General features: G+C 65.9%; 54 protein-coding genes (1 of these 54 only partly in view). 26 read left to right on the forward strand and 28 right to left on the reverse strand.

Features of this window, described 5'->3' with window-relative positions; genetic code table 11:
* From AC1DOQ_RS17050 to AC1DOQ_RS17075, 6 genes are all read right to left on the reverse strand, one after another.
* Window positions 1–214, reverse strand: a 214-nt coding sequence (locus AC1DOQ_RS17050) for an electron transfer flavoprotein subunit beta/FixA family protein (RefSeq protein WP_477366670.1), incomplete at its 3' end; no start/stop codon positions are given.
* A gap of 222 nt (window positions 215–436) precedes the next feature.
* A complete protein-coding gene (locus AC1DOQ_RS17055; RefSeq protein ID WP_036238555.1) occupies window positions 437–664 on the reverse strand; it encodes a sulfurtransferase TusA family protein in 228 nt (75 codons plus the stop codon).
* A gap of 226 nt (window positions 665–890) precedes the next feature.
* Window positions 891–3,500, reverse strand: a complete 2,610-nt coding sequence (gene alaS, locus AC1DOQ_RS17060) for an alanine--tRNA ligase (RefSeq protein WP_477366673.1) — start codon at window positions 3,498–3,500, stop codon at window positions 891–893.
* A 206-nt stretch (window positions 3,501–3,706) separates the two neighbouring features.
* Window positions 3,707–4,465, reverse strand: coding sequence for a glycerophosphodiester phosphodiesterase (gene ugpQ, locus AC1DOQ_RS17065; protein WP_477366676.1), 759 nt, complete (start codon window positions 4,463–4,465; stop codon window positions 3,707–3,709).
* An 11-nt stretch (window positions 4,466–4,476) separates the two neighbouring features.
* On the reverse strand, window positions 4,477–4,812 hold the full coding sequence (locus AC1DOQ_RS17070) for a DUF1294 domain-containing protein (protein ID WP_477366679.1): 336 nt from the start codon (window positions 4,810–4,812) through the stop codon (window positions 4,477–4,479).
* A 49-nt stretch (window positions 4,813–4,861) separates the two neighbouring features.
* Window positions 4,862–5,833, reverse strand: a complete 972-nt coding sequence (locus AC1DOQ_RS17075; protein WP_477366682.1) for an alpha/beta fold hydrolase — start codon at window positions 5,831–5,833, stop codon at window positions 4,862–4,864.
* Window positions 5,834–6,006: 173 nt separating this feature from the next.
* Here AC1DOQ_RS17075 and AC1DOQ_RS17080 point away from each other — a divergent pair, with 173 nt between their 5' ends.
* Genes AC1DOQ_RS17080 through AC1DOQ_RS17090 form a run of 3 tightly spaced genes read left to right on the forward strand, consistent with a single transcriptional unit; the run spans window position 6,007 to window position 8,175 of the window.
* Window positions 6,007–6,522 (forward strand): hypothetical protein, encoded by a 516-nt coding sequence (locus tag AC1DOQ_RS17080; protein WP_477366685.1) that lies wholly within the window; start codon window positions 6,007–6,009, stop codon window positions 6,520–6,522.
* Between the two features lie 15 nt (window positions 6,523–6,537).
* The gene (locus AC1DOQ_RS17085; RefSeq protein WP_477366688.1) at window positions 6,538–7,008 is read left to right on the forward strand and encodes a DUF3597 domain-containing protein; all 471 of its coding nucleotides are present in this window, start codon (window positions 6,538–6,540) and stop codon (window positions 7,006–7,008) included.
* A gap of 48 nt (window positions 7,009–7,056) precedes the next feature.
* Window positions 7,057–8,175 (forward strand): sensor histidine kinase, encoded by a 1,119-nt coding sequence (locus AC1DOQ_RS17090; RefSeq protein WP_477366691.1) that lies wholly within the window; start codon window positions 7,057–7,059, stop codon window positions 8,173–8,175.
* A 2-nt stretch (window positions 8,176–8,177) separates the two neighbouring features.
* Here AC1DOQ_RS17090 and AC1DOQ_RS17095 read toward each other — a convergent pair whose 3' ends face one another.
* Window positions 8,178–9,227 (reverse strand): serine endopeptidase, encoded by a 1,050-nt coding sequence (locus AC1DOQ_RS17095; protein ID WP_477366694.1) that lies wholly within the window; start codon window positions 9,225–9,227, stop codon window positions 8,178–8,180.
* Between the two features lie 125 nt (window positions 9,228–9,352).
* Window positions 9,353–10,381, reverse strand: a complete 1,029-nt coding sequence (trpS, locus tag AC1DOQ_RS17100; protein WP_477366697.1) for a tryptophan--tRNA ligase — start codon at window positions 10,379–10,381, stop codon at window positions 9,353–9,355.
* 282 nt (window positions 10,382–10,663) lie between these two features.
* Here trpS and AC1DOQ_RS17105 point away from each other — a divergent pair, with 282 nt between their 5' ends.
* The 3 genes from AC1DOQ_RS17105 to AC1DOQ_RS17115 all read left to right on the forward strand — a co-directional run bounded on the left by AC1DOQ_RS17105 (window position 10,664) and on the right by AC1DOQ_RS17115 (window position 14,866).
* Window positions 10,664–12,985 carry a family 1 glycosylhydrolase gene (locus AC1DOQ_RS17105; RefSeq protein ID WP_477366700.1) on the forward strand — a complete coding sequence of 774 codons (2,322 nt, stop codon included), beginning with the start codon at window positions 10,664–10,666 and terminating at the stop codon, window positions 12,983–12,985.
* Between the two features lie 113 nt (window positions 12,986–13,098).
* Window positions 13,099–13,923: a hypothetical protein gene (locus AC1DOQ_RS17110; RefSeq protein WP_477366703.1), complete on the forward strand. Its 825-nt coding sequence runs from the start codon at window positions 13,099–13,101 to the stop codon at window positions 13,921–13,923.
* A 25-nt stretch (window positions 13,924–13,948) separates the two neighbouring features.
* On the forward strand, window positions 13,949–14,866 hold the full coding sequence (locus AC1DOQ_RS17115; RefSeq protein WP_477366706.1) for a hypothetical protein: 918 nt from the start codon (window positions 13,949–13,951) through the stop codon (window positions 14,864–14,866).
* Here AC1DOQ_RS17115 and AC1DOQ_RS17120 read toward each other — a convergent pair.
* Window positions 14,860–15,522 (reverse strand): hypothetical protein, encoded by a 663-nt coding sequence (locus AC1DOQ_RS17120; protein WP_477366709.1) that lies wholly within the window; start codon window positions 15,520–15,522, stop codon window positions 14,860–14,862. The genes AC1DOQ_RS17115 and AC1DOQ_RS17120 overlap by 7 nt on opposite strands.
* A gap of 89 nt (window positions 15,523–15,611) precedes the next feature.
* On the reverse strand, window positions 15,612–16,238 hold the full coding sequence (locus tag AC1DOQ_RS17125) for an alpha/beta fold hydrolase (RefSeq protein WP_477366712.1): 627 nt from the start codon (window positions 16,236–16,238) through the stop codon (window positions 15,612–15,614).
* Between the two features lie 290 nt (window positions 16,239–16,528).
* Here AC1DOQ_RS17125 and AC1DOQ_RS17130 point away from each other — a divergent pair, with 290 nt between their 5' ends.
* Together AC1DOQ_RS17130 and AC1DOQ_RS17135 are read left to right on the forward strand one after the other, a co-directional pair.
* Window positions 16,529–18,289 (forward strand): cation:proton antiporter domain-containing protein, encoded by a 1,761-nt coding sequence (locus tag AC1DOQ_RS17130; RefSeq protein ID WP_477366715.1) that lies wholly within the window; start codon window positions 16,529–16,531, stop codon window positions 18,287–18,289.
* Window positions 18,290–18,335: 46 nt separating this feature from the next.
* On the forward strand, window positions 18,336–19,556 hold the full coding sequence (locus AC1DOQ_RS17135; protein WP_477366718.1) for a CaiB/BaiF CoA transferase family protein: 1,221 nt from the start codon (window positions 18,336–18,338) through the stop codon (window positions 19,554–19,556).
* On the opposite strand, the gene AC1DOQ_RS17140 is transcribed toward AC1DOQ_RS17135, so the two are convergent.
* The 5 genes from AC1DOQ_RS17140 to AC1DOQ_RS17160 form a co-directional block, all read right to left on the reverse strand.
* The gene (locus tag AC1DOQ_RS17140) at window positions 19,557–19,880 is read right to left on the reverse strand and encodes a hypothetical protein (protein ID WP_477366721.1); all 324 of its coding nucleotides are present in this window, start codon (window positions 19,878–19,880) and stop codon (window positions 19,557–19,559) included. It abuts the gene before it with no gap.
* Between the two features lie 217 nt (window positions 19,881–20,097).
* Window positions 20,098–20,982 (reverse strand): hypothetical protein, encoded by an 885-nt coding sequence (locus AC1DOQ_RS17145; protein WP_477367022.1) that lies wholly within the window; start codon window positions 20,980–20,982, stop codon window positions 20,098–20,100.
* A gap of 17 nt (window positions 20,983–20,999) precedes the next feature.
* Entirely contained in the window at window positions 21,000–21,782 is a 783-nt protein-coding gene (locus tag AC1DOQ_RS17150) for a hypothetical protein (RefSeq protein WP_477366724.1), read from the reverse strand.
* On the reverse strand, window positions 21,779–22,303 hold the full coding sequence (locus AC1DOQ_RS17155; protein WP_477366727.1) for a hypothetical protein: 525 nt from the start codon (window positions 22,301–22,303) through the stop codon (window positions 21,779–21,781). Before AC1DOQ_RS17155 ends, AC1DOQ_RS17150 begins: the two co-directional genes overlap by 4 nt.
* A gap of 31 nt (window positions 22,304–22,334) precedes the next feature.
* Window positions 22,335–22,625 carry a DnaJ domain-containing protein gene (locus tag AC1DOQ_RS17160; protein WP_230027315.1) on the reverse strand — a complete coding sequence of 97 codons (291 nt, stop codon included), beginning with the start codon at window positions 22,623–22,625 and terminating at the stop codon, window positions 22,335–22,337.
* 209 nt (window positions 22,626–22,834) lie between these two features.
* On the opposite strand from AC1DOQ_RS17160, the gene AC1DOQ_RS17165 reads away from it, so the two are divergent.
* From AC1DOQ_RS17165 to AC1DOQ_RS17175, 3 genes are all read left to right on the forward strand, one after another.
* Window positions 22,835–24,589, forward strand: a complete 1,755-nt coding sequence (locus AC1DOQ_RS17165) for a glutamine--tRNA ligase/YqeY domain fusion protein (RefSeq protein ID WP_477366730.1) — start codon at window positions 22,835–22,837, stop codon at window positions 24,587–24,589.
* Between the two features lie 152 nt (window positions 24,590–24,741).
* A complete protein-coding gene (locus AC1DOQ_RS17170) occupies window positions 24,742–26,595 on the forward strand; it encodes a sensor histidine kinase (protein WP_477366733.1) in 1,854 nt (617 codons plus the stop codon).
* Between the two features lie 365 nt (window positions 26,596–26,960).
* Entirely contained in the window at window positions 26,961–27,725 is a 765-nt protein-coding gene (locus tag AC1DOQ_RS17175) for a glycine-rich domain-containing protein (protein WP_477366736.1), read from the forward strand.
* 74 nt (window positions 27,726–27,799) lie between these two features.
* On the opposite strand, the gene AC1DOQ_RS17180 is transcribed toward AC1DOQ_RS17175, so the two are convergent.
* Window positions 27,800–28,075 (reverse strand): hypothetical protein, encoded by a 276-nt coding sequence (locus tag AC1DOQ_RS17180; RefSeq protein WP_477366739.1) that lies wholly within the window; start codon window positions 28,073–28,075, stop codon window positions 27,800–27,802.
* 158 nt (window positions 28,076–28,233) lie between these two features.
* A complete protein-coding gene (locus tag AC1DOQ_RS17185; RefSeq protein ID WP_477366742.1) occupies window positions 28,234–29,121 on the reverse strand; it encodes an NAD-dependent epimerase/dehydratase family protein in 888 nt (295 codons plus the stop codon).
* A gap of 12 nt (window positions 29,122–29,133) precedes the next feature.
* Here AC1DOQ_RS17185 and AC1DOQ_RS17190 point away from each other — a divergent pair, with 12 nt between their 5' ends.
* The 5 genes from AC1DOQ_RS17190 (at window position 29,134) to AC1DOQ_RS17210 (ending at window position 33,441) form a co-directional block, all read left to right on the forward strand.
* Window positions 29,134–30,162 (forward strand): CDP-6-deoxy-delta-3,4-glucoseen reductase, encoded by a 1,029-nt coding sequence (locus AC1DOQ_RS17190; protein ID WP_477366745.1) that lies wholly within the window; start codon window positions 29,134–29,136, stop codon window positions 30,160–30,162.
* A gap of 33 nt (window positions 30,163–30,195) precedes the next feature.
* Window positions 30,196–30,933 (forward strand): class I SAM-dependent methyltransferase, encoded by a 738-nt coding sequence (locus AC1DOQ_RS17195; RefSeq protein WP_477366748.1) that lies wholly within the window; start codon window positions 30,196–30,198, stop codon window positions 30,931–30,933.
* 126 nt (window positions 30,934–31,059) lie between these two features.
* On the forward strand, window positions 31,060–32,319 hold the full coding sequence (locus AC1DOQ_RS17200; RefSeq protein ID WP_477366751.1) for an MFS transporter: 1,260 nt from the start codon (window positions 31,060–31,062) through the stop codon (window positions 32,317–32,319).
* Complete coding sequence (locus AC1DOQ_RS17205) at window positions 32,319–32,981, forward strand: DUF1345 domain-containing protein (RefSeq protein WP_477366754.1); 663 nt, start codon at window positions 32,319–32,321, stop codon at window positions 32,979–32,981. Before AC1DOQ_RS17200 ends, AC1DOQ_RS17205 begins: the two co-directional genes overlap by 1 nt.
* A gap of 76 nt (window positions 32,982–33,057) precedes the next feature.
* Entirely contained in the window at window positions 33,058–33,441 is a 384-nt protein-coding gene (locus tag AC1DOQ_RS17210; protein WP_477366757.1) for an HPF/RaiA family ribosome-associated protein, read from the forward strand.
* Here the strand turns inward: AC1DOQ_RS17210 and AC1DOQ_RS17215 are convergent.
* Window positions 33,435–34,244, reverse strand: a complete 810-nt coding sequence (locus AC1DOQ_RS17215) for a helical backbone metal receptor (RefSeq protein WP_477366760.1) — start codon at window positions 34,242–34,244, stop codon at window positions 33,435–33,437. The two genes, AC1DOQ_RS17210 and AC1DOQ_RS17215, sit on opposite strands and share 7 nt — an antisense overlap.
* 107 nt (window positions 34,245–34,351) lie before the next feature.
* On the opposite strand from AC1DOQ_RS17215, the gene AC1DOQ_RS17220 reads away from it, so the two are divergent.
* Window positions 34,352–35,311: a GGDEF domain-containing protein gene (locus AC1DOQ_RS17220; RefSeq protein WP_477366763.1), complete on the forward strand. Its 960-nt coding sequence runs from the start codon at window positions 34,352–34,354 to the stop codon at window positions 35,309–35,311.
* 85 nt (window positions 35,312–35,396) lie between these two features.
* A complete protein-coding gene (sbcB, locus tag AC1DOQ_RS17225; RefSeq protein WP_477366766.1) occupies window positions 35,397–36,851 on the forward strand; it encodes an exodeoxyribonuclease I in 1,455 nt (484 codons plus the stop codon).
* 39 nt (window positions 36,852–36,890) lie between these two features.
* Here sbcB and pyrF read toward each other — a convergent pair whose 3' ends face one another.
* Entirely contained in the window at window positions 36,891–37,712 is an 822-nt protein-coding gene (gene pyrF / locus AC1DOQ_RS17230) for an orotidine-5'-phosphate decarboxylase (protein WP_477366769.1), read from the reverse strand.
* A 203-nt stretch (window positions 37,713–37,915) separates the two neighbouring features.
* Here pyrF and AC1DOQ_RS17235 point away from each other — a divergent pair, with 203 nt between their 5' ends.
* Genes AC1DOQ_RS17235 through AC1DOQ_RS17250 form a run of 4 tightly spaced genes read left to right on the forward strand, consistent with a single transcriptional unit; the run spans window position 37,916 to window position 40,738 of the window.
* A complete protein-coding gene (locus tag AC1DOQ_RS17235; protein WP_477367025.1) occupies window positions 37,916–38,494 on the forward strand; it encodes a LemA family protein in 579 nt (192 codons plus the stop codon).
* A gap of 13 nt (window positions 38,495–38,507) precedes the next feature.
* Window positions 38,508–39,380 carry a TPM domain-containing protein gene (locus AC1DOQ_RS17240; RefSeq protein ID WP_477366772.1) on the forward strand — a complete coding sequence of 291 codons (873 nt, stop codon included), beginning with the start codon at window positions 38,508–38,510 and terminating at the stop codon, window positions 39,378–39,380.
* Window positions 39,380–39,901 (forward strand): TPM domain-containing protein, encoded by a 522-nt coding sequence (locus AC1DOQ_RS17245; RefSeq protein ID WP_477366775.1) that lies wholly within the window; start codon window positions 39,380–39,382, stop codon window positions 39,899–39,901. Before AC1DOQ_RS17240 ends, AC1DOQ_RS17245 begins: the two co-directional genes overlap by 1 nt.
* 60 nt (window positions 39,902–39,961) lie before the next feature.
* On the forward strand, window positions 39,962–40,738 hold the full coding sequence (locus AC1DOQ_RS17250) for an SDR family NAD(P)-dependent oxidoreductase (RefSeq protein WP_477366778.1): 777 nt from the start codon (window positions 39,962–39,964) through the stop codon (window positions 40,736–40,738).
* 547 nt (window positions 40,739–41,285) lie between these two features.
* Here the strand turns inward: AC1DOQ_RS17250 and AC1DOQ_RS17255 are convergent.
* Window positions 41,286–41,525 (reverse strand): hypothetical protein, encoded by a 240-nt coding sequence (locus AC1DOQ_RS17255; RefSeq protein ID WP_477366781.1) that lies wholly within the window; start codon window positions 41,523–41,525, stop codon window positions 41,286–41,288.
* 245 nt (window positions 41,526–41,770) lie between these two features.
* Here AC1DOQ_RS17255 and AC1DOQ_RS17260 point away from each other — a divergent pair, with 245 nt between their 5' ends.
* Window positions 41,771–42,163 carry a VanZ family protein gene (locus tag AC1DOQ_RS17260; RefSeq protein ID WP_477366784.1) on the forward strand — a complete coding sequence of 131 codons (393 nt, stop codon included), beginning with the start codon at window positions 41,771–41,773 and terminating at the stop codon, window positions 42,161–42,163.
* Between the two features lie 167 nt (window positions 42,164–42,330).
* Window positions 42,331–42,861 (forward strand): hypothetical protein, encoded by a 531-nt coding sequence (locus tag AC1DOQ_RS17265; RefSeq protein WP_477366787.1) that lies wholly within the window; start codon window positions 42,331–42,333, stop codon window positions 42,859–42,861.
* A gap of 31 nt (window positions 42,862–42,892) precedes the next feature.
* Here AC1DOQ_RS17265 and AC1DOQ_RS17270 read toward each other — a convergent pair whose 3' ends face one another.
* From AC1DOQ_RS17270 to AC1DOQ_RS17295, 6 genes are all read right to left on the reverse strand, one after another.
* Window positions 42,893–45,508, reverse strand: a complete 2,616-nt coding sequence (locus AC1DOQ_RS17270; protein ID WP_477366790.1) for an NAD(P)-binding protein — start codon at window positions 45,506–45,508, stop codon at window positions 42,893–42,895.
* A gap of 97 nt (window positions 45,509–45,605) precedes the next feature.
* On the reverse strand, window positions 45,606–47,417 hold the full coding sequence (locus AC1DOQ_RS17275) for a glycoside hydrolase family 2 protein (protein ID WP_477366792.1): 1,812 nt from the start codon (window positions 47,415–47,417) through the stop codon (window positions 45,606–45,608).
* Window positions 47,404–48,504, reverse strand: a complete 1,101-nt coding sequence (galK, locus tag AC1DOQ_RS17280; RefSeq protein WP_477366795.1) for a galactokinase — start codon at window positions 48,502–48,504, stop codon at window positions 47,404–47,406. The genes AC1DOQ_RS17275 and galK overlap by 14 nt, the downstream gene beginning before the upstream one ends.
* Complete coding sequence (locus AC1DOQ_RS17285) at window positions 48,501–49,604, reverse strand: M24 family metallopeptidase (RefSeq protein WP_477366798.1); 1,104 nt, start codon at window positions 49,602–49,604, stop codon at window positions 48,501–48,503. The genes galK and AC1DOQ_RS17285 overlap by 4 nt, the downstream gene beginning before the upstream one ends.
* Window positions 49,601–50,713 carry a galactose-1-phosphate uridylyltransferase gene (gene galT, locus AC1DOQ_RS17290; RefSeq protein ID WP_477366801.1) on the reverse strand — a complete coding sequence of 371 codons (1,113 nt, stop codon included), beginning with the start codon at window positions 50,711–50,713 and terminating at the stop codon, window positions 49,601–49,603. Before galT ends, AC1DOQ_RS17285 begins: the two co-directional genes overlap by 4 nt.
* A gap of 322 nt (window positions 50,714–51,035) precedes the next feature.
* Window positions 51,036–52,583: a dipeptidase gene (locus tag AC1DOQ_RS17295; RefSeq protein WP_477366804.1), complete on the reverse strand. Its 1,548-nt coding sequence runs from the start codon at window positions 52,581–52,583 to the stop codon at window positions 51,036–51,038.
* Window positions 52,584–52,708: 125 nt separating this feature from the next.
* Between AC1DOQ_RS17295 and AC1DOQ_RS17300 the strand changes: the two genes are divergently transcribed.
* Window positions 52,709–53,566, forward strand: a complete 858-nt coding sequence (locus AC1DOQ_RS17300) for a pirin family protein (RefSeq protein WP_477366806.1) — start codon at window positions 52,709–52,711, stop codon at window positions 53,564–53,566.
* A gap of 62 nt (window positions 53,567–53,628) precedes the next feature.
* Here the strand turns inward: AC1DOQ_RS17300 and AC1DOQ_RS17305 are convergent, their stop codons facing one another.
* On the reverse strand, window positions 53,629–53,997 hold the full coding sequence (locus AC1DOQ_RS17305) for a hypothetical protein (protein WP_477366809.1): 369 nt from the start codon (window positions 53,995–53,997) through the stop codon (window positions 53,629–53,631).
* A gap of 236 nt (window positions 53,998–54,233) precedes the next feature.
* Entirely contained in the window at window positions 54,234–55,151 is a 918-nt protein-coding gene (locus AC1DOQ_RS17310; protein WP_477367028.1) for a LysR family transcriptional regulator, read from the reverse strand.
* A 95-nt stretch (window positions 55,152–55,246) separates the two neighbouring features.
* On the opposite strand from AC1DOQ_RS17310, the gene lhgO reads away from it, so the two are divergent.
* On the forward strand, window positions 55,247–55,314 hold the beginning of the coding sequence (gene lhgO, locus AC1DOQ_RS17315; protein ID WP_477366812.1) for an L-2-hydroxyglutarate oxidase. Its footprint extends 1,141 nt past the window's final position; the window shows 68 of its 1,209 coding nt (coding positions 1–68); the start codon lies at window positions 55,247–55,249; its stop codon lies beyond the right edge, outside the window.

The following is a 55,314-nucleotide window of genomic DNA, read 5'->3' on the forward strand; positions in this document are numbered from 1 at the left end:
GGGTTTCCTGGGCCTGGGTCACGCCGCAGGTCACCGCCACGATCTCGGTGACCTTGCCGGCTTCCTTCAGGCGGGTCGCTTCTTCCAGGGCGATCTCGTCGAACGGGTTCATCGACATTTTGACGTTGGCGATATCGACACCGCTGCCATCAGACTTGACGCGGACCTTGACGTTGTAGTCGACCACGCGTTTGACGGGTACCAGGACTTTCATAGTGGGCCTTTGAAAAATGGAATGTGACTGACTAAAAATGATCCGAATTATAAGAGCAAAACTGCTTCAGCACAGAATTAAAGCACGATCGTGCGTTTTTTACTTAGAAGGATGCCACTAATTCTGAGGAAAATCGATTTGTCGGGTAGGAAAGTCGGATATGGAAAACACGGGGCTGCTCCTGCCCTGCCCCGTGCGTCGCTGCGCCGTCCTTGCGCGCGCTTACTTCCGGCGCAGCCAGAAGGTGAATTCGCCGTTGATGTGGGTATGCGCCAGCAATGCATTGCCAGTCTGCTTGGCGAAGGCCTGGAAGTCGCGGACCGAGCCGGTGTCGGTCGCAACGATGCGCAGCACTTCGCCGCTTGCCAGTTCTGCGAGGGCCTTCTTGGCCTTGAGGATCGGCAGGGGGCAGTTCAAGCCACGTGCATCCAGGTCCTTCTGGACCTCGATGGTGCCGGTGTCGAGTATGGTTTCGCTCATCATTTGCCTGCGGTTTTAGGGGCAGATGCCCGCATGGTACTCCAATTGCGGGATTATGACGCGCCGCATCAAAATTTGGTATCCGTGTTGCGTTGTGACAACGGCAAGAGATTGACAGAAATGACAACGGCCGGGATTTCCCCGGCCGTGACATGTTCAACGCGTGGGCACGGTGTGCCCACGCTACATTACCGCATCAAACGCGTTCGCCGACCCAGCCAGCCACGCCGGCCAGCGCCTGCGGCAGCGCAGCAGCATCGGTACCGCCGGCCTGGGCCATGTCAGGACGGCCGCCGCCCTTGCCGCCCACCTGCTGGGCGACGAAGTTGACCAGCTCGCCGGCCTTGACCTTGCCGGTGGCGTCCTTGGTGACGCCGGCGATCAGGCTGACCTTGCCCTCGGCCACCGAGGCCAGCACGATGGCGGCGGTCCCCAGCTTGTCCTTCAGCTTGTCCATGGTCTCGCGCAGTGCGTTCACGTCCGCGCCTTCCATGGTGGCGGCCAGCACCTTCACGCCGTTGACGTCGACGGCCTTGCCGGCCAGCTCGTCGCCCTGGCCCGCTGCCAGCTTCGACTTCAGCGCGTTGACTTCCTTCTCCAGCGCCTTGACCTGGTCCTGGACCTGGCCGATACGCGACGGCAGTTCATCCGGGCTGGTCTTCAGGCTGGCCGCGGCTTCCTGCAGCTTGCGGTTGGTCGCCTGCACCCATGCCAGCGCGCCCTCGCCCGTCACCGCTTCGACGCGGCGGATGCCGGCGGCGACGCCGCCTTCCGAGACGATCTTGAACAGGCCGATGTCGCCGGTACGGGTCACGTGCACGCCGCCGCACAGCTCTTTCGAGGAGCCGATGTCCAGCACGCGCACGGTGTCGCCGTACTTTTCGCCGAACAGGGCCATCGCGCCATGCTTGATGGCGTCGTCCATCGACATGTGCTGGGCACGGGTCGAATGATTCTGCAGGATCTCGGCGTTGACGATCTGCTCGACACGCGCGATTTCTTCCGCGCTCAAGGGGGCGTTGTGGGCGAAGTCGAAGCGGGTCTTGTCCGGATCGACCAGCGAACCCTTCTGCTGGACGTGGGAACCCAGCACTTCGCGCAGGGCCTTGTGCATCAGGTGGGTGGCCGAGTGGTTGCGGATGGTGCGCGCGCGCTTGGCTTCGTCCACTTGCGCATCGACCGTGTTACCCACTTTCAGGGAACCGGAGCGCAACACGCCGTGGTGGCCGAAGACGTCGGCCTGGATCTTCAGGGTGTCCTCGACTTCGAACAGGCCGTCCGAGGATTTGATGACGCCCTTGTCGCCCACCTGGCCGCCGGATTCGGCGTAGAACGGGGTGGTGTCCAGCACCACGATGCCTTCCTGGCCGGCCTTCAGCTCCTGCACCGAGACGCCGTCGGCGTACAGCGCCACCACGTGGGTGTTGTGGACCAGCATTTCGTAGCCGACGAACTTGTTCTTCTCGCCCGAGTACTCGACGTTGGCGGCCATCTTGAACTTGCCGGCGGCGCGGGCCAGCTTCTTCTGCTGTTCCATGGCGGCGGCGAAGCCTGCCTCGTCCAGCGTCACATTGCGCTCGCGGCAGATGTCGGCGGTCAGGTCCAGCGGGAAGCCGTAGGTGTCGTACAGGGTGAAGGCGGTGGCGCCATCCAGGTTTTGCGGATCCTTGGCCAGCTGGGCTTCCAGGATCTTCATGCCGTTTTCCAGGGTCTCGCCGAAACGCTCTTCCTCGGCCTTCAGCACCTGCATGACGCGAGCCTTGGCGTCGCGCAGTTCCGGATAGGCGTCGCCCATCTCGATGTCGAGGTCTTCGACCAGCTTGTAGAAGAAGGGTTTGGTCTGGCCCAGCTTGTAGCCGTGGCGCAGCGCGCGGCGGATGATGCGGCGCAGGACGTAGCCGTGGCCTTCGCTGCTCGGGATGATGCCGTCGACGATCAGGAAGCTCGATGCGCGGATGTGGTCGGCGATGACCTTGAGCGAGTTATTGCTGAGATCGGTCGCGCCGGTTTCGCGGGCGGCGGCCTTGATCAGGTGCTGGAACAGGTCGATCTCGTAGTTCGAGTGCACGTGCTGCAGCACGGCGGCCAGGCGCTCCAGGCCCATGCCGGTATCGATCGACGGCTTCGGCAGCGGGGTCAGGACGCCCTGCTCGTCGCGGTTGAACTGCATGAACACCAGGTTCCAGATCTCGATGAAGCGGTCGCCGTCCTCTTCCTTTGATCCCGGAGGACCGCCCCAGATGTCGGCGCCGTGGTCGTAGAAGATCTCGGTGCAGGGGCCGCAGGGGCCGGTGTCGGCCATCTGCCAGAAGTTGTCGGAGGCGTAGCGGGCGCCCTTGTTGTCGCCGATGCGGATGATGCGCTCTTTCGGCACGCCGATCTCGTTGGCCCAGATGTCGTAGGCTTCGTCGTCTTCGAAGTAGACGGTGATGGTCAGCTTCTCGCTAGGGAGCGCGTAGACCTTGGTCAGCAGCTCCCAGGCGAAGTTGATGGCGTCGCGCTTGAAGTAGTCGCCGAAGCTGAAGTTGCCCAGCATCTCGAAGAAGGTGTGGTGGCGCGCGGTGTAGCCGACGTTTTCCAGGTCGTTGTGCTTGCCGCCGGCGCGCACGCAGCGCTGCACGGTGGTGGCGCGCTTGTACGGACGGGTATCCAGGCCCAGGAACACGTCCTTGAACTGCACCATGCCGCTGTTGGTCAACAACATCGTCGGGTCGTTGCCCGGCACGAGCGGGCTGGAGCGGACGATCGTGTGGCCTTTGGACTCAAAGAACTTGAGAAACTTTTCGCGTATTTCGGTGGATTTCATGTCGTAGGGGCGTGTGAGGGCAGCATGCTATATAAAGAAAATGATTATAGCGTAGCTGTTGGGGGGAATTGCAGGCCGCGAATGGTGTGCTTGCACTAATTACAACGGTTAGCACGTCGTCCCCGCGAAGGCGGGGATCCGAGTTCTGCGTGCGTTTCGTTAGCTTAAACAACCTTGGGTTCCCGCCTTCGCGGGAACGACGGGATCTAGGTTTCCGCAAACTCCGCCCCAATCAGATCAATCCGATCGGTACAAACAGCATCCACCCCCCACCCCAGCAGCTCGCCAGCCCGCGCCGGGTCGTTGACGGTATAGCATAACAGCCCGAAGCCGGCCGCCTTGACCTCCGCCGCCTGCCGCGGGCGCAGGTAGCGGTGATCGACGTGGATGGCGACCGCATCCACCGCGCGGGCGCGGCGCTCCCAGTCGGGCGGCAGCTCGTCCATCAGGCAGGCGCGCGGCAGGCGGGGCGCCGCCTCGCGCGCGGCTTCCAGCGCCGCCTGGCTGAACGAGGACAGCAGCGGCGCCCGTTCCAGCTGTCCGGCCGCCAGTTCGTCGGCGAACAGGGCCGCGGCCATGCGCGCGACCGTGGCGCCGGTCTCGGTGTCGTGGCCCGGCACCGGCTTGATCTCGATATTCATCCACACGCCGTGGACCTTGCAGTATTGCGCGAACTCGACGAACAGCGGCACCGGCTCGCCCTCGTAGGCGCGGCCGAACCAGGCGCCGGCGTCCATGCCGGCCAGTTCCAGCGCGTCGTAGTCGCAGATCTTGCCGGAGCCGGCGACGGTGCGGCCCAGCCAGGGGTCGTGCATCACGATGGGCACGCCGTCGCGCGCCAGCATGACGTCGTATTCGATGGCGCGGAAACCCGCGCGCATGCCGCGTCTCAGGCCGGCGAAGGTGTTTTCCGGCGCCAGGGTGCCGCCGCCGCGATGCGCCAGGACTTTGGGGTAGCGCCACATGCTTCGCTCTCCTATCCGCGTGCCGACAAGACCAGGAAAACCGCCAGGTTGAGCGCCACCGTGCCCCAGAACATCCGGCGGAAAGGCTGCTTGACCGTCTTGTGCCGCAGCCATTGCTGGGCCACCAGGGCGCCCGGCCAGCCGCCCAGCAGGCCCAGCACCAGCAGCCTGCTTTCCGGGGTGCGCCGTGCGCCGCGCCGCGCCGCCGACTTGTCCAGCGCATAGCTGAAGAAGCAGACCACGCTCAGCGCCAGATAGGCGGCGCCGACCGCCGGCGGCAGGCTCCAGGCAAGGGTCGCGGCCGCATACAGGGCGGCGAACAGGAGGATGGGCAGATAGGGCGTCATGAACGGCAGCTTACGCCCCGCCGCTCATGGTGTCCATACGGAAAGGGCCTTAGTTGGCGGACTTCAGGAAGCCCACCACATCGTTGTTGAAACGCTGCGACAGGTCCAGATAGGGGAAGTGGCCGGCGCCGGCGTACTCGACCAGCGTCGCCTTCGGCAAGGCCCTGGCAAGCGCGCGCTGGGCCGGCAGGCCGATCGCGTAATCCTCTTCCCCGGCCATCACCAGCACCGGCATGGTCAGGCGGTCGAAGCGGGTGAAGCGATAGGACAGGAAGCCGCTGTTCCACAAGGCGCCGCCCAGTTCGCCGGTATTGCGCAGGCCGCTCTTCGCATCGACCTCGCGCTGCTCGGCCACCCGTTTCATGTCCGGGAACATGGTCTCGTCGTTGACGCGCTCGCGGATATCGTCGGCCACCGAGTTGAAGGCGAAGTAGCACTCGTCCGGCGTTTCCTTGCGCTCGGCGGCGGCGGCGCGCGCCTTCTGCAGGTCGGCCGGATAGCGCTGCGCCAGGAAGGCCACGCGGGCGGCGCAGGCATCGGGAATGCTCGACGCCGCGCTGACCAGCACCAGCCTGTCGACGTGCCCGGGATAGGCGGCGGCGTACTCGAGCGCCAGGGCGCCGCCGAAGGAATGGCCCATCAGCGCCAGCTTCGGCACCCCGAGCTGCTTGCGCAGGGCTTCGATGTCCTCGACCATGATCGGCATGGAATAGGCACCGGTCCAGGGACGCTCGGAACGCCCGCTGCCGCGCTGGTCCAGGTAGATCATCCTGAGCTTCCCTTCCAGGGCCTTGCCGGCCTGGGCCTCGAAGCTGTAGCTGTTGTAGCCGGGGCCGCCGTGCAGGAACAGCAGCGGCGTGCCGGCTCCCTGGCCGGCGACCTTGTACCACAGGCGCACGCCGTTGACGACGGTCTGGTGCTCGCCGGCCTGCATGGCCGTATTGCCGGCCCGGGCGACGGACGCGGCCGGAAGGAAAGCGGCGGCCACCACGATGGCCGCCAGGGTTGTGCTGAAGCGCATGATCTCTTGGTCCGCCTTGTTGTTGTAATTACGCAATTATAGAGAGCATGGCCATCCGCGCGAAAGCCCCTGCTTGTCCAGGCTGTCCGCACTGTCCGTTAATGAACGTACGGAGAAATCCGGCCGAAGCGCCTACCCTCGCTGTTCGACTGTCTCAACACCGGAGGAAAATCATGGGATTCGATCTAGGCAACCTGCTGCAGCAATACCTGGGCGGCGGCGCCAGCCCCAACCATGCGCAGGCCGAGGACGACTTCGAGCGCGTGGCGCAACAGGCGCCCCAGGAAGAGGTGGCGCGCGGCGTGACCCAGGCGCTGCGCTCGGACCAGACGCCGCCCTTCCCGCAGATGGTCGGCCAGCTGTTCGGCAACAGCAACCCGGACCAGCGCGCCGGCATGCTGAACCAGCTGCTCGCCAGTGTCGGTCCGTCCCTGCTGTCGTCGGTGGCCGGCGGCGCGCTCGGCAATATCCTCGGCGGCGGCCAGACCCGCGTCACGCCGGAACAGGCTTCCCAGCTCTCGCCGCAGCAGGTGCAGGACATCGCCGCTCACGCGGAACAGCAGAATCCAGGCATCGTCGACCAGATGGGCAATTTCTATTCGCAGCATCCGACCCTGGTAAAAGCCCTCGGCGGCGCCGCGCTGGCGATCGCACTGGGCCATATGGCGCAAGGCATGCAACGTCATTAAACAAAGGAGAATTAAATGGGTATCCTAGGCGACATCTTCCACAAGATCTTCCCGTCCCACCATCCGGCAGCCACCCAGGCCGGCACCCAGGCGCCGGCCGGCGCACCCGGCGGCCAGCAGAACGTGCCGCCGCCCCAGCAGGCACCGGCCCAGCAGCCGCAGGCCGCGCCGGCGCAGAACACCGGCACCACCGGGGCCGCGGCCGCGCCGGCTTCTACCCTGAACCAGCAGGTGGACGTCGAGGAGATCCTGACGAATATGCAAAAACAGTCGGGCCAGCAGCTGAACTGGCGCACCTCGATCGTCGACCTGCTGAAACTGCTGAACCTGGACAGCAGCCTGCAGGCGCGCAAGGAACTGGCGGCCGAGCTGAACTACACCGGCGACACCAACGATTCGGCCACCATGAACATCTGGCTGCACAAGCAGGTCATGACCAAGCTGGCGCAAAACGGCGGCAAGGTGCCGGCCGATCTGCAGGGCTGAGGACGATGCCGGGCCGGGACGCGCGGCGCGCACCGGTCCGGCCCTTTGATGATGCTTTCGACCAATCAACAGTCCAGCACCAAGAACTTATCCGAGCAATCCAGGAAAGTACTGGCCATCCGCGACGATGTTTTTGCCGAATGGGAAAAACGTGTACGCAGCCTGATCCAGGGCGCGGATGAAGTCAGCCATCCCGTGCTGCTCGATACCCTCCCCTTGTTCTACGGGAACATCGCGGAAGCGCTCAGCCCGGGATTCGAGCGCGCAAACGGGGCCAGCGATTCGACCGCCGCCACCGGCCACGGCAGCGAGCGGGCGCGCACGACCGACTACAAGGCGGTCGAGATCGTCCACGAATACCAGCTGCTGCGCGACGTCCTGTTCGAGGTCGCCAAACGGCACGGCATCCAGTTCAGCGGCGAGGAAGCCCGCATCATCCGCTCCTCCTTCGACCAGGCGATCCGCGACGCCATCGAAGAGTTCACGGCCCTGCAGCGAACCTTCCGCGAACGGGTCGCCGCCTCGCTCACGCACGACATGCGCAGCCCGCTGTCCGTCATCATCTCCGGGGCGGAACTGCTGCTGGCGGCCAATCCGGACAAGCCGGACAAGATCGCCCGGAAGATCCTGGACAATGGCTTGCGCCTGGAAAAGATGATCCAGGAACAGCTCGACGCCATCGCCCAGCCTGCCCCCCACGCCGCCGCCCTGCCCCTGGCCCAGGTGGATGCGCTGGCGCTGGCGAACAAGGTCGGCGAACACGTCGACGACACCACCTCGGCGCACTGCGAGGTGAGCGGCGAAGCCGTGACCGGCTGGTGGAACGAAAGCGCGCTCCGGCGCGCCCTCGAAAACCTGGCCCTGAACGCGGCCAAGTACGGCGACGGAAAGCTGGTGAGCGTGAAGGTCGCCCAGACCCACGGCCGGGTCGTCATCTCGGTCCACAACAGCGGCAATCCGATCCCCGACGACAGGCGCAAGGACATCTTCGAATACCTGAACCGCGGCGAACAGTCGGAGAAGATCGGCTGGGGCATCGGCCTGCCCTTCGTCCAGGAAGTCGCCAAGCGCCACGGCGGCACCGTGGTGCTCGACAGTTCGGAACAGGCCGGCACCACCTTCACCCTCGACATCCCGATCGACGGACGCGAGTTCAACGGCGGCTGAACTCAATCGGCCAGGCTGGTATTCGCCGGCGTTCCGCAGGAAAAACAGAAGCGCATCAAGGCATTCTTGCGCACCGTGCACACCGGGCAGCGGTCGAACAACTGGAAGCCGCAATGCGGGCAATGCGCCAGGGTCTCGTCCTTGTAGTTGGCGGGCCGCTCGCAGGACGGGCACAGGCCCTTGCCGATGCGCCCCATCACGAGGTCGTAGCGCATGCCGGTCTTGCGCTGCTGTCCGGGCATGGCTTCGATCGCCTTCTGGCGCGCCAGGTAGGTTTGCAGCCAGCGGATCGCGTAGCGGCCGCCGCCCACCGTCAGCAGGATGCCGACGAGGTAGCGCACATAGCCGCCATAGCTGGGCAGGTAGGGCACCAGTTCGAAGAAGAAGGCGAACAGGGCAAAGAAGATGAAGCCCCAGGCGAAGGGCCAGTAGGTGCTGTTGCGCTTGTGCCGGAACAGCCAGCCGGCGGTCAGCAGCAGCGGCAGGGTCAGCGCCAGGCGGTACAGGAAGACGTGCAGCTCGGCGCGGCGCGCGGCCTGCGCGGCCCGCTCCCGGGCCGGTTCCAGCAGCGCCTCATAGTCTTGCCGCGCCTTCTGCTCGGCCTGGGCCGCATCCAGCCGGACCTGGCGCTGGGCTTCCACCGCGGCCAGCGCCGTCCGTTCGTCCTGCGCCAGGCCGTCCAGCGCGCGGGTACGTGCTATCAGCTCGGCATCCTGGTCCGGCCGCACGGTGGCATGGCGGGTGGCGAGCCAGTTGTGGAAGGTCTCGCGCGCGCTGCGCGTATTGGCCTGGGCGACCTCATGCTTCTGCTCGGCCTGGTCAAGCGCGCGCCCGGCTTCCTCGCGCACCCTGGCCGCACGGTCGATTTGCGCCCTGGTCTGCGCCGCCGCGGCCGGCTCCAGCATGGCCTGCGCGGTCGGCGCCGGATCGAGCCCGCCCAGGTTGTCGATCACCTTGCCGCCGAGGCCGATCAGGAAGCCGGCAAAGATGACGGCCACCAGCCACAGGGCACGGTGCATCCAGGTTTCGGTCAGGCGCAGGCCTTTGTTCATGGCGGCATTCTCCTTCAAGGATGGCAACCCTCGCAGCTTGCCATTTTCGAAGAACGCGCACCAGCCCCGGATCCGGGGCCGCCGCCGCGCGCTACCCGGGGTAGCGGATCGCGCTACCGGCGGGATCAGAAATAGGACAAGCCCAGCGCCTGGCGCACTTCGTCCATGGTCTGCGCCGCCACTTCGCGCGCCTTGAAAGTGCCGTCCTTCAGGATCTGCATGACCTGGCCCTTGTCCTTGGCGAATTCCTCGCGGCGGGCGCGGATCGGCGCCAGCATCTCCTGCAGGATGCCCTCCAGGCGCTTCTTGACGACCGAGTCGCCCAGGCCGCCGCGGGTGTAGTGGGCTTTCATCTCGGCCAGGCCTTCCTTGTCGGTGTCGAAGGCATCCAGATAGATGAAGGCGACGTTGCCTTCCAGGTGGCCCCGGTCCGAGACCTTCAGGTGCAGCGGGTCGGTGTAGACCTGCTTGACGGCGGCGCGGATCTCGTCGGCGCTGGCGCCCAGGTTGATGGTATTGCCCAGCGACTTGCTCATCTTGGCGCGGCCGTCGGTGCCCGGCAGGCGGCCGACTTCCGGCACGATCGCCTTGGCCTCGACCAGGATGTCCTTGCCCTGGCCGTAGGTGCGGTTGAACTTGCGCACGATCTCGTTGCACTGCTCGATCATCGGGATCTGGTCGTCGCCGACCGGCACGATGCCGGCCTTGAAGGCGGTGATGTCGGCGGCCTGGCTGGCCGGGTAGGTCAGGAAGCCGGCCGGGATATCGCGCTCGAAGCCGCGCTGCACGATTTCGGCCTTGACGGTCGGGTTGCGCTCGAGGCGGGCGACGGTCACCAGGTTCAGGTAATAGAAGGTCAGCTCGGCCAGTTCCGGAATCTGGGACTGGATCAGGATGGTCGACTTGGCCGGATCGATCCCTACGGCAAGGTAATCGAGCGCCACCTCGATCACGTTCCGGTGTACCTTACCTATGTCATCCATGTTGTCCGTGAGCGCCTGGGCGTCCGCGAGCATGATGAATTGGCGATATTGATCCTGGTAAGTGACGCGATTACGCAGGCTGCCGACGAAGTGGCCGAGATGCAGCGGCCCGGTGGGACGGTCGCCGGTCAGGATGACGGAGCTGGTAGCGGTGGGGGTTTGCTGACTCATCGGGGTTCCTTTTTATCCTTGCCCCGATCCTGCCGCGCCATTGACAACGCCACCTTGAATCGAGGCGGCGTTCATTGATTCACATTCAACTCTCTGGCCGCGCGCGCTTAGCGGCGCCACCAGGAAACGAGAACGAAATGTGTATTCGAAAAATTCATGATGGCATGGTTACAGGTTGCCGCAGCGCTGTCAACCGCCAGCTTACCGATACCCCTGACATCCTGGACCGGAAGGGAGTTCCATGAATTTTTTGTTGCAATAAATTTAATAGATTGGTGATTTATGGATTCTACGAAGAGCACGAACAGCCACCACAACCGACCGCTGCAACTCTGGGGCGGTCTCGAATGCACCGTCAATCGCGTCCGCGATGACTATTTCCACCAGCTCGATCGCAACGGCCACGCCACCCGTCCGGCCGACATCGAGCGCTTCGCCTCCCTCGGCATCCGTGCGATCCGCTATCCGATCATCTGGGAGCGTACCGCCCCGGACGGCATCGCCCATGCCGACTGGAGCTGGCCCGACGAACGCCTGAACGCCCTGCGCGAAGCCGGCGTCACCCCGATCGCCGGCCTGGTCCACCACGGCAGCGGCCCGCGCCATACCAGCCTGGTCGACCCGGCCTTTGCCGAACAGCTGGCCGAGTATGCCGGCGCCGTGGCCGCGCGCTATCCCTGGCTGGAGTACTACACCCCGGTCAACGAACCCTGCACCACCGCCCGCTTCGCCGGCCTCTACGGCGTCTGGTATCCGCACGGCCGCGACGACCGCACTTTCATCCAGGCCCTGCTGGTCCAGTGCCGCGCGGTGGTGCTGGCCATGCGCGCGATCCGCGCCGTCAACCCGAACGCCAAGCTGGTCCAGACGGACGACCTCGGCAAGACCTACAGCACGCCGGAACTGGCCCACGTGGCCGAGTTCTACAACGAGCGCCGCTGGCTGGCCTGGGACCTGCTGTGCGGCATGGTCGGCCCCGAACACGGCCTGTGGAACTACCTGACCGGCACCGGCATCCCCGCGGAAGAACTCCTGTGGTTCCGCGAGAACCCCTGCCCGCCCGACATCATCGGCGTCAACTACTACGTTACCAGCGAGCGCTGGCTGGATCACCGCCCCGAACGCTACCCGCAGCACCACCGCGGCACCGCCGACGGCATTCCCTGCGCCGACATCGAAGCCTCGCGCGCGCTGGCGACGCCGACCGCCGGCATCGCCCCGCTGCTGGCGGAAGTGTGGGACCGCTACCGCATCCCGCTGGCCGTTACCGAAGCCCACATCGACGCCAACCGCGAAGACCAGCTGCGCTGGCTGCTGGAGATCTGGGAAGCGGCCAAGGAAGTCCGCGCCAACGGCGTCGACCTGCGCGCCGTGACGGTCTGGTCCCTGCTCGGTTCCTTCGACTGGAACAGCCTGGTCACGCAGAACCGCGGCTATTACGAGCCCGGCCCCTTCGACGTCCGTTCGCCCGAGCCGCGCCCGACCGCGCTGGCGCGCATGATGCGCGAGCTGGCCTCGAACCAGCCGCTGTCGCACCCGGTGCTGCGCGGCCAGGGCTGGTGGCGCCGTCCGGGCCGCTTCCTGTGCCCGCCGGTGGCGACCCCGGCCGCCGTCACCTCGATCACGGCCGACGGCCACACCCTGGTCGGAACAGGCAGCCGCCCGATCCTGATCACCGGCGCCAGCGGCACCCTGGGCCGCGCCTTCGCCCATCTCTGCCGCAAGCGCCACCTGGCCTTCCGCCTGCTGTCGCGCCAGGACATGGACATCACCGACCCCGACTCGGTCGAGCGCGCGCTGGCCCATCACCGGCCATGGGCGGTGATCAATACCGCCGGCTATGTGCGCGTCGACGACGCCGAGAACGACGTCGAGCGCTGCATGCGCGAGAACGCGATCGGGCCGGCGATCCTGGCCGCCGCCTGCGCCCGCCACGGCATCCACCTGACCACCTTTTCCAGCGACCTGGTGTTCGACGGCCGCCAGGAAGCGCCCTATGCCGAGAGCAGTACGGTGTCGCCGCTGAACGTGTACGGCCGCAGCAAGGCGGAAGCCGAACAGCGCGTGCTGGACAAGCATCCCGGCGCCCTGGTGGTGCGGACCTCCGCCTTCTTCGGCCCCTGGGACCGGCACAACTTCGTCACCCTGGCCCTGCAGGCGCTCGAGCGCGGCGACGCCTTCACGGCCGCCAGCGACATGACGGTCTCGCCGACCTATGTGCCGGACCTGGTGCACGCCTGCCTGGATCTCGCCATCGACGGCGAGGCCGGGATCTGGCACCTGGCCAACGCCGGCGGCGTCACCTGGGCCGAACTGGCCGCCAAGGCTGCCCAGGCCGCCGGGGTGGACGCCAGCCGCCTGGAAGCGAAGCCGTCAGCGGACTGCGGCTTCGTCGCCGCCCGCCCGGCCTACACGGCGATGACCAGCGAACGCGGCATCCTGCTGCCGGCGCTGGACAATGCGCTGGCCCGCTACCTCGAGCTGCGCCGGCAGGGCGATCCGGAGATGGAGGAGCTGATCCGGTCGATGGAAACCCGCCAGCCTCTGGCCGGCGAACATCGCCAGATGGAAGTGACGCCACCGGAGGCGGTCCAGGCATCCTGAGCCGGGCTGATGCGGGCTGCAAGGACGCGGCTTTACCACGTTGCAATTTTTTATTGACTGGCAGTAACAAGTTGACTGAAAATTAATGCATCCGAACTCGTAAGGAGCCGTCCATGCGGTCCGCAGTTTTCCTGTCCGCCCTGGGTCTTGCCCTGGGGGGCGTCACGCCGCCCGTAGAAGCGACCGTGCCATCCCAGCCCGAGATCCAGCTCGCGATCCCCACCGCCGGTACCTATCACGGCCCCATCATCAATGGCTTTGCCAAGGCGCGGCTCTCGAATGGCGACATGTACGAGGGCGAATGGAAAAACGGCAAGCCCGACGGTATCGGCACCATGAGCTACATGCTGGGCGGTTCGTATGAGGGCGAGTGGAAGAACGGCAAGCGCGACGGCAAGGGCATCATGACCTTTGCCGGCAGCGAGCGCCGCGCCGAGGTGCGCTTCGTGGACGATATCAGGGTCGACGTGCCGGCCGAGCGCGCCTCCGCCGCCACGGCCTCGGCCAGGTTCTGGCTCTTGTCGGGCGACGACCCGACGGGTTCGCACATCCGGAACAAGGTGGTCTACTCGACCTTGCCGCTGGACCGGGACTTCGACGAGCTGACGCCGGACCAGCAGCGGCTGGTCCGCTCTTACTACCCGGCGCTCGACGCCGGCGACCAGCCAGCCTATCCACTGAAAGGTGGCAAGGAGTTGTACAAGCTGCTGGTGTCGCTGGTCCGCCATATGCAGATGATGGACGACATCCTCGTCTACGTCGCGCTGGACGCGGACGCCAATGTGACCTCGGTGACCACGATGACCACCATCGACGCCAAATTCCGGGACCTGATCGCGGCCGGCGCCGGCCTTCTCAAGTACAAGCCGGCGCAATGCGGCGGCCACCCTTGCGCGGGCGTCGTGCCGTTCAGGCTGAAGCTGCGCACCCTTTACTGAATCTGCTGAATCAAGGAACCCATCCGTGCAATCTGCCGCTTTCCTGCTCGCCCTCGGCCTGGCCCTGGGCGGCGCCAACCATGCCCTCGCCCAGGCGGCGCCCGCGCCGGCAATGGCGCCGGGCGAAGTCCAGCTCAAGATGCCCGACGGCGGCATCTATATCGGCACCGTCACCAACGGCGTCCCCGACGGCAAGGGCTATTTCAAGGATGCCGACGGCATGCAGTACGAGGGCGAGGTCCGCATGGGCCATCGCACCGGCGTCGCCGACGGCCTGTTCCCGAAGGGCGACCGCTACCAGGGCGAATGGAAGGACGGCAAGCCAGACGGCACCGGCAAGATGAGCTACATGCTCGGCGGCGCCTACGAGGGTGAATGGAAGAACGGCCGGCGCCATGGCAAGGGCACGATGACCTTCGCCGGCAGCGGCCGCCGCGCCGAGGTGCGCTTCGAAAACGGCATGCGGGCCGACGTGAGGCCGGAACTGCCGTCGCGCGCCACCACGTCCGCCAACTATTCCCTGTCGTCCAGCAACGCCCCGGTCGGCTCGCATATACCGAACAAGGTGGCGCAAGGACCGCTGCCGCTGGACCGCGGTTTCGCCGAACTGACGCCGGACCAGCAGCGTTTCGTGCGCTCCTACTATCCGGCGCTGGACGTGGGCGACGATCCGCCCTACCCGCTCAAGGGCGCGCAGGACCTGTATGCCGGGTTGTCGAAGCTGGCCGGCCGCTTCGGGCTGAACGACGACGTGCTGTTGTACGTGGCGGTGGATGCGGACGGCAAGGTCAAGAGCGTCACCACCATGGGTTCCCTCGCCCCGGACCTCAAGCGTGCGATCGGCACCGCCGCCGGCCTGCTCAAGTACACGCCGGGCAAATGCGGCGGCCAGCCCTGCGAGGGCGTGGTGCCCTTCAACATGAAGCTGACCGTCAGCTACTGAGGCGCTTTCAGCATCCCGCCGATCAGCGCGTCCAGCTCGCGTTCGGCGAGCGCCTGCAGCGCCTCGAAGCTCGGCGCGGCGGCGCCGTCGACGATGATGCTGAACTCGCACAGGAAGTCGCCTGTCACCACATAGCGCGACACGCCGAGGCTGCCCTTCTCCTGCGCCGTATCCATCATGACGCGATAGGGAAAGTGCCACGAGAAGGCACGGTTCCTGACCGTACGCTGGAGCGCCTGTCCCAGCGGGCCGTCGACCGCCTTGAAGCTCACGCCCTGCTTCTCGTACCGGGCGAATTCGGCGGCGCTCCCCGGGGCGAACCGGGCGAGGATCTCGGTGCGGCTCTTGGGCCTGTCGTCCCGCAGGCGGGTCACCACGACGGCCTGCGCCCCGAAGCCGCCATCCGGCAGGAACAGCACGTGGCTCGTGATGACGGTGCCGTCCGGCCTGCGCGCGATGAGCGCCTGGTGAACGTGGACCCGCGGATTGCCGGCCACTGTCGGGATCCGGATCTGCCAGCCCTGGTAGGGCGAGGAATAGATGCCCTCGCCGATGACGCCTTCCATCGATTCCAGCTTTTTCGAGTAATGCGGCGGCGCCGAAGGCCCGTCCGGCGATCCCAGGAAGCTGTCTTCCCGCAGTTGAACGACAAGCACTTCCCTGTCCTGCCTGTCGTCGCCGTTGGCGCTGGCCGCTTGCGTCACGGCGATCAGGAGAGCGAAGACGATCCGGGCCAGCGTCATGTTTACCTCGACAGGTGTCGGTTGATGAGGGGCGCGACCACGCCCGCATGGGTGGCGGCGACATCGTGTTCGCCGCCCGGGATGACGTGCAGCTCCGCCAGCGGCAGCACGGACGCCAGGCGCTCGCCGGCCTTGACCGGGCTGATCGGGTCGGCGTCGCCCCACAGCAGCAGGGTCGGAATCCGCAGCGCCGACAGGGCCGGCGTCAGATCCTCGTGGTAGGCGGCGAACCAGTCCGGCAGGAGAGGATGCGCGGCACGGGTCGCCGGACGCCAGTCCTGTGCCCCGAACTCGTCCATGCGCATCCCGCCCGACGTCGCCGACAGCACCAGGTGGGTGATCAGTTCCGGCCTGCGCAGCGCGGCAAGCATGGCGACCACGCCGCCCATCGATTGGGCGACCAGGGCGCCGGGGCGGCCGATGTGGCCGAGCACCATGGTAACGAGGTCGTCGATGCCGCGGACGGCCGGATCCGGCGGCACGCCGCCGAAGCCGGGCCAGCCCAGGTGCAGCTTGTGCGCCGGATGCGTCAGCAGATCCGCGACCGGATGCCAGAATTCGGTGCGGCCCAGGGCGCCGGGGAGGAACAGCAGGCTGGATGGCTTGTCGGGCATGCCGTCGAATTTCATCGCTCTCGCCTGATCAGGCGTTCGACGAGCATGAACAGCGCCGCGCCCAGCAGCCCGCTTACGATAGCTGCGGAAACGGGTGGCAGGTCGAGCCACCGGGGCAGCAGCGTGCCTGCCACTACGGCTGCGATGACGCGCGATTCGTAGTCTGGATAAGCCATGTTCGGAATGATCGGAATAGATCACGCAGTGTACGAAGAATGCTGGCAAAGTGGCAAGTAATGTTTTACCGGCAACATGAACACGCGTTATACAATGTCCCGGATCGTCGTCATGAAAGGCCGTATTCCGTGCAAGAGCAACACCCCTTTCCCTTTCTCCGGGAAATCCTGCTGTTCCTCAGCCTCGCCGGCATCCTGATCCCGCTACTCCAGCGCCTGCGCATCAACCAGGTGCTGGGCTTCCTGGCGGTCGGCACCCTGTTCGGGCCTTTCGGCCTGGGCCGCCTGGCCCATGACTTGCCCTGGCTGGCCTGGTTCACCTTCCCCAACAACGAGGACGTCGCCATGCTGGCCGAACTCGGGGTGCTGTTCCTGATGTTCATGATCGGCCTGGAGCTGTCGGCAGCGCGCCTGTGGGCGATGCGGCGCTGGGTGTTCGGCGCCGGCACCGCCCAGGTCCTGCTGTGCGCCCTGCTGCTCGGCGGCGCCGTCTTCCTGCTGCTGGGCCAGCGCATCGAGACTTCTCTGGTGCTGGGCCTGGTGCTGTCGCTGTCCTCCACCGCGGTCGTGATGCAGCTGCTGAGCGAGCGCCAGACCACCGGCACACCGCTGGGCCAGGCCGCCTTCGCGGTGCTGATGCTGCAGGACCTGGCGGTGGTGCCGATCCTGATCCTGATCGGCGCCCTCGGCGGCCACGCGCCCGGCGACAGCGTGACAGTGCTGGCGCTGCTGGCGATGGGCAAGGCGGCCGTGGCGATCGCCCTGATCTACCTGATCGGCGGACGGGTCGTCCACCCGCTGTTCCGCGCCTTCGCCCGCCACCGCCAGCCGGACGTGTTCATGGCCCTGATCCTGCTGTCCACCTTCGGCATCGCCGGCCTGTCGTCGATGGCCGGACTGTCGATGGCGCTGGGCGCCCTGATCGCCGGCCTGCTGCTGGCCGAGACCGAGTTCAAGCACGAGGTCGAGCTGATGGTCGAGCCCTTCAAGGGCCTGCTCATGGGCCTGTTCTTCATGACGGTCGGGATGAACATGGACCCGCTGCAGATCGTCCACGCGCCGCTGTGGCTGGCCTGCGCGGTGCTGGTCCTGGTACTGATCAAGGCCGGCGTGATCGCTTCCCTGATGCGGATCGGCGGCCTGCCCTGGGGCCGCGCGCTCGAAGGCGGCCTGCTGCTGGGCCAGGGCGGCGAATTCGCCTTCATCGTGATCGGCTACGCGGTCAGCAGCCGCCTGCTCGACGCCAGCCTGGGCGGCCGCGTGATGCTGGCGGTCGGCCTGTCGCTGTTCCTGACGCCGCTGCTGGCGCGGATCGGACGCACGATCGGCGAGCGTGCCGAAAGCCAGGTACGCGAGCTCGAAGCGCAGAAGATGGAAGCCGGGCTGGAAGAAGCGCGCGGCCGCGTGGTCATCGCCGGCTTCGGCCGCGTCGGCCAGCAACTGGCCAAGCTGCTCGCCAGCCAGCACATTCCCTACGTGGCCTTCGAGAACGACGCCAAGCTGGTGTCGAAGCTGCATGCCGAGGGCATCCCCGTCTATTTCGGAAATGCCGCCCGCCCCGAGCTGCTGCGCCGCGTGCATGCGGACGAAGCGCCGGCCATCGTGCTGACCATGGACCACCCCTCGTCGGCGCTGCAGGCGGTGCGCGGGATCCGGCGCGAGTTCCCGCACGCGCGCCTGTTCGCCCGCTCGCGCGACGAGCGGCATGCGCGCGTCCTCAAGCTGGCCGGCGCCAGCGTGGTGGTGCCGGAGACGCTGGAAGCCAGCCTGCAGCTGTCCGCCTTCGTGCTGGAAGCGATGGGGCTGGACGAGCGTGTGGTGGACGCCATCGTCGACCGCGAGCGCGACCAGTTCGCCCAGGCCCTGAGCGCGCCCGGCACCGCCGTCTAGCGCCCGATATAATCCCTTCGATAATTACCCATCCATTGGAGACAGAATGGCAGCATTGAACCACATCCGCGTGCTCGATCTTTCGCGCGTGCTGGCCGGCCCCTGGTGCTCGCAGAACCTGGCCGACCTCGGCGCCGACGTGATCAAGATCGAGCGCCCGGACAGCGGCGACGATACCCGCGCCTGGGGTCCGCCGTATGCGCCCGGGCTTGACGGCAAGCCGACCGGCGAGGCGGCCTACTACCTGTCGGCGAACCGCGGCAAGCGTTCGGTGACGGTCGATATCGCCAGCCCGGACGGCCAGGCCCTGCTGCGCGAACTGGTGCGCCATTGCGACGTCGTGCTGGAGAACTTCAAGGTCGGCCAGTTGAAGCGCTATGGCCTGGACTACGAGTCGCTGAAGGCGGTCAAGCCGGACATCGTCTACTGCTCGATCACCGGCTTCGGTCAGGACGGTCCGTATGCGCACCGCGCCGGCTACGACTTCCTGATCCAGGGCATGGGCGGCCTGATGTCCGTGACCGGCGAACGCGACGAACTGCCGGGCGGCGGTCCGCAAAAGGCCGGCGTGGCCCTGACCGACCTGATGACCGGCATGTACGCGACCGTCGCCGTGCTGGCGGCGCTGACCCACCGCGACCGCACCGGAGAAGGCCAGTACATCGACATGTCCCTGCTGGACACGCAAGTGGCGATGCTGGCCAACGTCGGCAGCAACTACCTGAACAGCGGCAAGCGTCCCAAGCGCTGGGGCAATGCCCATGCCAACATCGTGCCCTACCAGACCTTCGCCTGCGCGGACGGCCACATCATCGTCGCCGCCGGCAACGACGGCCAGTACCAGAAGTTCGTGCAGGCCGGCGGCCGCCCCGAACTGGCGCTCGACGAACGCTTCGCCACCAACCCCCAGCGCGTGAAAAACCGCGACATCCTGGTTCCGCTGCTGGCCGATATGGTGAAGGAGCGCGGGCGCGACGAATGGATCGCGATGCTGGAAGATGTGGGCGTGCCCTGCGGGCCGATCAACAACCTGGACGAGGTGTTCGCAAACGAGCAGGTGAAGGCGCGCGGCATCGAGATGACCCTGCCGCACCCGACCGCGGGTGAGGTGAAGCTGGTGCGCAGCCCGATGCGGATGTCGGCCACGCCGGCCACCAGCGCCAAGGCGCCCCCGCTGCTCGGCCAGCATACCGAGGAGGTGCTGGCCGAGATCCTGGGCAAGAGCGGTGAGGAGATCACCGCCCTGAGGGAGAAGAAGGTTCTCTGATTAGTGGAGCTGGTGCTTCAGGTTGGAGAGTTCGGCGTGGACCTTGGTCACCGCCGTCTCCAGCTCCGGCGACATGCTCGATGCCGAGCGGCTGATCCGCTTGGCTTCGTCGCCCATCGATTCGAGGTTGTCGACCGCTTCGACCATGCGCTGCTGGTCGCTCGATTGCATCACCTGCTGGGCCTGCTGGGATTCGCGGGCCATTTTCTCGATACAGTCCTTCAGGTCGTCAGGGGCGTCGTGCGAACGGCAGGCCTGCTCGGCGTCCTTGATGGTTTGCTGGATGTGGGAAAAACGCTGCTGGATTTCGCGTGCTTGCAACATGTCGATCTCCTTGCTTTGTTGACGAAAGAGAGCTGCATGGTAGCCCTGTTGACCGGAGCATGGCGCACGAACGGCATGGATGAGCTGGCCAACTCGGCAATAAATTTGCCGGATTTGAGCAGCAAGAACCAACATCCTGCTGTTCAAGAAGATTTATTTGCCGAATCCTGGATTGATGTAGGGTGGGCGCGTCCGACGTGGGCACGGTGTGCCCACCCTACGGGTACTCGGCGTCGATCTCGGAACCGGCAAAGTTTTCCAGCTCGACGAACAGCTGCTTGAGCGGCATCCCGCCGCCGATGTCGCGGATGATGTCGCTGTTGCGGTAGAGGGCGATGCGCTCGGCGATGATGGCGTGGTGCGGCGCCGGAATGTTTTCCAGCAGCTGGGCCCAGCCGGTCTCGAAGTCCGGCTTGTTCTTGCGCACCGCCTTCACGAAGCGCTCGAACTCCTTCTGGCCGGTGCGCGCCACGATCCGCCCGCCGCCCTCGATGCCGAACACGATCGCCAGCGCGATCACGCCTTCGGCGTTCAGGTCCGGATCCTTGACCGGGCCTTCGTAGTGATGGCGGCGCAGCCACTGGGCCGCGCGCACGATCGCCTGCACGCCCTGGCGCTGCTTGAGCTGGCCCTGGTAACGCTCGTAGCCCGACCAGGTCTCGCCCGGATCGGCGGTGCAGATGTCGACGAACAGCTCCTTCAGGCGGCGCTGGGCGTACACCGGGTCGGTGTCGTACTCGCCCACCAGGCTGTCCTCGGGCAGCGCGGCCAGTTCGCGAATCAAACGGAAGCCCTGCTGGAACACCAGCTCGGCGCCTTCCGAGACCAGGATCCCGGCCGCGGCCTTGTCGCCGACTTCGTCGTCGGTTTCCTCTTCCAGCAGGTACTCCAGGCCCAGCGACATCCCGCCGACGCTCAAGAGCAAGGCGCGCTGGATGCCTTCGGCGGTGCGGTCGTTGGTGAACTTCTCGGCCACCATCGCGGTGATGCCGGCGAGTTCGTCGGCCAGGCCCGCCGCTTCGTCGGGCGTGGCGGTCTCCGCCAGGTGCCTGATCGCGCGGATCAGGCGAGGCAGCTTCTCGATAACGATTGCCGGCAGCATGCTTGCGATGGCTCCGTTCACGAGAAGATGTCCGTGCCCATGCTGCGGCGGGCGCTGCGCTTGGGCGTGCCGCGGACCGACGGCACCTGCTTGCGCAGGCGGTACAGCAGTTCGCGCGTGCCGCGATGCTGGAACTCCGACTCCTCGTCCGGGTCCTCCGGCAGCTCGACGTCGGCCAGGTCGGCGGTGTTGCGGTATTCCGGGAACAGCTCCAGCAGCGAACGCTCCCAGCCGTCCTCGCTGGCCTTGGCCAGGTCGATCGCCAGCGGCACGATGTCGCTGTCGGAGGTGGTCTGGCCCGTCACGTAGCGGCCGCGGCTGGAGATCTCGCCGGCCACTTCGAGGATCTCCTTCGGCGCCAGCGACCAGACGATGGCGAAGGCGGTCGCGCCCCAGTCGGAGCTGGAGGCCTCGCTCAGCAGCTCGTGGCGGCGGTCCTCGTCGTCGGTGGCGTAGACCACGCCGTGGATGTGGTTGAACAGGTTCTCGGCGATACGCTCGGGATCGTCCTCGATCATGTCGTCCGGCCAGGTGGCGGCCAGGTAGGCCAGGCTCTCGGCCCAGGCCTTCGGCGGCACCAGCAGGGTCGCCACCGAGGTCTTGGCGCCGTCGAAGCCGGCCAGGTGCAGGGCCGTCACCTGCGGCGGCAGGGTCGACAGCACCTCGGCCACGGCATAGTCGCCGTGCTCGTCGGCGGCCTTGGACAGGGCTTCCTCGGCGTGCTGCAGCGAGCCGGCCAGCACCAGTTCATTGACCTGCCGGGTCAGTGCCGGCAGATTGGATTTGGTTTCGTCGCTCATTCGCGCTCACCCTCCGGGTCGAAGATCTGCGTGAAATCGTCGCCGGCGGCGGTTTCATCCAGCTCGTCGTCGTCGCCTTCGTCGTCCTTCGCCAGCTGGTCGAGCGACTGGTCGTCGTCTTCCCAGCGCGCCTGGTTCTTGTACAGGAAGGCGGTGACGATGGCCTGGCGCGCCAGTTCCGGGTGGTTCTCGCAGATCGAGGCGTACATGGCCTTGCCTTCCTCATCCTTGCCGTCGGCGCCGTCGCAGTTGGCCATGGCAAAGACTTTTGCCGGATCGTCGCCTTCGTAGTCCATGGCTTCGCGGATCAGGCCCTTCGGATCCGTGAAACGGATGCGGTCGACCAGCGCGAAGGCCATCATGTTGACGTCGTCCAGGCCGTCGCCGTTGGCGTATTCCGACACCAGCGCCTGCACCATCATGTCGTAGTTCTTGCGATTCGGCGGATCGCCCAGCGTGCCTTCGATCTGGCCTTCCAGTTCGCGCGACTGGAAAGCGAATTCCGGATGTACTTTTTTCATGGTTGCTTCAATTCTTTCGTTAATGCCGCATTCAGTGCGGAAGGTTCACGCCATTCAGCGCGAACACCGAGCGCCACAATTCGAAGGCCTCACCTTCGGCATCGAGCACGATGCGGTGGTTGACGCTCTGGTTGTATTCGGCGCGCTTGGCCGGGTCCGACAGGACCTCGTAGGCCTTGGTGACGGCCTTGAAACGCGCTTCCGCGCCCGGCGCCTGGTTGCGGTCCGGGTGGTAGCGCATCGCGAGCGAGCGGTAGACTTTCTTGATCTCGTCGTCCGTCGCGTTCGGCGCGACGCCGAGGATCGCGTATAAATTTTCCACTTAGAACTCTCCGGCTGATGCCCGTAAAAACTTCAAACCGGGATTATCCTATAGAAAACGCCATCTTGACAGGCAGGACATGCCGCGCCGGCGGCCTTGTGGCGGGAGACAATATCCCCAAGTATGCCCAGAGGCCTCCCGGCAAACCGTGCGCTTTACCACATAGCTACGGTAAAATGCCTGCAATCTTACCCATCTAAAACTAATTCATGAGCAACGAGAAGAACTCCGCGGCGGCGGCACCTGCGCCGTCGTCGAATTTTGTGCGCGCGATCGTCGAATCCGACCTGGCGGCTGGCACCCACGAGCGCGAAGGCATGCCTTCCGTAATCACCCGCTTCCCGCCGGAGCCGAACGGCTACCTGCACGTGGGCCACGCAAAGTCGATCTGCCTGAACTTCGGCCTGGCACGCGACTACCAGGGCCGCTGCAACCTGCGCTTCGACGACACCAATCCGGAGAAGGAAGACCAGGAATACGTCGACACCATCATGGACAGCGTCAAGTGGCTGGGCTTTTCGTGGGAGCAAGGCGGCCAGGAGCACCTGCACTACGCCAGCGACTACTTCGACCAGCTGTACGCGATGGCCGAGTACCTGATCCAGAAGGGCTATGCCTACGTCGACAGCCAGAGCGCCGAGGACATGTCGCGCAACCGCGGCAACTTCGGTACGCCGGGCACCAACTCGCCGTTCCGCAACCGCCCGGTCGAGGAATCGCTGCAGCTCTTCCGCGACATGAAGGCCGGCAAGTACAAGGACGGCGAACACATCCTGCGCGCCAAGATGAGCGAAGACGCGATGTCCTCGCCCATCATGACCAACCGCGACCCGGCTCTGTATCGCATACGTCACGCGCATCACCATCGCACCGGCGACAAGTGGTGCATCTATCCGATGTATGACTACACCCACCCGATCTCGGATGCGCTGGAAAACATCACCCATTCGCTGTGCACCCTGGAATTCCAGGATCACCGCCCCTTCTACGACTGGCTGGTCGAGACCCTGGCCGAGGGCGGCTTCTTCCAGCGTCCGGTGCCGCGCCAGTACGAATTCTCGCGCCTGAACCTGACCTATGTGGTCATGTCCAAGCGCAAGTTGCGCCAGCTGGTCGACGAGAAGATCGTCACCGGCTGGGACGATCCGCGCATGCCCACCATCGTCGGCCTGCGCCGCCGCGGCTACACGCCGGAATCGATCCAGCTGTTCTGCGAGCGCATCGGCGTCAGCAAGGCCGATGGCTGGATCGACATGAGCACGCTGGAAGGCTCGCTGCGCGACGACCTCGATCCGAAGGCGCCGCGCGCGATTGCCGTGCTGCGTCCGCTGAAACTGATCGTCGACAATTTCCCGGAAGGCGAGACGGTCGAATGCAGCGCCCCGGTCCACCCGCACCACCCGGAGATGGGCCAGCGCAGCTTCCCGTTCACCAAGGAACTGTGGATCGAGCAGGAAGACTTCATGGAAGTCCCGACCAAGGGCTACCACCGCTTCAGCCCGCCGACCGCCGACAAGCCGGGTTCGCGCGTGCGCCTGAAGTATGGCTTCGTGGCCGAGTGCACCGGCTTCGACAAGGACGCGGACGGCAATGTGACCGCGGTGCACGTGAACTATTTCGAGGATTCGAAATCGGGCACCCCGGGCGCCGACAATTACAAGGTCAAGGGCAACATCACCTGGGTCAGCGCCGCCCACGCGCTCGAGGCCGAGGTACGCCTGTACGACCGCCTGTTCAGCGACCCGAATCCGGACGCCGGCGGCCGCGACTTCAAGGAATTGCTGAACCCGAACGCGCTGGAAACCGTCACCGCCTACCTGGAGCCGGGCCTGAAGTCGGCCGAAGCGGAACAGCGCTTCCAGTTCGAGCGCCACGGCTACTTCGTGGCCGACCGCGTCGATTCCCGGCCGGGCAAGCCGGTGTTCAACCGCGTGACCACGCTGAAGGATAGCTGGGGCAAGTAAGCCCTGCGCCGGCGGCCGACCGTGCCGCCTCCGCCGAAGCCCGGTTCCTGCCGGGCTTTTTTTTTCTTGGCGGCCACAACTAGTCGAACAGCTAGGTACGCCCTGGCGCCAAAGACCGTAAGTTGCAGCTGGTTACTATTCAGGGATGGCCGATGTCGAGGGTACTGAGAGACGCATTTTCGGTTACCCGGTTCTCGTTCTGGACCGGACTGCTGCTATCGTCCCTGATCGGCGGCATCGCCCACCTGTTCACGGCGCGTTCGATCGAGAGCGATGCCCAGCAGCGCTTTTTCAACCACTGCAAGTACGCCCAGAGCGTGATCGCAGTCCGGATCAAGTCCTATACCGACCTGCTGCGCGCCAGCGCCAGCACCCTGCAGAGCGCCGACACCGTGACGCAGCGCCTGTTCCACGATTACGTGAACGGCCTGAACCTGGCACGGGATTATCCCGCCCTCGACTTCATCAATTTCGCCGTGTACGTCCGCGCGAGCGAGCGCCAGGACTTCGTGCGCCGTTTGCGCGCCGAAAAGAGCGCGCTCGGGGCACGCGCCGCCCAACTGGACATCGTGCCGCCGAATACCCGGCCAGCCTATCTTCCGGTTGCCTATATCGAGCCGCAGGGGCAGCTGTCCGGCATGTACGGGTATGACCTGATGAGCAATCCCTATTTCGGCGACATGTTGTCGCGGGAGCGGGACGAAGGCACGGTGCAGGCCTCCGGCACGCCGATCCCGGTGCTGTCCCGTCCGAACGATGTCTACCTCGGCATGCGCATGCCCGTCTACCGGGCAGGCTTGCGGCGCGACAGCGTCGCGCAGCGCCGTACCGCCTACCTCGGATCGATCGGGATTGCCTTCAGCGTCACCAAGCTGCTGAAAGGGGTGATGGAAGAAATCTCGGTGCCGAACCTGAGGATGACCCTGTACGAGACCGGCCCCCATGTGGACGACGAAGCCGGCGACGATCCGGGGCGCAAGATGACGCTGTACGACAGCCAGGGCACCCTCGAGCGTCCCAGCCCTCCGCTCGACACCAGGCACGACCTGTTCACGGTGACCCTGCCGCTGGATTTCAACGGCCGTCCGTGGACGACCGTGTTCAGCGTGCCCAAGTCCGCCTTGTACACCGACTTCGACGTGCATTATCCGAACCTGATGATGGCTTTCGGTTTTCTCGGTTCGATGCTGTTGTTTGCGCTGGTGCAGACCCTGACGTCGTCGCGCCGCGCCGCGCTGGAACTGGCGAAGGAGATGACCAGCGAACTGCGCGAGAGCCAGAACAAGCTGCAGCTGTCGCACCAGAAGCTGCGCCGCCTTGCCGATCATGCCTACCAGATCAAGGAGCTGGAACGCAAACGCATCGCGCGCGAGATCCACGACGATCTCGGCCAGAACCTGCTGGCGCTGCGCATCGAAGGCGAGATGCTGGCCGCCCGCACCAAGTCAAGCCATCGCCACCTGCATGGACGCGCGCGCGAGACGCTGCAGCAGATCGATACCATCATCAAGAGCGTACGCCAGATCATCAACGACCTGCGCCCCACCGTGCTCGACCTCGGCCTGTCGGCTGCCGTCGAGTGGCAGGTCAACCAGTTCGAACGGCGCACCGGCATCCCCTGCGAGCTGCGCAACGAGCAGGGGGAGATCGCCCTGCCCGACCACTGCGCAACCGCATTTTTCCGCATCCTGCAGGAATCGCTGACCAATGTCGTGCGCCATGCGAACGCGACCAGGGTCTGGGTCGAGCTGAGCCTGAACGACGGCTGGCTGTCGCTCATGGTGCGGGATAACGGTTGCGGCCTGCCGCCGGGCGGACATCTCAAGTCCGGGTCCTTCGGCCTGGTCGGCATCGAGGAACGCGTCATCATCCTCGGCGGCACCTGTGCCGTGTTCAGCAAGCCCGGCGGCGGCACCACGGTGACGGTGTCGGCGCCGGTCGTGAACGCATGCGAGCATGTCCTGCAGGACCACCAGGAGCACGGCGCCGGTTCGGCCGTCATCTGAAGCAACCGGCGCCGATGCAGGCCGGTTCATCGCCCTCTTCCCTTTCTTCTCCGCCCAAGTCCCCGGCTCTGTATTTGCCATCGCGCACGGTTTTGCGCTGATCGATGCACAGCGGTTCCCGCTTTAGTACACCATTCCTCTTTGATAAATGTCAAATGAAAAACCAAAAACTTTAACATATATCAAAGCCTAAGCTTATTTCCTAAATTACATTAATCACATGCAGCGCACATCAAGAAGTCTGAAAATGCTGCCAAAAATCATCATGCACGATTGATAAATAGTTTAGCAGTTGCAACAGATGGAATTACAATGCGACAAGGGAAGCTGTTCAAAACATGCTGTCAATACATTTGAGGATGATCATGAACGCCAACGACCTGTTCAAAGCAGTGACCGAGCTCGACCTGGAACCGATCAAGATGAAGCTGATGCACGTCGAATCGGGAGAAGGCTGGAGCCTGGAGAAAGTCAACGCTGTAGAAAAGGAATACCGGCGCTTCCTGTGCCTGATGAAGCTGTTTCCTGAAGAAGATACCGCGCCGCTGGCCGATGTCGATACGTTCTGGCACTACCACATCCTCGATACCATGAAGTACGCCACCGACTGCGAGCGCGTGTTCGGCTACTTCCTGCACCACTATCCCTACGTCGGCATGGACGGCACCGAAGAAGACGAACAGTTCCGCCTCGACAGCGGCGACCGCATGCGCGACCTGTACGAAGCCACCTTCGGCGAGGCCTATCCGGGATCGTTTGTGGAAGCCGCCGAAGCGACCGCCTTCTGCGCAGGACCGTCGCGTGACAAGCTGAAAGCACGCGCCACCGAGGTCGCCTTCTGCGCCGGACCGTCGCGGGACAGGCTGAAAGCACGCGCCACCGAGGTCGCCTTCTGCGCCGGACCCTCGCGCGACAGGCTGAAAGCACGCGCCATCGACGTCGCCTTCTGCGCCGGACCGTCGCGTGACAAGCTGAAAGCAATCGGTACGAACGTCTCCAGCGAGATCGCCTTCTGTGCAGGCCCCTCGCGGGACAAGCTGAAAGCACGCGCCACCGGCATCTCCAGCGCCGTCGCCTTCTGCGCAGGCCCATCGCGCGACAGGCTGCAAGCCGAAGCCTGCCACCAATGACATTACCTTGATCCGGCCTTCCGCGCCGGATCTTCGCCGGGACGGGTTTTCGAGCCGGCCCGGCTTCCGGCGTATCAGGCCGCGGCAGCCCCGGAACCGGACTCGCCGCCGGCCCGCACCATCAGCGCGCGCAGTTCGCGAATGCTGTAATCGGACACCTCGTGCATGCGCAGCAGGATGGTCGCGCCGATCGGCAGCGTGTTATGGCGGATCTTGCTGATCACCGGCGGTGCGACTTCGAGCACGCGCGACAGCGCGGCGTCGTTCTTGAGCCTGAGTTTGTTGATGACGGCGTCGAGAACCCGGTTCGGGTCGTAGACGGAACCCTCCGGTATCCTTCTGATGGGCATGGTCTTCTTTCTAAAATAACAATCCGTGGGATATTCTTCACAACCCGCATAGGGTCGCGAAAAATCCGATAGTTTTGGGGTATGGGTAGTATTTATATGGCTGCGAAGCAGCTACCCCGAATGATACACGGACCAGTTATCTTTTGCTTAAGAGCACCTTATTTCGCCATTTCCCGCACCGCCACCTCGACCCGCGGATGGTGCAGCCGGGCCCGCAATTCGCGCTCGATGCGGCGGTTGTCGAGCCGGCGCGACTCCGACATGAAGGACAGCAGCATCGGCGAGACCGCCTTTTCCAGCTCGGCGCGCGGCAGGCGTGGCGGGCGCGGCAGTCCGAAGGCGTCGGCCACCAGGTCGAAGTAGTCGCCCATCTTCATATGGGTATCGTCGCTGGCGTTGTAGGCGCGGCCGGGCCGGGCCCGGAACAGGGCCAGCAGGGCCAGGCGGGCGAGATCGTCGGCGTGGATGTGGTTGGTGTAGACGTCGTCCGCCGCCGCCAGCGCGGGCGTGCCCTGGCGCAGCCTCTCGAGCGGCAGGCGCTCCGCCGCATAGATGCCGGGTGCGCGCAGGATGGACACCCGTCCGCCCGTGCCGACGGCCCAGGCGCGCAGCACCTGTTCGGCGTCGACACGGCGCCGGGCGCGGGCGTTGCGGGCGGCGCGCGGCGCGGTCTCGTCGATCAGGGCCCCTCCGCGATCGCCATAAACGCCGGAGGTGCTGATATAAACCACATGGGTCCCCTCGGGTAGAATGGCGGTCAAATTTCGCGTGCGCAAATCCAGGGCGCCCTGCCGCGGCGGCGGCGCCAGGTGCACGACCCATGGCGCCAGCCGCGCCAGGCGGCGCAGCGTGTCCGGCCGGTCGAGATCGGCCACGATGGGAATCGCCCCCGCGGCCCGCAGCTCGGCACGGCGCGCCGGCTGGCTGGTGACGGCGAACACGCGAAAGCGCTCCCTGACCAGCGGCAGCAGGCGCATGCCGACATCGCCGCAGCCCACGATCAGGAGGCGCGGCTTGTTGAACCTGACATTATTTAAAGTATTCATTCCGAGGATTGTATGACGTTCCAGATTACCGTTCAGCCCAGCGGCCACCACTACGAATGCGAGCAGGACGAAACCGTGCTCGCGGCGGCGATCCGCTCCGGCATCGGACTGCCGTATGGCTGCAAGAACGGCGCCTGCGGCTCCTGCAAGGGCAAGGTCGTCGAAGGGACCGTCCACCACAAGCCGCACCAGCAGCGCGCCCTGTCCGAACAGGAAAAGCTGCAGGGCTATGCGCTGATGTGCTGCGCCGTCCCCGAAGGCGACGTGACGATCGAGGCGCGCGAAGTCGGCGGCAGCACCGACTACCCGGTGCGCAAGATGCCGACCCGCGTGACCGCCATCCGCCGCGCCGCGCCGGACGTGGCCATCCTCAGCCTGCAGCTGCCGGCCAACGAAGCCCTCGCCTACCGCGCCGGCCAATACGTCGAATTCATGCTGAAGGACGGCAAGCGCCGCGCCTACAGCATCGCCAACGCGCCCTCCTTCAGCGGCCCGCTGGAACTGCACATCCGGCACCTGCCGGGCGGCCTGTTCACCGACCACGTGTTCTCGACTATGAAGGAGCGCGACATCCTGCGCTTCGAAGGTCCGCTCGGCACCTTCTTCCTGCGCGAGGAATCCGCCAAGCCGATCGTGCTGCTGGCTTCGGGCACCGGTTTCGCACCGGTCAAGGCCCTGGTCGAGCACATGATCCACCTGAAGTCGGCGCGTCCGGTCCACCTGTACTGGGGCGGCCGCCGTCCGCAGGACCTGTACATGCACGAACTGTGCGAACAGTGGGCGCGCGAGCTGCCGCACTTCCGCTACGTACCGGTGATCTCGGACGCCCTGCCGGAAGATGCGTGGACGGGCCGCGGCGGCTACGTGCACGCCGCCGTGATGCAGGATATTCCCGACCTGTCGGGCTACCAGGTGTATGCTTGCGGTGCGCCCATCATGGTCGACTCCGCGCGCCGCGACTACGTGGCCCAGTGCGGCCTGCCGGCCGAGGAATTCTACGCCGACGCCTTCACCACGGAGGCCGACCTGGCGCAGTCCTGAGGCGCTTTCTCAACTTCGATGAAGGGTCCAACCATGCGTAATCCGCTTCGCTCCGCCCTCGCCTTTTCCGCACTCTCCGCCGCGCTGCTGGCCGGCGGCCTGGTGTACGCCGCCGACCAGCCTGCCGGTTCCGGCTACCAGGCCGCGATCGCCAGCCCGATCCGCACCGACGACGACCGCAAGACCGACGCCAAGCGCAAGCCGGCCGAGTTCCTGGCCTTCGCCGAGGTCCGTCCCGGCATGAAGGCCCTGGACATCGCCTCGGGCGGCGGTTCCACCGCGTCCCTGCTGACGGCAGCCGTGGGTCCGAAGGGCGAGGTATGGGCCCAGAACGCGAAGCCGAATCCCAAGCTGCAGGAACGCGTGGGCGGCTCGACCCTGCCCAACCTGCACGCGGTGGTCGCGGATTTCAACGATCCGGTCCCGAAAGGCACGCCGCCGCTGGACCTCATCACCATCAACATGTCCTACCACGACATCGCCAACACCCCGACCGACCGCGCGGCGATGAACAAGCGCCTGTACGAAGCGCTGAAGCCGGGTGGCCTGCTGGTCATCGTCGACAACGCGGCCAAGAAGGGCGCCGGCCTGACGGCCACCAAGACCCTGCACCGCATCGACGAAGACACCGTGGTCCAGGAAATCACCAAGGCCGGTTTCAAGCTCGATGCGCGCAGCGACTACCTGCACGTGGCGTCGGATCCGCGCGAGCAGCCTTTCTTCAAGATGGAGACGCCGGACGACAAGTTTGCGCTGAGGTTCAAGAAGTAACCGTAGGGTGGGCACTCCGTGCCGACCCTACGTCATTACGGCCGTGCGCGGCCGTAATGACTGCGCACTGTCCCGACATCAGGCACAATGAGCGTTGGCATTCCTGCCACCATCTCATTCCACTTTATGTCACTGATTTCCCCCACGGGCCGCCTCGGCGTCCTGCGCAACCGTAATCTCGCCTTTTATCTTTCCGCCCGCTTCCTGGGCACGCTCGCGGTCCAGATGCAGAGCGTGGCCGTCGGCTGGCAGGTGTACCAGATCACCCACAGCCTGTTCGACCTCGGCCTGATCGGCCTGGCCCAGTTCGCGCCCTTCCTGGTGCTGATCCTGTGGGCCGGCCACGTCGCCGATACCCACAACCGCCGCACCATCGTCCTGTGGTGCCTGGGCACCCAGCTGCTGTGCAGCCTGCTGCTGGTGCTGTTCACCCTGTCCGGCAGCACCGTCGTGTGGCCGGTGTATGCGGTGCTGGTGCTGTACGGCAGCGCGCGCGCCTTCATGATGCCCGCCCAGCAGGCCGTGCTGCGCAACCTGGTGTCGACCCAGGAGTTCTCGCAGGCGGTCGCGCTGAGCTCCTCGAACATGCAGGTGGCGATCATCCTCGGCCCGGTGCTGGGCGGCCTGCTGTACGTGTTCGGGCCGAACGTCGTGTACGCGGTGTCGAGCACCCTGCTGGCGCTGTCGGTGCTGCTCATGAAAGGCACGAAGAGCGCGCCGCAGGCGATGAACAAGGCACCGGTCAGCTGGCATACCCTGCTCGAAGGCTTGCGCTTCGTGTGGACCCGCCCGATCGTGCTGGGCGCGATTTCGCTCGACCTGTTCGCGGTGCTGTTCGGTGGCGCCACCGCCCTGCTGCCGGCCTATGCCCACGATGTGCTGCAGGCCGGCCCCACCAGCCTGGGCCTGTTGCGCACCGCGCCCGGCGCCGGCGCGGCCCTGTGTTCGATCGCGCTGGCCTTCTGGCCGATCACGCGCAGGGTCGGCGCCTGGATGTTCGGCGGGGTCGCCCTGTTCGGCGCCGCCACCGTCACCATGGGCCTGGTCCACAGCTTCGGCATCGCCCTGGCCGCCTTGTTCCTGCTCGGCGTCGGCGACATGGTCAGCGTCTACATCCGCCACCTGCTGGTGCAGTACGAGACTCCGGACGAGATCCGCGGCCGCGTCAGCGCCGTCAACTCGGTCTTCATCGGCGCCTCGAACGAGCTGGGCGAATTCGAATCGGGCCTGACCGCCAGCTGGTTCGGCCTGGTGCGCGCGATCCTGTTCGGCGGTGCCGCCACGCTGGTGGTCACCGGCACCTGGATGAAGCTGTTCCCGGTGCTGTCGCGCATGGACCGCTTTCCCCACCACGAGGCGGAAGTCGCCGCACAGAAAGCCGGTTAATGGACAAGTCCTTCCTCCGCCACCTCATCCACAACCGGCCGCACCTGACGCTGGCGATCGCGCTCGGCGCCGCCGTCGGCCTGCTGTGGCCGGAGTCCCACCCCTGGCTGCGGCGCGCCCTGGTCGGCTGGAATGCGGGGGTCTGGTCCTACCTGCTGGGGATGGGATGGATGATGCTGCGGGCCGACCACCACAAGGTCCGCAGGATCGCGAGCCGGGATGACGAGAGCGCCGGCACCGTGCTGTTCTCGCTGGTCGTCGGCGCGATGCTGAGCCTGTACGCCATCGTCTCCGAACTGGCGCACATGGACCACCTGCCCGCCGACAAAATCGCGCTGCACTATGCCTTCACGGCCCTCACGGTAATCGGTTCCTGGCTGCTGGTCGGGGTGCTGTTCTGCCTGCACTACGCCCACCTCTACTACCGCGCGCCCGCCGGCAGGCAGCCGCTGCGCTTCCCGGACGAGGGACTGGAGCCGGATTACTGGGACTTCCTGTACTTCTCGTTCACGATCGCGGTCGCGGTCCAGACCTCGGACGTCACCGTGATGACGCGCTCGATGCGCAAGCTGGTCCTCGGCCATTCGGTGCTGGCCTTCTTCTTCAACGTGCTGATCCTGGGCCTGTCGGTGAACATCGCGGCCAGTCTCGTGAACACCTGAACGCTTTCATCTGGGCGCGGCGAATTCCGGGGACGGTGTAAGATCGTTTCAACAGTGTCAACTATTGGAGCGTCTTATGGAAATCAACGTTAATACCGACAACACCATCGACCGCCACCAGGGTCTGGACGAACGCGTGCGCGACCTCGTCGAATCGAGCATCGGCCGTTTCGAGCAGGTCCGCCGCGTGGACGTCCACCTGAGCAACCAGAACGGCCAGAAACACGAAGACGGCGACAACTACTGCATGATGGAAGCACGCGTGGCCGGCTACGATCCGGTGGTCGTGCACGCCCACGCCGCCGACCTGCACCTGTCGATCTCGGGCGCGGCCGGCAAACTCAAGCGCGCACTGGACAGCGCCCTGGGCCGCCTCAACGACAAGAACAAGCGCGATGCCGTCCCGCTGGATCCCGAGGTTCCCATCGAGTCCTACAAGGGACTGACCGATAATCAGTAGGTTCCATCCACCATGGCCCTCAGCTTGCGCAGATAGCGCAAGCCTTCGAGGGCGCGGCTGCCGTACCAGGACATCATCTCGCCGTCGACCAGGAACACCGGAATGCCGATCTGCTTTTCCAGCGCATCGGCATGCTCTTCGGTGAAGCGATAGGGCTCGGTCGACAGCAGCACCGCATCGAGCCCGTCCACCAATCCCTGCGACCAGTCGAAACGCGGATAGCGCTCGCCCCCCCCCAGCGCCGGCACCTGCCAGCCCAGTTCGGCCAGCATGCTGGCGATATAGGTCTCCTTCGATACCGTCATCCACGGATCCTGCCAGATGCAGTACAGCACCGTGCGCGCCGGTCCGGGAAGAAGCCGCTTCAGGGATGCGTACTCGGCCTCGAAGTCGGCGCACCAGCGCGCCGCCGCTTCGTCCACACCGAAGATCCCGCCCATCAGGCGTGCCAGCGCCAGGTTGTCGCGCGGCGCGTTCGGATGCGTGACCACCACGTGCGGCACGAACTCCGCCAGCCGCTCCACGGTCTGCTTCTCGTTCTCGTCGATGTTGACCACCACGTGGGTCGGCGCCAGCTTGCGGATCTTTTCGATGTTGACGTCCTTGGTGCCGCCGACCTTGGGGATGGTGGCGACCACGTCGCGGGGATGGATGCAGAAGCCGGTGCGTCCGGCCAGCTTGCCGGCCAGGCCCAGCTCGCACAGCAGTTCGGTAATCGAAGGCACCAGGCAGACGATGCGGGCGTCCGGCGCGGGCTCGTGACCTTGCCCGAGTGCGTCAATAAGAGGATTCGAAGGATTCATCCCTCTATTGGAACACTGTTGTTTATCCGGCGCCAAGTCTCGGCGTAGTTGTTGCGATGGGTTATGATTTCGAGCTTGTCAATATTCTTCATCGACCCAGGCTTACATTGAACCTCACCGGCACCTTCGGCGCATCCCGCTACACGATCCGCGACCTGCAGCTGTTCCGCGACGCCGACACCCCGGCGGTGGCGGCGCTGCTGGCCGCCTGCCCGGTGGTCGGCGTCGGCAAGGGCGAGCCGGTCGAGGACGGCCTGCGCGCCCGCCTCTACGTGGTGCTGTCGGGCTCGCTCGGCGTGCAGCCGGCCACCGCCGCCGGCGAAGGCGAGATCGAGCGCATCCTGCCCGGCGAAAGCGTTGGCGAGCAGTCGGTGCTGGACGATGCCGCCAACCTCGACGCCATCACCGCGCTGGAAGACAGCGAACTGCTGGTGATCGAGCCCGACATGGTGTGGCGCCTGATCGACGAAGCCAACGGCGTCGCCCGCAACCTGCTGCGCATGCTGTCCTTCCGCATCCGCGCCGCCAATGCCCTGCTGCGGCGGCGCCAGAAGCTGGGCGAGTTCTACCGCCAGCTGTCGATGAACGACGGCCTGACCGGGCTGTACAACCGCGCCTGGCTGAACGACATGCTGCCCAAGCTGGTCGCCCGCAGCCGCATGGACGGCACCCCGCTGTCGCTGGTGATGATCGACCTCGACCACTTCAAGCGCTTCAACGACACCCACGGCCACATGGCCGGCGATACCGCCCTGGCCACCGCCGCCGCCGCGATCCGCAGCGCCCTGCGGCCGTCCGACTTTGCGGTGCGCTACGGCGGCGAGGAGCTGATGGCGATCCTGCCGAACACCAACCGCACCCTGGCGGTGATGGTGGCCGAGCGCCTGTGCGGGCGCATGCGCGAGGCGGTCGTGTTCGACGACATGCGCATCGCCCTGCCCCACCTCACCGGTTCCTTCGGCGTCGCCAGCCTGGGCCCCGGGCAGGACGAGCGCAGCCTGGTCGAGGCCGCCGACGCGGCCCTCTACCGCGCCAAGCAGGCCGGACGCGACCGCATCCACACCTGAAAGTTCCGTGCCCGATCTTGCTTCCCGACTGGAGATGAGCAAGCCGGCAAGTTAGAATGGCCCGTCGCAATTCATGAGTACCCCCGTGAGCAACCACACTTTCCTCTGGCACGACTACGAAACCTTCGGCGCGGTGCCGCGTCGCGATCGCCCGGCCCAGTTCGCCGCGATCCGCACGGACGCCGAGCTGAACGAGATCGGCGAGCCGGTCATGATCTACTGCCAGCCGGCGCCCGACTACCTGCCGGATCCCCAGGCTTGCCTGATCACCGGCATCACGCCCCAGCACTGCCTGGAGCATGGCGTGCCGGAGCACGAGTTCGCGCGGCAGATCTGCGACGCCTTCAGCGAGCCGGGCACGGTCGGGGTCGGCTACAACACCATCCGCTTCGACGACGAGGTCACGCGCTTCCTCTTCTGGCGCAACATGATCGACCCGTATGCGCGCGAATGGCAGAACGGCTGCGGCCGCTGGGACTTGCTGGACGTGGTGCGCATGACCTATGCTCTGCGCCCGGACGGCATCCAGTGGCCGATGCGCGAGGACGGCAAGCCCAGCTTCCGCCTCGAAGACCTGACCCGCGCCAACGGCCTGGCGCACGAGGCCGCGCACGACGCCCTGTCCGACGTGCGCGCCACCATCGCGATGGCACGCCTGATCCGCAGCAAGCAGCCGAAGCTGTTCGACTTCTGCCTGGAACTGCGCCGCAAGGACAAGGTGGCCAGCGAGATGGGCCTGCACCTGGAGCGCAGCCAGCGCCGCCCCGTCCTGCACGTGTCCGGCATGTTCCCGGCCGAGCGCGGCTGCCTGGGCCTGGTGTGGCCGCTGGCCTCCCACCCGACCAACAAGAACGAGGTGCTGGTCTGGGATTGCCGCCACGACCCCTCCGAGCTGTTCGCCCTGAGCGTGGACACGATCCGCGAGCGCCTCTTCACGCGCGCCGCCGAGATGCCCGAGGGCGTCTCCCGGCTGCCGATCAAGAGCGTGCACCTGAATAAGTCGCCGATGCTGGTCGGGAACCTCAAGACCCTGAACCCGGCGCTGGCGGCGAAGTGGGAGCTGGACGTCGAACAATGCCTGGCGCACGCGCGCATTGCGGCCGGCGGGCCGGACATGAGCGCGGTGTGGCAGAAGGTATTCCAGCGCCCTGGCGCCGAGCCGGGTGCCGGTGTCGATGTCGACGAAGACCTGTACGGCGGTTTCGTCTCGCAGGGCGACCGCCGCCAGCTGGAAGCGCTGCGCATCGAACAGCCGGCCCGCCTGGCCGAGCGCCAGCCCAGCTTCGAGGACGAAAGGCTGGCCCAGCTGCTGTTCCGCTACCGCTGCCGCAACTTCCCGCACACGCTGCAGGAGCATGAGCTGGAAAGCTGGGAGGCGCACCGCGCGGCGCGCCTGTTCGACGGCCTGGGCGGGGCGCGCACCATCGAGCAGCTGTTTGCCGAGATCGATGCGCTGTCGGAGACGGCGGATGAGCGTGCCGAGGAGATCCTGGGGGCGCTCTACGATTACGCGGAGTCGATTGCGCCGCAGCGGTATTGATTGTCATGCGTGGGCACGGTGTGCCCACGCCAAGGTCGGTTACGCGCGATACTGGTTGATCGCGTCGCGCGTCTCCATCGCCACGCGGCGCGCCGCGGCGGCGAAATCTTCATCGCCCTGCGGCTGCGCGTACAGGATGGCGCGCGAGGAATTGATCATCATGCCGGCACCGTCGGCCGTGCGGCCCGATTTCACGGTCGCCTCGATGTCGCCGCCCTGGGCACCGATGCCCGGCACCAGCAGCGGCATGTCGCCCACCAGGGCGCGCACCTGGGCCAGCTCCTGCGGGAAGGTGGCGCCGACCACCAGCGCGCACTGTCCATGCCGGTTCCACTTGTCCGCCACCATCTGGGCCACGTGCTGGTACAGCGGGCGTCCGCCGACGTCGAGGAACTGCAGGTCCGAGCCGCCCGCGTTCGAGGTGCGGCACAGGACGATCACGCCGCGGTCCGGCCACTCCATATACGGTTCGACCGAGTCGAAGCCCATGTAGGGGCTGACGGTAACGGCATCGGCGCCGTAGCGGTCGAAGGCTTCGCGCGCGTACTGGCGCGCGGTGGCGCCGATGTCGCCGCGCTTGGCGTCCAGGATCAGGGGGATGTGCGGATAACTCTGCTTCAGGTAATGGCAGACCGTTTCGAGCTGGTCTTCGGCGCCGAGGGCGGCGAAATAGGCGATCTGCGGCTTGAAGGCGCAGGCCAGGTCGGCGGTCGCGTCGATGATGGCCTTGCAGAATTCGGCGATGCCGTCCGGCCGGTCGCGCATCTGTTCTGGCAAGCGCTCGAGGTCGGGATCGAGTCCGACGCACAGCAGGGAATCGTTGCTGCGCCAGGCGGCATTCAGCTTGTCGATGAAGTTCATGGCAGGCCCTTGTCTCTTGTTGCAAACCCACTATTGTACCGTGCCGCGTGCGCGCTGCCGACCCTGCACATGGGCAGGACGCCACAGCAAGGCCAATTCGGGTATATTTTTATCATTCGACAACTGGCGATGGATACCCGACGATGCAAAAGACGAACAAGCCCACTTCTATGACGCCTTCCCTGTTCACGCGCCTGGCCGGCATGCTGCTGGCCGCGGTCCTGGCCGGTTCCGCACTGTCGGGCTGCGGCTATAACGAATTCCAGGCCAAGGACGAGGCGACCAAGGCGGCCTGGAGCGAGGTCGTCAACCAGTACCAGCGCCGCGCCGATCTGATCCCGAACCTGGTCAACACGGTCAAGGGCTATGCCTCGCACGAGAAGGATACGCTGGAAGCCGTCACCCGGGCGCGCGCCGCCGCCACCAGCTTCCAGATCACGCCGGAAGTGCTGAACAATCCGGAAGCCTTCCAGAAGTTCCAGCAGGTGCAGGGCGAACTGAGCAACGCGCTGTCGCGCCTGATGGCGGTGTCCGAGAACTACCCGAACCTGAAGGCCGACACCCAGTTCCGCGACCTGCAGTCGCAACTGGAAGGCACCGAGAACCGCATCACCGTGGCGCGCCAGCGCTACATCGCCTCGGTCCAGGAGTACAACGTGCTGGCGCGCAGCTTCCCGACCAACCTGACTGCCAAGATGTTCGGCTACCAGCCCAAGCCTTCCTTCACCGTCGAGAACGAGCGCTCGATCTCGACCGCGCCGAAGGTCGACTTCGGCAAGTGACGGGAGCGTCGCGATGAACCCGGTGCTGCGCCTGTTCCAGGGCCTCGCCCTCGCCTTCGCCCTGCTGCTCGCGGGGCAGGCCCATGCACAGCTCAAGCCGGTGCCGCCGCTGACCGCGCGCGTCACCGACCAGGCCGGAATGCTGACGGCCGAGCAGCGCCAGAATCTCGAACGCGTGCTGGCCGACTACGAGACCCGGACCGGCAGCCAGATCGCCGTGCTGCTGGTGAAGTCGACCGAGCCGGAAGCCATCGAGCAGTACGGGATCCGCGTCACCGATGCCTGGAAGCTGGGCCGCAAGGGCGTCGACGACGGCGTGCTGCTGCTGGTCGCGCGCGACAATCCCTCCTCGCTGCGGCGCCTGCGCATCGAAGCCGGGCGCGGCGTGCAGGGCGTGCTGACCGACGCCCAGTCCAAGCGCATCCTGCAGGACACCATCGCGCCCCACTTCCGCCAGAACGATTACTACGGCGGCCTGGTCGCCGGCGTGGGCGCCATTTCCGCCCTGCTGGACCAGGAAAAATTCCCGGCGCCCCAGGCCCAGCAGGGGCAGGCGCAGCAACAGGCGGAAAGCGATGACGGCGGGCCCGGCATCGTGATGAGCATCTTCTTCATCGTCATCGGCATCGCGGTCCTGCGCTCGTTGTTCGGGCGGCGCCGCAGCCGCTTCGTGCAGCCGGGCCCTGGCGGCGGCTGGAACAATGGCTGGAACAGCGGCGCGGCCGGCTTCGTCCTCGGCAATATCCTCAGCAATATGGAAAACCAGCGGCGCGGCGGTGGCGGCTTCTCGGGCAGCGGCGGCTTCTCCGACAGCGGCTTTTCGGGCGGCGGCTTTTCCGGCGGCGGCGGGAGCTTCGACGGCGGCGGCGCCTCGGGAGACTGGTGATGAGCGCGCCACAACATCAGCCCGGCCGCCTGCGCCGCACCCTGCGCCACCTGCTCAGCACCAGGACCGAAGCGGCGCGCATCTTCCCGCCCGACACCCTGACGGCCATCGCCGAGGCGATCACGGCCGGCGAGCGGACCCACCGCGGCGAAGTCCGGCTGATCGTCGAGAAATCCCTGCCGCTGGCGGCGGTCTGGGCCGACGTGACGAACCGCCAGCGCGCGCTGGCCCTGTTCGCCGACTACGGGATCTGGGATACCGAGGAGAATTGCGGCGTCCTCATCTACGTCAACCTGGCCGACCACAAGGTCGACATCGTGGCCGACCGCGGCATCGACCGCCGGATCGACGCGGCCACCTGGCAGGCGGTCTGCCGCACGATGACGGCCGGCTTCGCCCAGGGACGCTTCCACGAGGCCACGCTGGATGCCGTCGGCCAGGTCAATGCGCTGCTGCGCCAGCACTTCCCGTCGAACGGCGCGCGGCCGAACGAGTTGCCGGACAAACCCTTGATGTTGTAGCGATCATGCTCCGACGGGCCGGTACAATGACGGGATTTTCAGCCACCAGGAAAGCCAGCCATGAAACTTGCCCAGAAAGTCGCCATCGTCACCGGAGCCAGCCGGGGAATCGGATATGCCTGCGCCGAACGCCTGGTGCGCGAAGGCGCGCGCGTGATGCTGGTCGACGTGCGCCAGGAAGGCGCGGCGGCGGCCGAAGCGCTCGGCGACAATGCCCGCTTCTTTTGCGCCGACGTCAGCCAGAAATCCGACGTCGACGCGATGCTGGCCGCGACCCTGTCCGCCTTCGGCCACATCGACATCCTGGTCAACAATGCCGGCGTCACCCATGCCGCCAGCTTCCTCGAACTCGCCGAGGAAGACTTCGACCGCGTGCTGCGCGTCAACCTGAAGTCGATGTTCCTGTGCAGCCAGGCGGTAGCGCGCGAGATGGTCAAGCGCACCGACACGGACAAGCGCGGCTGCATCATCAACATGTCGAGCGTGAACGCCGAGCTGACCATTCCCAACCAGATCCCCTACGTCGTCTCGAAGGGCGGCGTGAACCAGCTGACCCGGGTGGCGGCGATCGCCCTGGCCGAACACGGCATCCGCGTGAATGCGATCGGCCCCGGCACCATCCTGACCGAACTGGCGAAGAATGCCGTGATGGGCAGCCCGGAAGCGCGCCACACCATCCTGTCGCGCACGCCCCTCGGCCGCTGCGGCGAGCCGGAGGAGATCGCCGGCATCGCAGCCTTCCTCGCCAGCGACGACGCCTCGTATATCACCGGCCAGACCTTGTACGCGGACGGCGGCAGGATGGCGCTGAATTACACGGTGCCGGTAAAGGAATGAAGCGGACCTGGGTGAACTCATCAATTATCAGCTTTGCGAATATCACATATCCATAAACAAAATTGGACATATATATCGCGCCGCAACATAATCTCACCTGTCTCCACTATTCTCCTCCAAGAAAATAGTTTGAAGCCCGCCGATGAAGCGGGCTTTTTTTTTGTCTGGCGTTCGCGTTCCGTTCGGGGATGATCGATAGACCGATCTCAACCGAGTTCGTTCTCAGTCAACCGCCGATTACTTGAGGCGTGTCATGTCCGGGTCACATTCGCCTCCTATACTGGGTTCATCTGCATACACGCAACCGATACGCGTGATCGCAGAAAGGCGTGCCGCCCAGCGGTGCGCCGCACCGAATTCCGCGTCTCTTGGCCCTGATCTTGGGTTGTGCCCGTCCTCCGTTGGCGGGCATTTTTTTTGTTCCGTATGATTAATGTCGAGAATGCAACGCAGCAAATAAAAATAGTCCGCAATGCTTGAACCAGTCAGGGATTTCGCTATCATGAAATTCGCGCTTGCGTTTTTTCATGGAGCCAGTCCTATGACTTTACCTGAAGCGATGTCCCCACCCCAGCAGCAATCCCAGCCATCGCGCCGACGACAGCACTTCGCCGACGACTACCTGGTCCTCAGCGAACTCAACCCGCGCATGGTCATCGACCACCTCGACGATGAAGAACAGCCTCTTCACGTACTGACTTTCGGCAGCGTCCGCGAGATCTGCCCGAAATGCCGGACACACCAGCTCAAGCTCGTCCTGCGACAGCAGACCGTACGCGTCGCCCATCTTTTCTGCGCCGAATGCGAAAGCTGCTTCGACGCACATTACCCCAACGGGACACCCGCGCTCACGATCTGACGCGGTCCCGCCCTTGGTCGACGTTCCGTAACACGGTTCGCCGCGGCCAGGGGCCAAGCCTTCGCTATCCGGTTTCACCCATGACACGGCGTCGTAGCCGTGCGGACGTTCTCGCAGGTGTCATGGTAAGGTGTGCGTTTTCCTGATACCAGTTGTTCCTTGCCATGAGTGCCATGCTGTCCCAGTTGCTGCTCCACCCTCGCCTGCGTTACGCCTACCTTGCCTGCGCCGTCCTGATCTACCTGGCAATCGTGGTGACCGGCAATATTCCAGGTGCGCGCGCCGACATCGGCCAGCTTGCGTCCGGCCTCGTGCTGCATTCGACCGCGTATGCCATCCTGACCGGCCTGTGCTTCCTCGGCAGCACCGGCAGCCCGGCCGCGCGTGCCGCCAAGGCCGTGCTGGCGGTTGCCTTGATGGGCGCCGGCGACGAATTCATCCAGAGCTTCTTTCCCTATCGCGGCGCCAGCGTGCATGACTGGGAGGTCGATTGCGCCGCCGCCATCCTGACGGTCCTCCTGCTGTGCGCCGTGTTGCCGAAATCGGTCCTGGCAACGAAACGCTGATTCCCGGCGCCACGCCGAATTCCACTATCCCTCGAGGTCCTTGACGTGGCTCATGTCCAACCCGAGTCAGCTGGAACGTCGCTTCCAAACTCGCCTCTTATTCCGAGTGGCACGCGGCATCGTCACGCACCTACCTGACATATCCATCCCATCAGAAGGAGTTGATCATGAAGCTAAAACACCAGAGCGTACTCCTGGCAGGCTTGCTGACGCTGGCTTTCGGGCTGTCCGCGTGTAAATCCATGCAGGGCGACAAGGGCGGCATGGAAAGCGGTAGTTCCACCAGCAGCGGCGGCAGCTCCGGCACCTCCGGCAGCTCCGGTACTTCGGGCAGCGGCACCTCCAGCAGCGGCTATGAGGGCGGCGGCACCGCGAGCGCCACCACCGGCCAGGGTTCCATGGGCGCTTCGGCAGCGGGTGCGTCCACGGCTGCGGGTTCGAGCCCGAACGCCACGGTGGTGGCGGTCGAAGTCGTGCCGCGCACGGCCAGCGGCATGGCGGGCGCCGGTTCGGTCGGCGCTGCGGCGGTGGGCGGCAGCGGCAGCAGCGGCACCACCGGCAGTTCCTCGTCCGAGCGCGTCTACCGCGTGACCCTGCGCATGGACGATGGCAGCACCCAGGTAATCACCCAGGAAACCACACCGGATTTCCGCAGCGGAGACCGGATCAACCTGTCCGACGGCATGATCAAGCACTGAACCGCCGCGCCAGGCCGGACGGGCCCATCGCCTACTCCGCGCTGGCTTTCTGGGCGCGAGCGCGCTTGTCGAGGACGATCTCGGCGCCGCGCTTGCCGGCCAGCAGGGCGTGGTCGGAGTTGTAGTACTCCCACTCGCTGTAGCGGCCGACCAGGGTGATGTCGAACTGCTTCAGCCAGGCCTTGCAGGTTTCGACATTGTGCGCGCGCTGGTGGTCGTAGAGCACATAGGCATAGGGCATGTCGACCTGGTTGCTGACGAGGATACGGTCGCCTTCGCGGATCATGCCGACCCGGCGGCAATCCTCGATCGCGCGGGCGATCAGTTCCTCGCCGTCGAGCGGCAGCGGCTTGGTCGGCGAATACGAGATCTCGCAGGTGAAGCCGAAGCCGCCCGGCGGATTGCATCCCGGAGAAGCATTACCCTGCACGAAGATGCGGTGGAAGATCGTGTCTTCCGGATAGTAGATCCAGTGCTTGTCGGTTGCGACGCGGTCGATGCCGATGTTGACGCAGCGGATCGACACATGGCGCAGGCTGCGGGCGGCATTCCTCACCTCTTGCGGCGCCTCGTCGCCGATCGCCTTGATCAGCTCCGGCAGCGGCATGGTCGAGATCAGCTCGTCATAGCGGAAGCGGCGGCCGTCGGCCAGGGCCACGATGTGTTCGCGCGGCAGCACCTGCACGACTTCGGCGCCCAGCTCGATCTTGCCCTTGATATGCGGCAGGAAGCCGTTCATCAGCGCCTGGAAGCCGCCCTCGAGCGGATAACCGAAGCGCGCGTTCGGCCCGACCGGCTTGGGCGAAGGCTCGAGCGCGCCCTGCACGATCTCTTCCAGGTTGGGCAGCGGCACCCGGCCGCCCAGCCAGGAGGTCTCCATCTCGGCCAGCGGCACGGTCCAGAGCTTGCGGTTGTAGGGAATCGCGAAGTGTTTGGCGATGCCCTTGCCCCAGACCTTGTAGATGAATTGCTCGAAACTGTACACCTTGCCCCGCACCGAGCGGTCGGTGTTGCAGACGTCGGCAGTGCCGTCGGCGCAGCAGTCGTCGATGGCCTGGGCCTCGTCGTCGAGCTGGGCGTCGTTGGCGGTGTAGCGGGCCTCGATGGCCCCCATCACGCATTCGGTGATGACCTTCGGCGGCAGGCCGTACAGCGCGCCCTGGAAGGGATAGCGGGTGTACACGCCCTTGCTGTAGATCCAGGCTTCGCGGTTCTGCCAGTGCACGTTATCGCCCAGCAGCACTTCGTACATATTCAGCACATAGGGGTCGTTCGAGAACATGATGTGGCCGGCGTGATCGAAGGTGAAGCCCCTGTCCTCGATCGAGCGGCACCAGCCGCCGACGGTCTCGTTGCGGTCCAGCAGCAAGGTGTCCGCGCCCAGGTGGTAGGCGGCCGACAGCCCGGTCGGGCCGCCGCCGATGATGACGGTACCGACATGGCGCGGGCCCTGGCTGCGCAGCGGATTGACGTTCGGCGCGGCGCTGCCCGCCTGCGGCGCGGGCTGGCCGGCATCGTGCGGGGCGGTGCGCTGCGTGGCGCCGCGTTCGCCGCGCGCCGGCGTCGAATCGAGCAGCTCGTGCATATGCCTAGCCGTGTTGTCCCAGGAAGTGGCGGCCACCACGGCCTTCATCGCCTCGACCATGTGTTCGCGCTGGGCCGGGGTCTGGGCCAGGGCCGCTTCGCAGGCGGCGACGAATTCGCGCGCTCCGCTGGCGATCGCGACCACGTGGCCATAGGGGTTGGCGACGTCGGCGATCGGCGTGCTCACGATCGGCAGCTGGGCCGCCATGTATTCGAGCACCTTGGTCGGGCTGATGAATTTGGTCGCCTCATTGATGGCGAAGGGCATCAGGCAGAGGTCCCAGCCGGCCAGCAGCTCGGGCAAGGCGGCATACGGCTGCTGGCCCAGGTAGTGGATGTTGGCGCGGCGCGGCAGGCGTTCCTCGTCGATCTTGACCACCGGGCCGGCCAGCACCAGCTGCCATTCCGGATGGGCCTCGGCGAGTTCGCCGACCAGCTCCGGGTCGAAGCGTTCGTCCAGCACGCCGTAGAAGCCGAGGCGCGGATGCGGGATCTCGCGCTGCTGCGGGTGGCTGCGGCTGCGGTCGAGGGCCTGCTGGAAATGCACCACGTCGACGCTGCTGGGAAAGCAGTGCACGTTCGGGTGGCGGTGCTTCTTCGCCTCGTACAGGCTGGGGCCGCCGGCGAATACCAGGTCGGCGATGTTCAGCAGCGCGCTCTCGCGTTGCAGCAGCTGCTTCGGCGGATTCTTGAACGAGGCCAGCTCGTCCATGCAGTCGTAGACCACCAGCGCGGGCTGGAGCGACTGCAGCAGGGGCAAGGCCATCGGCGTATAGAACCAGGCGATGACCTGCTCGCCCGGCGGTGCCAGCTGCGCCACCATGGGCTGGAGCAGCCGCAGCTGGTCGTCATGGAAGCCGACGGCATGGATCGGGGTATGCGCGCGGCACACGGTCACGTTCGGCGCGGGATTCGACCGCTGCATGAACGGGGCGCCGTCATCGTATTCCGGTTCCTCGACGAACAGGATCGGATAATGCTGCGCCAGGCGCGACAGCAGGTGCTGTGGCCGCTGGAATACGAAATCCCAGCGCAGGTGGCTGAAAACGACGATCGTAGTCATGACAACTCCTCGGGGCGGGGGCCTCGCAAACCGTCGCGGGCCGCCTATGCAACGCGCAGCTGGTTTGCGAGGGCCCCTTATGCTTTGGAGAGGATATTCAAGCGCTGTCAGGCCCTTGTCCCTCCTTCTCCACATCCGGCCGCGGGTGCAGCGGGACGTTGCGGGTTGCGGCGCTGATTACCTCGAAAGGAAGCTTGGGGGTGCGGTCGGCGTTGAGCAGGCCGTTGGCTTCCTGGAAGGTGTCGGCGAACTGGGTGTAGCAGAAGCCGCTGAACATGAAGGTCTCGTTGACCACTTTCAGCAGGCGTTGGTACAGCGAGTGATAACTCTCGGCCGTATGGGCACGGGTATAGCCCCAGGTGCCGTCCTCGGGGGTCGCGTTCGGGTCGAAGGCGATGCCGCCGAATTCGGTCAGCACGATGGGCTGGCCGCGGTGCGGGAAGCCGTCCAGCGTCAGGATGCGTCCGCCTGGACGGCGCTGATCGAACAGCGTGCGCACGGGGTCGCTGACCTCGTAGCGTGCCTTGATCTTTTCCGGATCGCTGTCGTAGTCGTGGATGCCCAGGATGTCGGTGGCCGAGGCTTCCCAGCCGTCGTTGCCGATCACCGGGCGGGTCGCGTCGAGGGTGCGCGTCAGGTGGTACAGCGCCTCGACCGCGTTGCGGTGCGCCTGGGTCAGCGTCAGGTTCGGTACGCCCCAGGATTCATTGAACGGCACCCACACGATGATGCAGGGGTGGCTGTAGTCGCGTTCGATCGCTTCCGTCCATTCCTTGACGATGCGCTTGATCGCATGCGGACTGAAGCGGTAAGCCGATGGCATCTCTTCCCATACCAGCAGGCCCAGCCTGTCGGCCCAGTACAGGTAGCGCGGGTCCTCGATCTTCTGGTGCTTGCGCACGCCGTTGAAGCCCATCAGCTTGGCCAGTTCGACGTCGCGCCTGAGGTGCTCGTCGCTGGGTGCGGTCATGAAGGACTCGGTCCAGTAGCCCTGGTCCAGCACCAGGCGCAGCGGGTAGGGACGGCCGTTCAGCAGCAGGCGGTCGCGGTTGATGTGGAAGGCGCGCAAGGCGGTATAGGACTTGATGTGGTCGACCACCTGGTCGCCGCAGCGCAGGATCACTTCGGCGTCCAGCAGGGTCGGCCGCTCCGGGCTCCACAGCAGCTCGTTCCTCGAATCGTCGATGCCGGGGTCGGACAGCGCGATTTTGCGGTTGGCCTCGCCCTGCAGCAGCTTGTAGTGATCGTCCGCCATCAGGACATCGCCATGCCAGATCTTGACCTCGACGAACATGTTCTCCTGGATGTCGCCGCCGGCGAACACCTCGCAGCCGATCTCGAAGGTCTCGAAGATCGGGGTCCAGCGCAGGCTCCTGATGAAGGTGCGCGAGACCTGTTCGACCCACACGGTCTGCCAGATGCCGGTGGTGCGCGGATACCAGATCGAGTGCGGTTCCAGCAGCCAGTCCTGCTTGCCGCGCGGCTTGGCCAGCTCGGCAGGATCGTCCTCGACGAACACGGTCACGACCTGCTTGCCGTCCGCCTTCAGCGCCTGGGTGATGTCGGCCGAGAACGGCGTGTGGCCGCCCTCGTGCTCGGCCACCAGCTGGCCGTTGACCCAGACCCGGGCCGAATAATCGACCGCGCCGAAGTGCAGGATGACGCGCTTCTCGGATGGTTTCAGTTCGAAGTCGCGCTCGTACCAGCAGAAGCGGTGGAAGCCGGTGTCCTGGATGCCGGACATTTCGGTTTCCGGCGCGAAGGGGACATTGATCTCATGGGTCCAGCCGGTCACGCCTTCCGGCATCCTGCAGCTCACCTCGTCGTCGAAACGGAAGCGCCATTTGCCGTTCAGGTTGATCCAATTGTCGCGTACCAGCTGGGGACGGGGATACTCAAACTGGCTCATTGTTTTCCTTTCCTTGGGCGGGAACCGGGATCAGGATGCGTCCCTTGCGTCCCTCTTTGTTGTAATTGGAGAGTGCGGTTTGTGCAGCCTGCTGCGCCTGGCCGGCGCGGCACAGCGCCACGCAGGCGCCGCCGAAGCCGGCCCCGGTCAGGCGTGCGCCGAGCACGCCCGGGGCGGCGCGCAGGGCATCCACCAGCAGGTCCAGTTCGCGGATCGAGACTTCGTAGTCGTCGCGCAGGCTGTCGTGCGAGGCGTTCATCAGTTCGCCGAAACGCTCGGCCGACACGCCCTTTGCCGCTTCCAGCACGCGCAGGTCTTCCAGCACCACGTGGCGCGCGCGGCGGCGCAGCGGCTCGGGCAGCTGCTCGACGAGCTGCGGGTCGGTGACGTCGCGCAGGGCCTTGACGCCCAGCTTGCGCGAGGCTTCCTCGCATTCGGAGCGGCGCTCGTTGTACTTGCTGGCGGCCAGGGTGCGCGGCACGCCGGAATCGATGACGATCAACTCGCTCCCGGCCGGCATCTGGACCAGCCGGTGCTCCAGCGTGCGGGCGTCGATGAACAGCATGCTGCGCTCGTCGCACAGGCTGGACGCCATCTGGTCCATGATCCCGCAGTTGACGTGGGCATAGTCGATCTCGGCGCGCTGGGCGATCTGGGCCAGCCTGACGTCGTCGAGCGGGAAGCCGAGCAGCTGGCGCAGCGCGCGCAGGGTCGCGACTTCGAGCGCCGCCGAGGACGACAGGCCGGAGCCGACCGGCAGGCTGGTGGTGACGAACACGCGCAGCGGCGGGATCTCGACCCCGGTGGCCTCGACCAGGCGGATGCAGCCTTCGATATAGCTGCCGAAGCCCTGCGGCGCGCTGCCGCCCTTCGCCGCGAAGGTCACGTTGCCGTCCAGGGTGCCGGAATACAGGTGGTGCTGGTCGTCCTGGCTGTGCGCCAGCGCCACCGAGGTGCGCTGGGGCGTGGCGACCGGCAGCATGAAGCCGTCGTTGTAGTCCGTGTGTTCGCCCAGCAGGTTGACCCGGCCGGGAGCGGATGCGCACGCCTCCGGGGCGCCGCCGAAGAAGGTTTCTGCACTTGTCATGTCAGCTCCAGCCAAAGCGGCCGCACACGGCCGCCGATGTTCGCCGCCGGCCACTGCGGGTCCAGCGTCAGGTTTTCCAGCCCGTTCGCGCCGAGCAGGAAGCTGTCCTCGATCGCCATGCCCTCGAAGCCCGGGTTGAATGCGAAGGCCATGCCGGTCTCCAGCCCGGTTGCGGTGCTGGGGCTGACGGCAAGTTCGCAGGCCTGGTAGCCGGCGATGCCGCCCAGGCGCCGTTCGCGGATCGCATCCGGCCGGTTGGCGTGGCGGTAGGCGGCGTCGAAGGCGTGGTACACGGCCGCCAGCGACTGCCCGGGGCGCACCGCATCCAGTCCGGTCGCCTCCAGCCGCAGCAGCTCCTGCTGGGCGACTGGCGCCGGCCCGAAGCTGGCCGAACGGGACAGCCTGGCGATCAGGCCGTGCCTGCGCGCGCAGCAGGACAGCGTGACGCGCGCGCCGAGGGTTTCATGCGAAGACGTGGGCCGGCGCCACTGCCCCATCCGGCGTTCGCCGGCGGCCAGCACCATCGCCGGCCCGATCCCGCGCCGCAGCAGGGCGCGTGCGCCCTCCCCCGCCAGCTGGTATTCGGTCCAGTCCGGCCGCGCCGCGCGCAGCGCCTCGCCGATCGCCTCGGCCGCCTCGCGGCCCAGCCGGCGGTAGCGTTCCTGTTCTTCCGCGCCCAGCACCATGCGGCGCAGCTTCAGGCTGGCCGGCAACGCCAGTTCGCCGTTGTGCGGACGGTCGGACAGCACGACGCGGCCGGCGGCCGCGCCCAGCGCATAGGTCTCGTGCAGCTCGGGTTCGGTCCAGGGCGCGATGTGGAAGGTGAAGCCGGCCGGGATCTCTTCCTGGCGCAGGCGCTCGGCCTCGACCTCGTCGGTGAGCACGCAGGCTTCCTCGGGCGTGACCAGCAGTTCGGCCACGCAGGCCTCGCAGCTTTCCGGCGCGAACGGCGCGCCGCCCGCGGTCGCCCAGGCAAACCAGCCGGCGCCGCGCAGGCGGATCGCGCCGGCGCCCGCCTGGGCCATCGCTTCGCGCAGCAGGGCCAGCTTGGCGGCGGCTTCCGCGCCGCGCACCGCCAGCGGATCGGCGCTCACGCTCATGCGCCGTCCTCCAGGTTGACTTCGACCTGCTGCAGCTCGTAGGCCGTGGTTTCGGGCAGCACGTCCATCGCGAACATGCCGGCCGCCAGCTCGGTGCCGGCCAGGTACTTCAGGCGGTCGCGGGTGCGGTACGGCGGATAGAACTGGCAGTGCAACTGGGTTTCCGGATGCTCGGCGCCGTCGGTGGGCGCCTGGTACCAGGCCATCAGGTAGGGGAAAGGCCGGTCCCACAGCTTGTCGAACTTGAGCAGCACGGTCTTCAGGGCGCGCGCCAGGCTGGCGCGCTGCGGCGGGGTCAGCGCGGCGAAGTCCTTGCAGGGTGCGGTCGGCATCACCCACACCTCGTAGGGATAGCGGGCGCAGGCGGGCACGAAGGCGATCGCATGCTCGTCCTGGAACAGCACGCGCTTGCCGTCGGCGGCTTCGTCGCGCGCCATGTCGCACAGCAGGCTGGAGCCGTGCTGCAGGTAGTACTCGCGCTCCTGGGCCAGCTGGCGCGCCGGTACCGAGGGCACGAAGGGATAGCAGTAGATCTGGCCGTGCGGATGGTGCAGGGTCACGCCCACTTCCGCGCCGCGGTTCTCGAACGGCAGCACGTACTGGATGTGCTGGCGGCCGCCGATGCGGGTGGTGCGGTCGCCCCACACCTGCAGCAGCAGCTCGATGCGCGACAGCGGCAGCCGGCCCAGCGCGGCCTGCGGATCCTGGGTGAACACCACCACTTCGCAATGGCCGTTGGCCGGCGCGGTCGGCACCGTCAGCACCGGCGGATCGTGGGAATCCAGCGCCAGCGACGGGAAGCGGTTGTCGAACACCGCGATCTCGTAGTCGCCGGCCGGCATCTCGGTCGGATGCTGGGGGTCGCTGGTCGGGGCCAGCGGGTTGTACTGCGGCGGCGGCTGGTACGTCCTGTTTTGCCGGAACGCCGCATAGGTGACCCACTCGCCGCGCAGCGGATGCCAGCGCAGGTGCGGATTCGCATTTTGCGGGTCGGGAAATGGGCTCGGCGCAACCAGGCCGGCCGGGATCGGCTTGTTACTGTAGAGGGTGAGCGGTCGTCCGTCTGGCTTTACGAGTTCTTGGATGTGCATGTCGATGATGGCAATCATGTCGGGTCAGTGACCGATCCTATCATGGCGTTTTCGACACATTTTCCAAGTGTCAGTGCGGGCTTTTCCAGCCATCAACAAGCTCATGCGGAAGGCTTCCGGCACCGACAGGCTTGGGCGCCCGCTCTCCTAGGGAGAGCGTGGAACGAGGGCAGTTTTCCCCTATGAAGCGGGGACCCTTGTAGGCCCAGACCTACAGAACGATGAGAAAATTTCGCAGTTTTTGGCGAGGCTTCCGCCTACATGGCAAAACACGGGATCGAAGCGGGCGGCGGGGGTCGGAAGCGGTCCCGGACGCTTCGCCGCGGGACCGTGATGGCGCTTACTGCGCGAGTTCGGCCAGTACGGCCGTGTACATCTCGAGGTTCAGCAAGAGTTGCTTGAGGGTGATGAACTCATGCTCGGAATGGCCGGTGTAGACCGTGCGCGGCATCGCCGGGCCGAAGCTGACGGCGTGCGGGAACAGGCGGGAATTGGTGCCGCCGCCGACCGCGACCGGCTTCGGATCCTTCACACCCGTAAAGTACGAAAACACCTTCATCAGCACCGGCAGCTGCGGCGCGTCCTGCTGGATCCAGGGCTCGCCGATCTGTACCTTCACGTCGGCCAGCTGCATCGCGCCGTGCGCGCCCTGCCATTGCGCCAGGGCGGCGTTGATCTCGTTGGAGAGCTGCTGGGCGGTCTTGCCCTGCGGGCGGCGGATATTGATCGACAGCTCGGGACCATCCGCCTTCTGGCGGATCACGGTCGGGGCGAAGGTCATCGGTCCCATGAAGCCGTCGCGGTAGGCGATGTTGCCGAACTTCTCGCCGTAATAGCCGGTGCCGACCATCTCGTTGAGGAAGTTGACCAGGGCGCCGGAAGGCGTGTCGGGCCAGGCCTGCACGGCCAGCGCATCGGCCAGCATGCTGATCGCGTTCAGGCCGTCCTCGGGTTTGGACGAATGCGCCGACACGCCCTTGGCCATGATTTCCAGGTCGCCGCCCTTGCGTTCGAAGGTGTAGCGCATGCCGGTCTGTTTCGCGGCGCGCTGCCTGATCTGGGCTTCGAGCGCCGGGGTGGCGTTGGCGATGGTCGCCTGCGCATCCTCCGGGATCTGGCTGCCGAAGAAGCCGCCGCCGAACTGCGCCACGACGGGCGAGTCCTGCTGCACCGGCTGCACGCCCTTCGGGAAGGTGACGGCAACCGTGCCGTAGCCCTTTTCCGCCGTCACCGCCGGGTACTCGGCATCCAGGGTGATGTTCACCTGCGGCAGCGGATGGGTCTTCACGAAAGCGACCAGCGGCTCCCAGTCCGATTCCTCGGCCATGTAGACGTAGAGCTCGATGCGCTTCGACAGCGGCAGCTGCAGGTCCTTCAGCGATTTCATTGCGTACAGGGCGGTGGCGATCGGGCCCTTGTCGTCTTCGGCGCCGCGCGCCAGCAGCTTGCCCGGTTCGCTGGTGCGGTCCAGCTCGAAAGGCGACTTCTTCCACTTCGACGGATCGACCGGCTGCACGTCGCCGTGCGCGATCATGCCCACGCGCTCGGCGGCGTCGGGCGCGCCCAGGCCGATCACGACCACGTGGCCGTAGTCGGCGAAATCGAAGCCGAGGCGCGCCGCTTCCGCCTTCAGGAAATTCTTGAAGCCGATGTGCTGGGGATTGCGCTCGACCGGCAGGTCCTTGTCGGCCACCGTGTTGTAGCTGACCAGTTTGGCGAGGGTGTCGACGACGTCGTCGCGGTAGGCGGTAACGGCGTGCTTGGCGGCCTTGACCGCGGCCTCGCCCGGTACGGCGGGCGCGGCGGGTGTCGCGGGTACGGTATTGGCGGCGGCGCTGCCGGCGGCGAGGGCCAGCAGCAGGCCGGCCAGGGTCTTTCTAGTTTTCATTGAAGCTGTCTCCTTGTTGCAAAAGCGCAAGGAGTCTAGCACGGGCCCGGCGGGGCGGCGCGCGCCGCCGGCAGTGCGGAATCGAGTATCGTATGGGTAAACGAACAACAGCAAAAAGGACAGGCATGAGCTACAAGACCATCCAGCGGCTGCACCCGGCCATGCGCGACGATATCGGCGACCTGATCACCCAGCGCCCGGTGCCGGGCCCGCACATCCACCAGGTCGATCCCTTCCTGTTCCTCAACCACCACGGTCCCCAGGTCTACCCGCCGCACAACGGCGGCCTGCCCTTCGGCCCGCATCCGCACCGCGGCTTCGAGACCGTCACCTTCATCCTCGACGGCATGCTGGCCCACCGCGACAGCGCCGGCCACGAAAGCGTGATCGGCCCGGGGGGCGTGCAATGGATGACGGCGGGGCGCGGCATCGTGCACGCCGAGATCTCGCCGCGCGAATTCATGGAGAACGGCGGCCCGCTCGAGATCCTGCAGCTGTGGGTGAACCTCCCGCCGGCCCTGAAGATGACGGCGCCGCGCTACGTCGGCCTGCAGCGCGACCAGATCCCGGTGGTGGAAACCGACACCGGGCGGGTGCGGGTGCACCTGGTGTCGGGCGAATTCCAGGGCGTCAAGGGCCCGGTCGAATCGCTGACCGGGGTCTTCATGAGCACCGTGGAGATGCAGGCGGGCGGCCGGCTCTACCTCGACAATCTGCTGGACCGCAGCGTCTTCCTGTACGTGGTGCGCGGCGTCATCAGCATTGCGCCGGACACCGTCAGCCCCTTCCACCTGGCCGAATTCGACACCGTCGGCGACGAGCTGGAAATCATCGCGGAAAAGGACTGCCTGCTGCTGCTCGGGCATGCCGAACCGATCCGCGAGCCGGTGGTCGCGCACGGCCCCTTCGTGATGAACACCCGTGAAGAGATCAACCAGGCGATCCTGGATTACCAGGCGGGACGCTTCGGGGACCCGTTCTAAGAATCAATCGCCGGCCCGGTCCCATCGGCCAGGCCGGCCGCTTGATGTGTCCGTAAAACGTGTCAGCGGCGGAACTGGGTCAGCTGCACGTTGTCCGGGAAAGCCTGTTCGTCGATCTCCACCCGCGCGCCGCTGTTTTTCGCCACGAACTCGGTGCGCGACAGGGGGAGCAGTTGTTCGCGCTTGCCGTCGACTTCCATGAACATCTTGCTGTCGCGGCTGGTCAGGCGCAGCATGCGGCCATCCTTCAGCTTGAAGGAGCCGGTGGCGTCCGCGGCCTCGCCCGGCGTCAGGTGGATCAGCTGGCTGGTATTGCCGTACACGGTCACGGTGTTGCCGTCGGCGCTGACGGCCACCGGTGCGGGTTCGGCCAGGGCCAGGGTCGAGACTGCGGCGGCGCCGATGAAGGCCAGGACTTGTTTGATGCGCATGATTGCTCCCATTCACTTTTCGATATAAATCACGGACCGAAGGCGCCTCATCAAAACAATTTATGATCGCGCTACGGGTCCACCGTTTTTCATATCGCCGCATCCCAAAATGTGCGGCGAGTGAGGGAAGTGTATGCAGGCCCTGCGCAAGCGTCAGCCGGTATCCGCCGAAGCGTCGAAAACGCGGGATGAAATGCCGAAAACCGGCGCCAAAGCGTTGGCAATATGTATAGAAATCAGACCAGCAAAGGCAGGCGCGCGTCGGCGGAAAAGTCCACCGCACCCCTTGCCAGCGCCAGCATCTGGTCGACCAGCGGGCGCGAATCGCCGCGCCGCCACTGGAAGGAATAGGTGAGCGGCCTCAGCACGTGCTCGTCGCTCAGGATGCACACCAGGCCCTCGCCTACCAGCTTGCGCGCCCACGCCTCGGGAAGCATGCCCACGCCGACCGACGCGATCAGCATTCCGGCAATCGCACCCCAATTGTTGCAACTGATCCGTTCGACCGCCGCGATCCCGTGCGCCAGCAGCCAGTCATCGATCAGGCGCGTCGTCCCGGCGCCCGGCGGCAAGGCGATGATCGGCTGCCTGGCCCGGATCATCCCGGGCACGCTCCCGTACTGGGCCAGCGCCGCCGGTGTCGCCGTCCATACGAACTGCGCCTGCGCGATCGGCTGCGACAGCATGGTCTGGCGTGAGGAGCGGCCGGCGATGATGGCGAAGTCGAGTTCGCCGTTATCGACCTTGGCCTCGAGCACCGCGCCGACGTCGACATAAGGTTCCAGCACCAGCTTCGGGTACTGCGCCCTTGCCTGCGCGATGAAACGAGGCAACCAGGTCAGGGCGCTCAGCTCGCCGACACCGAAGGCGCAGCGGCCGACCAGGCCCGCCCCTGGCGCGAAGGTATTGCGGATGCCGGCGGCGGCATCGAGCAAGTCCAGCGCCCGCGGCAACAGGCCTTGCCCGGCCTCCGTCATGACCGCCCGATGGCCGCTGCGATCGAACAGGCTCACGCCCAGCGACTCCTCGAGCTCGGCAATACGCTTGGACAGCGAAGAGACCGACAGGTGCAGGCGCTCGGCCGCAATGGCGAAATTCGCGCAGCTTGCCGCCCAATAGAAAGCTTCGAGTTGTTTGAACGTCATAGCCAGCACCTGTTCGCCAAAAGGAAACGAGTTTATCTGAAATTTTTCGCTTTTCATTGATATCCATGCCGCTAACATGCAACTGTCATTCTCGAAAGGTGTGTATGAGCAAGAAGCGCTATGCCGTCATTGGCGGCGGTATCAATGGACTGTCGGTGGCCCGGCAATTGTT

This window comes from Massilia sp. 01N417, assembly GCF_056399645.1.

What these genes read in the sequence shown, in the direction of transcription:
- alaS (WP_477366673.1), bottom strand. Translation starts at nt 3,500, where the DNA reads ATGAAATCCACCGAAATACGCGAAAAGTTTCTCAAGTTCTTTGAGTCC.
- ugpQ (WP_477366676.1), bottom strand. Translation starts at nt 4,465, where the DNA reads ATGTGGCGCTACCCCAAAGTCCTGGCGCATCGCGGCGGCGGCACCCTG.
- AC1DOQ_RS17070 (WP_477366679.1), bottom strand. Translation starts at nt 4,812, where the DNA reads ATGACGCCCTATCTGCCCATCCTCCTGTTCGCCGCCCTGTATGCGGCC.
- AC1DOQ_RS17075 (WP_477366682.1), bottom strand. Translation starts at nt 5,833, where the DNA reads ATGCGCTTCAGCACAACCCTGGCGGCCATCGTGGTGGCCGCCGCTTTC.
- AC1DOQ_RS17080 (WP_477366685.1), top strand. Translation starts at nt 6,007, where the DNA reads ATGGGATTCGATCTAGGCAACCTGCTGCAGCAATACCTGGGCGGCGGC.
- AC1DOQ_RS17085 (WP_477366688.1), top strand. Translation starts at nt 6,538, where the DNA reads ATGGGTATCCTAGGCGACATCTTCCACAAGATCTTCCCGTCCCACCAT.
- AC1DOQ_RS17090 (WP_477366691.1), top strand. Translation starts at nt 7,057, where the DNA reads ATGATGCTTTCGACCAATCAACAGTCCAGCACCAAGAACTTATCCGAG.
- AC1DOQ_RS17095 (WP_477366694.1), bottom strand. Translation starts at nt 9,227, where the DNA reads ATGAACAAAGGCCTGCGCCTGACCGAAACCTGGATGCACCGTGCCCTG.
- trpS (WP_477366697.1), bottom strand. Translation starts at nt 10,381, where the DNA reads ATGAGTCAGCAAACCCCCACCGCTACCAGCTCCGTCATCCTGACCGGC.
- AC1DOQ_RS17105 (WP_477366700.1), top strand. Translation starts at nt 10,664, where the DNA reads ATGGATTCTACGAAGAGCACGAACAGCCACCACAACCGACCGCTGCAA.
- AC1DOQ_RS17110 (WP_477366703.1), top strand. Translation starts at nt 13,099, where the DNA reads ATGCGGTCCGCAGTTTTCCTGTCCGCCCTGGGTCTTGCCCTGGGGGGC.
- AC1DOQ_RS17125 (WP_477366712.1), bottom strand. Translation starts at nt 16,238, where the DNA reads ATGAAATTCGACGGCATGCCCGACAAGCCATCCAGCCTGCTGTTCCTC.
- AC1DOQ_RS17135 (WP_477366718.1), top strand. Translation starts at nt 18,336, where the DNA reads ATGGCAGCATTGAACCACATCCGCGTGCTCGATCTTTCGCGCGTGCTG.
- AC1DOQ_RS17140 (WP_477366721.1), bottom strand. Translation starts at nt 19,880, where the DNA reads ATGTTGCAAGCACGCGAAATCCAGCAGCGTTTTTCCCACATCCAGCAA.
- AC1DOQ_RS17145 (WP_477367022.1), bottom strand. Translation starts at nt 20,982, where the DNA reads ATGCTGCCGGCAATCGTTATCGAGAAGCTGCCTCGCCTGATCCGCGCG.
- AC1DOQ_RS17150 (WP_477366724.1), bottom strand. Translation starts at nt 21,782, where the DNA reads ATGAGCGACGAAACCAAATCCAATCTGCCGGCACTGACCCGGCAGGTC.
- AC1DOQ_RS17155 (WP_477366727.1), bottom strand. Translation starts at nt 22,303, where the DNA reads ATGAAAAAAGTACATCCGGAATTCGCTTTCCAGTCGCGCGAACTGGAA.
- AC1DOQ_RS17165 (WP_477366730.1), top strand. Translation starts at nt 22,835, where the DNA reads ATGAGCAACGAGAAGAACTCCGCGGCGGCGGCACCTGCGCCGTCGTCG.
- AC1DOQ_RS17170 (WP_477366733.1), top strand. Translation starts at nt 24,742, where the DNA reads ATGTCGAGGGTACTGAGAGACGCATTTTCGGTTACCCGGTTCTCGTTC.
- AC1DOQ_RS17175 (WP_477366736.1), top strand. Translation starts at nt 26,961, where the DNA reads ATGAACGCCAACGACCTGTTCAAAGCAGTGACCGAGCTCGACCTGGAA.
- AC1DOQ_RS17180 (WP_477366739.1), bottom strand. Translation starts at nt 28,075, where the DNA reads ATGCCCATCAGAAGGATACCGGAGGGTTCCGTCTACGACCCGAACCGG.
- AC1DOQ_RS17185 (WP_477366742.1), bottom strand. Translation starts at nt 29,121, where the DNA reads ATGAATACTTTAAATAATGTCAGGTTCAACAAGCCGCGCCTCCTGATC.
- AC1DOQ_RS17190 (WP_477366745.1), top strand. Translation starts at nt 29,134, where the DNA reads ATGACGTTCCAGATTACCGTTCAGCCCAGCGGCCACCACTACGAATGC.
- AC1DOQ_RS17195 (WP_477366748.1), top strand. Translation starts at nt 30,196, where the DNA reads ATGCGTAATCCGCTTCGCTCCGCCCTCGCCTTTTCCGCACTCTCCGCC.
- AC1DOQ_RS17200 (WP_477366751.1), top strand. Translation starts at nt 31,060, where the DNA reads ATGTCACTGATTTCCCCCACGGGCCGCCTCGGCGTCCTGCGCAACCGT.
- AC1DOQ_RS17205 (WP_477366754.1), top strand. Translation starts at nt 32,319, where the DNA reads ATGGACAAGTCCTTCCTCCGCCACCTCATCCACAACCGGCCGCACCTG.
- AC1DOQ_RS17210 (WP_477366757.1), top strand. Translation starts at nt 33,058, where the DNA reads ATGGAAATCAACGTTAATACCGACAACACCATCGACCGCCACCAGGGT.
- AC1DOQ_RS17215 (WP_477366760.1), bottom strand. Translation starts at nt 34,244, where the DNA reads ATGAATCCTTCGAATCCTCTTATTGACGCACTCGGGCAAGGTCACGAG.
- pyrF (WP_477366769.1), bottom strand. Translation starts at nt 37,712, where the DNA reads ATGAACTTCATCGACAAGCTGAATGCCGCCTGGCGCAGCAACGATTCC.
- AC1DOQ_RS17235 (WP_477367025.1), top strand. Translation starts at nt 37,916, where the DNA reads ATGCTGCTGGCCGCGGTCCTGGCCGGTTCCGCACTGTCGGGCTGCGGC.
- AC1DOQ_RS17240 (WP_477366772.1), top strand. Translation starts at nt 38,508, where the DNA reads ATGAACCCGGTGCTGCGCCTGTTCCAGGGCCTCGCCCTCGCCTTCGCC.
- AC1DOQ_RS17245 (WP_477366775.1), top strand. Translation starts at nt 39,380, where the DNA reads ATGAGCGCGCCACAACATCAGCCCGGCCGCCTGCGCCGCACCCTGCGC.
- AC1DOQ_RS17250 (WP_477366778.1), top strand. Translation starts at nt 39,962, where the DNA reads ATGAAACTTGCCCAGAAAGTCGCCATCGTCACCGGAGCCAGCCGGGGA.
- AC1DOQ_RS17255 (WP_477366781.1), bottom strand. Translation starts at nt 41,525, where the DNA reads ATGGGCGACGCGTACGGTCTGCTGTCGCAGGACGAGCTTGAGCTGGTG.
- AC1DOQ_RS17260 (WP_477366784.1), top strand. Translation starts at nt 41,771, where the DNA reads ATGCTGTCCCAGTTGCTGCTCCACCCTCGCCTGCGTTACGCCTACCTT.
- AC1DOQ_RS17265 (WP_477366787.1), top strand. Translation starts at nt 42,331, where the DNA reads ATGAAGCTAAAACACCAGAGCGTACTCCTGGCAGGCTTGCTGACGCTG.
- AC1DOQ_RS17270 (WP_477366790.1), bottom strand. Translation starts at nt 45,508, where the DNA reads ATGACTACGATCGTCGTTTTCAGCCACCTGCGCTGGGATTTCGTATTC.
- AC1DOQ_RS17275 (WP_477366792.1), bottom strand. Translation starts at nt 47,417, where the DNA reads ATGAGCCAGTTTGAGTATCCCCGTCCCCAGCTGGTACGCGACAATTGG.
- galK (WP_477366795.1), bottom strand. Translation starts at nt 48,504, where the DNA reads ATGACAAGTGCAGAAACCTTCTTCGGCGGCGCCCCGGAGGCGTGCGCA.
- AC1DOQ_RS17285 (WP_477366798.1), bottom strand. Translation starts at nt 49,604, where the DNA reads ATGAGCGTGAGCGCCGATCCGCTGGCGGTGCGCGGCGCGGAAGCCGCC.
- galT (WP_477366801.1), bottom strand. Translation starts at nt 50,713, where the DNA reads ATGATTGCCATCATCGACATGCACATCCAAGAACTCGTAAAGCCAGAC.
- AC1DOQ_RS17295 (WP_477366804.1), bottom strand. Translation starts at nt 52,583, where the DNA reads ATGAAAACTAGAAAGACCCTGGCCGGCCTGCTGCTGGCCCTCGCCGCC.
- AC1DOQ_RS17300 (WP_477366806.1), top strand. Translation starts at nt 52,709, where the DNA reads ATGAGCTACAAGACCATCCAGCGGCTGCACCCGGCCATGCGCGACGAT.
- AC1DOQ_RS17305 (WP_477366809.1), bottom strand. Translation starts at nt 53,997, where the DNA reads ATGCGCATCAAACAAGTCCTGGCCTTCATCGGCGCCGCCGCAGTCTCG.